The organism is Streptomyces coelicoflavus (assembly GCF_003112555.1).
In the GTDB taxonomy this organism is placed as follows: domain Bacteria; phylum Actinomycetota; class Actinomycetes; order Streptomycetales; family Streptomycetaceae; genus Streptomyces; species Streptomyces coelicoflavus.
The window spans coordinates 692,059-749,729 of the sequence record NZ_BEWB01000004.1; the positions used below are offsets into that span (position 1 = coordinate 692,059).

Annotated in this window: 44 protein-coding genes and 1 pseudogene (2 of these 45 only partly in view); 36 read left to right on the forward strand and 9 right to left on the reverse strand. The window is 72.1% G+C overall.

The window, feature by feature from the left end; translation table 11 throughout:
* The 12 genes from Sco07f_RS11360 to Sco07f_RS11415 form a co-directional block, all read left to right on the forward strand.
* Nucleotides 1–2,608 carry the final stretch of a non-ribosomal peptide synthetase gene (locus Sco07f_RS11360; RefSeq protein ID WP_159106947.1) on the forward strand. 8,300 nt of this gene lie to the left of the window's left edge, so only the last 2,608 of its 10,908 coding nucleotides appear in the window; the start codon falls outside the window, past its left edge; it ends in the stop codon at nucleotides 2,606–2,608.
* Entirely contained in the window at nucleotides 2,601–12,416 is a 9,816-nt protein-coding gene (locus Sco07f_RS11365) for a non-ribosomal peptide synthetase (protein ID WP_108987755.1), read from the forward strand. The genes Sco07f_RS11360 and Sco07f_RS11365 overlap by 8 nt, the downstream gene beginning before the upstream one ends.
* Before the next feature lie 62 nt (nucleotides 12,417–12,478).
* Nucleotides 12,479–13,777 carry an enterochelin esterase gene (gene fes / locus Sco07f_RS11370; protein WP_108987756.1) on the forward strand — a complete coding sequence of 433 codons (1,299 nt, stop codon included), beginning with the start codon at nucleotides 12,479–12,481 and terminating at the stop codon, nucleotides 13,775–13,777.
* A 57-nt stretch (nucleotides 13,778–13,834) separates the two neighbouring features.
* Entirely contained in the window at nucleotides 13,835–14,962 is a 1,128-nt protein-coding gene (gene leuB / locus Sco07f_RS11375) for a 3-isopropylmalate dehydrogenase (RefSeq protein WP_108987757.1), read from the forward strand.
* 83 nt (nucleotides 14,963–15,045) lie between these two features.
* A complete protein-coding gene (locus Sco07f_RS11380) occupies nucleotides 15,046–16,494 on the forward strand; it encodes a pyridoxal phosphate-dependent aminotransferase (RefSeq protein ID WP_054101443.1) in 1,449 nt (482 codons plus the stop codon).
* A gap of 61 nt (nucleotides 16,495–16,555) precedes the next feature.
* The gene (locus tag Sco07f_RS11385) at nucleotides 16,556–17,947 is read left to right on the forward strand and encodes a hydroxymethylglutaryl-CoA lyase-like TIM-barrel protein (RefSeq protein WP_007388122.1); all 1,392 of its coding nucleotides are present in this window, start codon (nucleotides 16,556–16,558) and stop codon (nucleotides 17,945–17,947) included.
* 70 nt (nucleotides 17,948–18,017) lie between these two features.
* Nucleotides 18,018–19,421: a 3-isopropylmalate dehydratase large subunit gene (gene leuC / locus Sco07f_RS11390; RefSeq protein ID WP_007388121.1), complete on the forward strand. Its 1,404-nt coding sequence runs from the start codon at nucleotides 18,018–18,020 to the stop codon at nucleotides 19,419–19,421.
* Between the two features lie 12 nt (nucleotides 19,422–19,433).
* Nucleotides 19,434–20,057 (forward strand): 3-isopropylmalate dehydratase small subunit, encoded by a 624-nt coding sequence (leuD, locus tag Sco07f_RS11395; protein ID WP_007388120.1) that lies wholly within the window; start codon nucleotides 19,434–19,436, stop codon nucleotides 20,055–20,057.
* A gap of 50 nt (nucleotides 20,058–20,107) precedes the next feature.
* Nucleotides 20,108–20,308 carry an MbtH family protein gene (locus tag Sco07f_RS11400; RefSeq protein ID WP_007388119.1) on the forward strand — a complete coding sequence of 67 codons (201 nt, stop codon included), beginning with the start codon at nucleotides 20,108–20,110 and terminating at the stop codon, nucleotides 20,306–20,308.
* A gap of 48 nt (nucleotides 20,309–20,356) precedes the next feature.
* The gene (locus Sco07f_RS11405) at nucleotides 20,357–20,698 is read left to right on the forward strand and encodes a Tlm Orf16 (protein ID WP_007388118.1); all 342 of its coding nucleotides are present in this window, start codon (nucleotides 20,357–20,359) and stop codon (nucleotides 20,696–20,698) included.
* 325 nt (nucleotides 20,699–21,023) lie between these two features.
* Entirely contained in the window at nucleotides 21,024–21,725 is a 702-nt protein-coding gene (locus Sco07f_RS11410) for a helix-turn-helix transcriptional regulator (RefSeq protein WP_007388117.1), read from the forward strand.
* A gap of 57 nt (nucleotides 21,726–21,782) precedes the next feature.
* Complete coding sequence (locus tag Sco07f_RS11415) at nucleotides 21,783–22,697, forward strand: HipA family kinase (protein ID WP_108987758.1); 915 nt, start codon at nucleotides 21,783–21,785, stop codon at nucleotides 22,695–22,697.
* Nucleotides 22,698–22,762: 65 nt separating this feature from the next.
* Here Sco07f_RS11415 and aceB read toward each other — a convergent pair whose 3' ends face one another.
* Both aceB and Sco07f_RS11425 read right to left on the reverse strand, forming a co-directional pair.
* On the reverse strand, nucleotides 22,763–24,385 hold the full coding sequence (gene aceB, locus Sco07f_RS11420) for a malate synthase A (RefSeq protein WP_108987759.1): 1,623 nt from the start codon (nucleotides 24,383–24,385) through the stop codon (nucleotides 22,763–22,765).
* A 184-nt stretch (nucleotides 24,386–24,569) separates the two neighbouring features.
* Nucleotides 24,570–25,193 carry a nucleotidyltransferase family protein gene (locus Sco07f_RS11425; protein WP_108987760.1) on the reverse strand — a complete coding sequence of 208 codons (624 nt, stop codon included), beginning with the start codon at nucleotides 25,191–25,193 and terminating at the stop codon, nucleotides 24,570–24,572.
* A 163-nt stretch (nucleotides 25,194–25,356) separates the two neighbouring features.
* Here Sco07f_RS11425 and Sco07f_RS11430 point away from each other — a divergent pair, with 163 nt between their 5' ends.
* Complete coding sequence (locus Sco07f_RS11430) at nucleotides 25,357–25,671, forward strand: DUF5955 family protein (protein WP_063789634.1); 315 nt, start codon at nucleotides 25,357–25,359, stop codon at nucleotides 25,669–25,671.
* A gap of 22 nt (nucleotides 25,672–25,693) precedes the next feature.
* On the opposite strand, the gene allR is transcribed toward Sco07f_RS11430, so the two are convergent.
* Complete coding sequence (allR, locus tag Sco07f_RS11435; protein WP_007388130.1) at nucleotides 25,694–26,518, reverse strand: allantoin degradation transcriptional regulator AllR; 825 nt, start codon at nucleotides 26,516–26,518, stop codon at nucleotides 25,694–25,696.
* A gap of 267 nt (nucleotides 26,519–26,785) precedes the next feature.
* Here allR and allB point away from each other — a divergent pair, with 267 nt between their 5' ends.
* A complete protein-coding gene (gene allB / locus Sco07f_RS11440; protein ID WP_054101437.1) occupies nucleotides 26,786–28,123 on the forward strand; it encodes an allantoinase AllB in 1,338 nt (445 codons plus the stop codon).
* A 64-nt stretch (nucleotides 28,124–28,187) separates the two neighbouring features.
* On the forward strand, nucleotides 28,188–29,318 hold the full coding sequence (alc, locus tag Sco07f_RS11445; RefSeq protein WP_108987761.1) for an allantoicase: 1,131 nt from the start codon (nucleotides 28,188–28,190) through the stop codon (nucleotides 29,316–29,318).
* Between the two features lie 103 nt (nucleotides 29,319–29,421).
* Here alc and Sco07f_RS11450 read toward each other — a convergent pair whose 3' ends face one another.
* A complete protein-coding gene (locus tag Sco07f_RS11450) occupies nucleotides 29,422–30,201 on the reverse strand; it encodes an SDR family oxidoreductase (protein ID WP_087789025.1) in 780 nt (259 codons plus the stop codon).
* Nucleotides 30,202–30,388: 187 nt separating this feature from the next.
* Between Sco07f_RS11450 and Sco07f_RS11455 the strand changes: the two genes are divergently transcribed.
* A complete protein-coding gene (locus Sco07f_RS11455; protein ID WP_007388112.1) occupies nucleotides 30,389–30,784 on the forward strand; it encodes a guanyl-specific ribonuclease in 396 nt (131 codons plus the stop codon).
* 9 nt (nucleotides 30,785–30,793) lie between these two features.
* Here the strand turns inward: Sco07f_RS11455 and Sco07f_RS11460 are convergent, their stop codons facing one another.
* Nucleotides 30,794–30,994, reverse strand: coding sequence for a hypothetical protein (locus Sco07f_RS11460; RefSeq protein ID WP_007388128.1), 201 nt, complete (start codon nucleotides 30,992–30,994; stop codon nucleotides 30,794–30,796).
* 170 nt (nucleotides 30,995–31,164) lie between these two features.
* Here Sco07f_RS11460 and Sco07f_RS11465 point away from each other — a divergent pair, with 170 nt between their 5' ends.
* Complete coding sequence (locus tag Sco07f_RS11465; RefSeq protein ID WP_167468071.1) at nucleotides 31,165–32,427, forward strand: sensor histidine kinase; 1,263 nt, start codon at nucleotides 31,165–31,167, stop codon at nucleotides 32,425–32,427.
* A gap of 81 nt (nucleotides 32,428–32,508) precedes the next feature.
* The gene (locus Sco07f_RS11470) at nucleotides 32,509–33,198 is read left to right on the forward strand and encodes a response regulator transcription factor (RefSeq protein ID WP_087789022.1); all 690 of its coding nucleotides are present in this window, start codon (nucleotides 32,509–32,511) and stop codon (nucleotides 33,196–33,198) included.
* A gap of 62 nt (nucleotides 33,199–33,260) precedes the next feature.
* Here the strand turns inward: Sco07f_RS11470 and Sco07f_RS11475 are convergent, their stop codons facing one another.
* Complete coding sequence (locus tag Sco07f_RS11475; protein ID WP_108987762.1) at nucleotides 33,261–33,896, reverse strand: NAD(P)H-binding protein; 636 nt, start codon at nucleotides 33,894–33,896, stop codon at nucleotides 33,261–33,263.
* Nucleotides 33,897–34,077: 181 nt separating this feature from the next.
* Entirely contained in the window at nucleotides 34,078–34,986 is a 909-nt protein-coding gene (locus Sco07f_RS11480) for a helix-turn-helix domain-containing protein (RefSeq protein WP_108987763.1), read from the reverse strand.
* A 202-nt stretch (nucleotides 34,987–35,188) separates the two neighbouring features.
* On the opposite strand from Sco07f_RS11480, the gene Sco07f_RS11485 reads away from it, so the two are divergent.
* The 3 genes from Sco07f_RS11485 to Sco07f_RS11495 all read left to right on the forward strand — a co-directional run bounded on the left by Sco07f_RS11485 (nucleotide 35,189) and on the right by Sco07f_RS11495 (nucleotide 37,856).
* The gene (locus tag Sco07f_RS11485) at nucleotides 35,189–36,121 is read left to right on the forward strand and encodes an alpha/beta hydrolase (RefSeq protein ID WP_108987764.1); all 933 of its coding nucleotides are present in this window, start codon (nucleotides 35,189–35,191) and stop codon (nucleotides 36,119–36,121) included.
* 135 nt (nucleotides 36,122–36,256) lie between these two features.
* Nucleotides 36,257–37,150, forward strand: coding sequence for an alpha/beta hydrolase (locus Sco07f_RS11490; protein ID WP_108987809.1), 894 nt, complete (start codon nucleotides 36,257–36,259; stop codon nucleotides 37,148–37,150).
* Nucleotides 37,151–37,220: 70 nt separating this feature from the next.
* Complete coding sequence (locus Sco07f_RS11495; protein ID WP_280524562.1) at nucleotides 37,221–37,856, forward strand: low temperature requirement protein A; 636 nt, start codon at nucleotides 37,221–37,223, stop codon at nucleotides 37,854–37,856.
* A 68-nt stretch (nucleotides 37,857–37,924) separates the two neighbouring features.
* Here Sco07f_RS11495 and Sco07f_RS11500 read toward each other — a convergent pair.
* Nucleotides 37,925–38,578, reverse strand: a pseudogene (locus Sco07f_RS11500) (IS5 family transposase).
* A gap of 186 nt (nucleotides 38,579–38,764) precedes the next feature.
* Here Sco07f_RS11500 and Sco07f_RS11505 point away from each other — a divergent pair.
* From Sco07f_RS11505 to Sco07f_RS11520, 4 genes are all read left to right on the forward strand, one after another.
* On the forward strand, nucleotides 38,765–39,271 hold the full coding sequence (locus Sco07f_RS11505) for a DUF2617 family protein (RefSeq protein WP_007388109.1): 507 nt from the start codon (nucleotides 38,765–38,767) through the stop codon (nucleotides 39,269–39,271).
* On the forward strand, nucleotides 39,268–39,663 hold the full coding sequence (locus tag Sco07f_RS11510; protein WP_108987765.1) for a DUF4247 domain-containing protein: 396 nt from the start codon (nucleotides 39,268–39,270) through the stop codon (nucleotides 39,661–39,663). The genes Sco07f_RS11505 and Sco07f_RS11510 overlap by 4 nt, the downstream gene beginning before the upstream one ends.
* Before the next feature lie 73 nt (nucleotides 39,664–39,736).
* Nucleotides 39,737–40,177: a DUF350 domain-containing protein gene (locus Sco07f_RS11515; protein WP_007388107.1), complete on the forward strand. Its 441-nt coding sequence runs from the start codon at nucleotides 39,737–39,739 to the stop codon at nucleotides 40,175–40,177.
* 54 nt (nucleotides 40,178–40,231) lie between these two features.
* Nucleotides 40,232–41,827, forward strand: a complete 1,596-nt coding sequence (locus Sco07f_RS11520) for a polyamine aminopropyltransferase (RefSeq protein ID WP_007388106.1) — start codon at nucleotides 40,232–40,234, stop codon at nucleotides 41,825–41,827.
* Nucleotides 41,828–41,877: 50 nt separating this feature from the next.
* Here Sco07f_RS11520 and Sco07f_RS11525 read toward each other — a convergent pair whose 3' ends face one another.
* The gene (locus tag Sco07f_RS11525; RefSeq protein WP_108987766.1) at nucleotides 41,878–42,891 is read right to left on the reverse strand and encodes a Gfo/Idh/MocA family protein; all 1,014 of its coding nucleotides are present in this window, start codon (nucleotides 42,889–42,891) and stop codon (nucleotides 41,878–41,880) included.
* A 129-nt stretch (nucleotides 42,892–43,020) separates the two neighbouring features.
* On the opposite strand from Sco07f_RS11525, the gene Sco07f_RS11530 reads away from it, so the two are divergent.
* The 11 genes from Sco07f_RS11530 to Sco07f_RS11580 all read left to right on the forward strand — a co-directional run.
* Complete coding sequence (locus tag Sco07f_RS11530; protein WP_087792801.1) at nucleotides 43,021–43,758, forward strand: myo-inositol degradation transcriptional regulator; 738 nt, start codon at nucleotides 43,021–43,023, stop codon at nucleotides 43,756–43,758.
* A 212-nt stretch (nucleotides 43,759–43,970) separates the two neighbouring features.
* Complete coding sequence (locus tag Sco07f_RS11535) at nucleotides 43,971–44,975, forward strand: sugar ABC transporter substrate-binding protein (protein WP_007388104.1); 1,005 nt, start codon at nucleotides 43,971–43,973, stop codon at nucleotides 44,973–44,975.
* Nucleotides 44,972–46,012: an ABC transporter permease gene (locus Sco07f_RS11540; protein ID WP_087789021.1), complete on the forward strand. Its 1,041-nt coding sequence runs from the start codon at nucleotides 44,972–44,974 to the stop codon at nucleotides 46,010–46,012. Before Sco07f_RS11535 ends, Sco07f_RS11540 begins: the two co-directional genes overlap by 4 nt.
* Nucleotides 46,009–46,800 carry an ATP-binding cassette domain-containing protein gene (locus Sco07f_RS11545; RefSeq protein WP_108987767.1) on the forward strand — a complete coding sequence of 264 codons (792 nt, stop codon included), beginning with the start codon at nucleotides 46,009–46,011 and terminating at the stop codon, nucleotides 46,798–46,800. Before Sco07f_RS11540 ends, Sco07f_RS11545 begins: the two co-directional genes overlap by 4 nt.
* A gap of 140 nt (nucleotides 46,801–46,940) precedes the next feature.
* Complete coding sequence (locus Sco07f_RS11550; RefSeq protein ID WP_007388101.1) at nucleotides 46,941–48,089, forward strand: ROK family glucokinase; 1,149 nt, start codon at nucleotides 46,941–46,943, stop codon at nucleotides 48,087–48,089.
* Nucleotides 48,086–48,667, forward strand: coding sequence for a sugar kinase (locus tag Sco07f_RS11555; RefSeq protein WP_108987768.1), 582 nt, complete (start codon nucleotides 48,086–48,088; stop codon nucleotides 48,665–48,667). Before Sco07f_RS11550 ends, Sco07f_RS11555 begins: the two co-directional genes overlap by 4 nt.
* 101 nt (nucleotides 48,668–48,768) lie before the next feature.
* Entirely contained in the window at nucleotides 48,769–51,798 is a 3,030-nt protein-coding gene (locus tag Sco07f_RS11560) for an SCO1167/SCO6262 family helicase (protein ID WP_108987769.1), read from the forward strand.
* 512 nt (nucleotides 51,799–52,310) lie between these two features.
* The gene (locus Sco07f_RS40565; protein WP_439959687.1) at nucleotides 52,311–54,599 is read left to right on the forward strand and encodes an SWIM zinc finger family protein; all 2,289 of its coding nucleotides are present in this window, start codon (nucleotides 52,311–52,313) and stop codon (nucleotides 54,597–54,599) included.
* Nucleotides 54,600–54,736: 137 nt separating this feature from the next.
* On the forward strand, nucleotides 54,737–55,909 hold the full coding sequence (locus Sco07f_RS11570) for an NAD(P)/FAD-dependent oxidoreductase (protein ID WP_108987770.1): 1,173 nt from the start codon (nucleotides 54,737–54,739) through the stop codon (nucleotides 55,907–55,909).
* On the forward strand, nucleotides 55,902–56,156 hold the full coding sequence (locus tag Sco07f_RS11575) for a (2Fe-2S)-binding protein (RefSeq protein ID WP_087789017.1): 255 nt from the start codon (nucleotides 55,902–55,904) through the stop codon (nucleotides 56,154–56,156). Before Sco07f_RS11570 ends, Sco07f_RS11575 begins: the two co-directional genes overlap by 8 nt.
* Nucleotides 56,149–57,671, forward strand: partial view of an NAD(P)/FAD-dependent oxidoreductase gene (locus Sco07f_RS11580; RefSeq protein WP_087789016.1) — the 5' portion only. It continues 4 nt past the right edge of the window; 1,523 of the gene's 1,527 nt are visible here — the first part of the coding sequence; its start codon is at nucleotides 56,149–56,151; its stop codon lies beyond the right edge, outside the window. The genes Sco07f_RS11575 and Sco07f_RS11580 overlap by 8 nt, the downstream gene beginning before the upstream one ends.

Genomic DNA, 57,671 nt, shown 5'->3' on the forward strand with positions numbered 1-57,671 from the left:
CGGAGGGCGGAAACTCCTCCTCGTCGCGCACCACCTCGTGGTCGACGTCGTCTCGTGGCGGGTGGTCCTGGAGGATCTGGAGACGCTGTGCGGGCAGGTCCGGCGGGGTGAGGAGCTGGTGCTGCCTCAGAAGACGAGTTCGTGGCGGCAGTGGGCGGCCCGGCTGGCCGAGGAGACCGGCAGCGAGACAACGCTGGCCGAACTGCCCTACTGGGAAGCACACTCCACGCCGTCGCGCGAACTGCCGCTGGACGGAACCGCCGACGGAAACACCGTCGGTGGCGGGCGGGTCGTCGAGGTGGTGCTGGGTGAGGCGGAGACGCGGGCGTTGTTGCGGGATGTGCCGGCGGTGTTCGGGACGCGGGTCAACGACGCGTTGCTGACGGGTGTGGCGTCGGCGGTGGGTGCCTGGTCCGGGGGCGGCCGGGTGCGGGTGGACGTGGAGGGGCACGGGCGGGAGGACCTGTTCGAGGACACGGATGTGTCGCGGACGACGGGCTGGTTCACCACGATCTCGCCGCTGGACCTGCCGGTGCCCGCCGCGGACCGTCCGGCGGACGGGCTGAAGGAGATCAAGGAACTCCTGCGTGCCCGGCCCCGGCACGGCATCGGCCACGGCCTCCTCGCGTACGGAGGTGCCGATTCCCCCCTCCACGGGACCGAACCCGCGCAGATCAGCTTCAACTACCTGGGCCAGTTCGACGGATCGTTCGCCGGAAGCTTCGCCGCGTCGTCCGGTACCGCGGGCCCGGACTGGGCGCCGGTGAACCGTCGGCCGTATCTGATCGACGTGGTGAGTCATGTCCGGGACGGCCGGCTGCACATGGAGTGGACCTACAGTCCGTCCGCGCACCGGGAGGAGACGATCCGGGAGGTGGCCGGGCGGACGCTGGGCGTGCTGTCCGCGCTGACCGTCGAGGCCCGGCGTCCGGACGTGCAGGGCTACACGCCCTCGGACCTGGAGCTTTCCGGTCTCGACCAGAAGCAGGTGGACGACCTGGTCGCGGGTCTGCGTGAGCATCCCGCGTGGCGGGGCGCCACCACCGTCCGCCCTCTGGAGGACTGCCTCCCGCAGACCCCCGTCCAGCAAGGGCTCTGGTTCCAGAGCCAGTTCGCGCACGGCGAGGGCGTCTACCACGTCCAGCTGATCCTGAGCATCGAACAGCACTTGGACGTGGGGGTGTTCCGGGAGAGCTGGGCGCAGGTGATGCGGCGGCATCCGATCCTGCGGACGGGCTTCGCGACGGCCGGGGACAACCGGGCGTTCCAGCTGGTCTGGGCGGATCTGCCGGTGCCTCTGGAGGTGGCCGACTGGCGGGACGGGAGCGCCGAGGAGCAGGGGGAGCGGCTGGAGGCGTATCTGGCCGGGGACCGTGCGCGGGGCTTCGGGCCCGAGGACGCCCCGCAGTGGCGGATGCTGCTGGCCCGTACCGGTGAGGAGAGGTACGAGCTGGTGTGGAGTGCCCACCACACGATCCTGGACGGCTGGAGCATCAGCCTCGTTCTCGGTGACGCGGTGCGGTGGTACGGGGCTCTGCTGGAGGGACGTGCTCCGGACAGGCCCGCGCCGCGGCCCTACCGGGACTACGTGGCCTGGCTCGGCGAGCAGGACCTCCGACAGGCCGAGGACTACTGGCGCCACACCCTCCAGGACGTCCAGCCGGCCGAACCGCTCAGCATCGAGCGGCACGCGGGCGGACGGTCCGAGCCGTCCGGGACCGGTGGGCAGGCCGAGTACGACTTCCTCTTCGGCACCGAGGACACCCGGCGTCTGCAACAACTCGCCCAGACCCACCAACTGACCCTCAACACGGTCCTCCAGGGCTGCTGGGCGCTTCTGGTCGGCCGCTACTCGGGCCGCGACGACGTCGTCTTCGGCACCGTCGCCTCGGGACGCCCGGCCGAGATCGAGGGCATCGAGCGGACCGTCGGCCTCTTCATCAACACACTGCCGCTACGGGTGCGGATGCCCGCGCAGAGCACCGTACTCGCCTGGCTGCGGGAGCTGCAGGAGCAGAACCTGCGCATGAGGCAGTACGAGTACAGCCCGCTCAACAAGGTGCAGCAGTGGAGCGGGCTCCCCACCGGCGCCCCCCTCTTCGAGACCCTGTTCGTCTTCGAGAACTACCCGGTGGACAAGGACGACGAGGCCGCCCTGCGCTACGACCTCACCCGGTCCGAGGAACGGATCAACTACCCGCTCGGCGTGGTGGCCACCGTGCCGGCCGGGGAGCAACGGCTAAGCGTCGTCGTCCAGTACGACACCGCACGGTTCGATCCCGAGACGATCGAGCGCATGCTCGGCCATCTGGGCAGCGTCTGCTCCCAGCTCACGCGCGAGCCCGGCATGCGACTGGGCGACGTCAGCGTCCTGACGGACGAAGAACGCCGCCACATCCTCCGACAGGGCAACGCGGTCCCCCTGCAACGGACGGACGAGACCGACCTCGACCTGTCCGCGCTGGCGGCGGGAACCGCCGGAACCGCCGAAGAACGCGAGCTTCTCGAACGACTCGTCGCAGAAGTTCAGGGCATGTCGCCGAGCGATCTCCAGGCCCAGATCCCGCACGCCGCCCCGGCTACCGAGACGAGTGACCACCATGAGTGAACTGCTTCCTCAGCTCGAGAACCTCAGCCCCGAGCAGCAGGCCGTACTGCGTCTGCGCCTGCGCCAGCTCAAGGAGCAGCAGGCGCAGAGGCCGGCCCCCCTGCACGAGCTGTTCTCCGCGCAGGCCCGCAGGAACCCCGACCGGGTCGCCGTCGCCGAGGGCGCCACGCAGATCGGCTACGCGGCCCTGGACCGATGGGCGAACCGTCTCGCCGCGCTGCTGCGCGACCGGGGCGTCGAACGGGGCAGCCTGGTGGGCCTGTGCGTCCCCCGCTCGATCGAGACCGTCGTCGGGCTGCTGGCGATCGTGAAGGCGGGCGCGGCGTACGTGCCGCTGGACCCCTCCTATCCGCGCGAGCGCCTGGCCCACATGGTCGAGGACTCCCGGCTGGGTGTCGTGCTGGCGGGACGGTCGACGCTGGGCGTGCTGCCGGAGACCGGCGCGCGGGTGCTGGTCGTGGAGGACCTGTGGGCCGAGCTGGACCGGTGGCCCGACGGTGAGCCCGCCCCGGACGTGACGGCGGACGACCTGGCCTACGTCATCTACACCTCCGGTTCCACGGGCCGGCCCAAGGGCGTGGCCGTGACCCACCGCGGCATCCGCCACATCGCGCGCTGGCAGAACGAGAACTACGGCCTGGACACCCCCACACGCGTCCTCCAGGGCACCCCCCTGAGCTTCGACATCTCCGTGTGGGAGATCTGCGCCGCGCTCCTCTCCGGCGGCACCCTGGTGCTGCCGCCGCCTGAGCTGCGGATGATCGGCACCGACCTCGCCGACTTCCTGGCCGAGCAGGCCGTCGAGAACATCAACCTCACCCCGGCGGCACTGGCCACGCTGCCCGCCGAGACCCTGCCCTTCCTGACCTGCGTCTCGGTCGGAGGCGAAGCCTGCCCGCGCGAACTGGTCCGCACCTGGGCCGACGGCCGGCTCTTCTTCAACGGCTACGGCCCCTCCGAGACCACCATCGCCGTCAGTGTCGCCCGCTACACCGCCGACCTCGAACGCGTCCACATAGGCCGTCCCATCGACGGGGCGCAGATGTACGTCCTCGACTCCCGCCTTCAGCTCCAGCCGGTGGGTGTGGCGGGGGAGTTGTTTGTGGGTGGGGCGGGTTTGGCGCGTGGTTATCTGGGGCGGCCGGATTTGACGGCTGAGGCGTTTGTGGCGAATCCGTTCGGTGGGGCGGGGAGTCGTCTGTATCGGACGGGGGATCTGGCGCGTTTTCTGCCGGACGGGAATGTCGAGTTCTTGGGGCGGGTGGATGGTCAGGTGAAGATCCGGGGTTTCCGGATCGAGTTGGGTGAGGTGGAGGAGGTGGTGGCGCGGCATTCCGGGGTGCGGGGTGTTGCGGTGGTGGTTCAGGAGGAGGGTGCGGTCAAGCGGTTGACGGCGTTTGTGGTGACGGATGGTGTGGTGGGGGGTGATGAGCTGCGGTTGTTTGCGGGGGAGCGGTTGCCGGCGTACATGGTGCCGGGTGTGTTCGTGGTGGTGGACGAGTTGCCTTTGGGTCCGAGTGGGAAGGTGGACCGGGGGGCGTTGTCGGGGTTGCTGGGTGAGGGTTTGGCGGCGGGTGAGGGTGGTTTTGTGGCGCCGCGGTCGGAGGTGGAGGAGAAGCTGGCTCTGGTGTGGGGTGAGGTGTTGGGGACGGGTGTGCCGGTGGGGGTGCACGACAATTTCTTTGCTCTGGGTGGGGATTCGATTCTGAGTCTTCAGGTGATTTTCCGGGCGAAGCAGTTGGGTTTGTTTTTCACGGTGAAGCAGTTGTTCGAGTTCCAGTCGGTTGCTGCGTTGGCGCCGGTGGTGGAGTCGCGTGGTGGGGCTCGGGTGGTGGCCGAGCAGGGTGTGGTGACGGGCCGGGTGGAGTTGACGCCGGTGCAGCGGTGGTTCTTCGCTCAGGACTTCGCTGTTGCCGGGCATGTCAATCAGTCGGTGCTGGTGGAGGTGGAGGCGGGGCTGTCGCCGGAGCAGTGGCGGACGGTGGTGCGCCGGGTGCTGGAGCAGCACGACGGACTGCGTACCCGCTTCTTCCAGGAGGACGGCACCTGGCAGGCGGAACTGACCCCCGTACCGGACGAGGTCCCGTGGCACACCGAGGACCTGTCCGCGTACCCCGAGGAGGCGCGCGAGGCGCGGTTGCTGGAGGTGGCCGGTGCCGTCCAGGCGGGCCTGGACCTGTCCCGGTCCCCGCTGCTGCGCGCCGTCCTGTTCACCGGCCTGGAGGACGGCCGCGCCCCCCGCCTGCTGCTCGTCGCGCACCACCTCGTGGTCGACGCGGTGTCCTGGCGGGTGATCCTGGAGGATCTGGAAACCCTGTGCGGGCAGGTCCGGCGGGGTGAGGACCCGGCACTCCCGGAGAAGACGAGTTCGTGGCGCCAGTGGGCGGCCCGGCTGGCCGAGGAGGCCGGCAGCGGGACGACCGCGGCCGAACTGCCCTACTGGCAGACGCAGACGGCCCAGCCCGTACACCCCGTGCCCATGGACGGTCCGGGCGAGGACGACACCGTCGGTGGCGGGCGGGTCGTCGAGGTGGTGCTGGGTGAGGCGGAGACGCGGGCGCTGCTGCGGGATGTGCCGGCGGTGTTCGGGACGCGGGTCAACGACGCGTTGCTGACGGGTGTGGCCTCGGCGGTGGGCGCCTGGTCCGGGGGCGGCCGGGTGCGGGTGGACGTGGAGGGGCACGGGCGGGAGGACCTGTTCGAGGACACGGATGTGTCGCGGACGACGGGCTGGTTCACCACGATCTCCCCGCTGGACCTGCCGGTGCCCGCCGCGGACCGTCCGGCGGACGGGCTCAAGGAGATCAAGGAACTCCTGCGTGCCCGGCCCCGGCACGGCATCGGCCACGGCCTCCTCACCCACGGGCCCTCCGGCGCCGCCCCGGGCATCGACCCGGCCACCGCCGCGCAGATCAGCTTCAACTACCTGGGCCGGTTCGACGGCACCTTCGCCGGCGGATTCGCGGACTCCCTGGGCATGGCCGGCTACGACACCTCCCCGGTGAACCGTCGGCCGTATCTGATCGACGTGGTGAGTCATGTCCGGGACGGCCGGCTGCACATGGAGTGGACCTACAGTCCGTCCGCGCACCGGGAGGAGACGATCCGGGAGGTGGCCGGGCGGACGCTGGGCGTGCTCTCGGCGCTGACCGTCGAGGCCCGGCGTCCGGACGTGCAGGGCTACACGCCCTCGGACCTGGAGCTTTCCGGTCTCGACCAGAAGCAGGTGGACGACCTGGTCGCGGGTCTGCGCGAGCATCCCGCGTGGCGGGGCGCCACCACCGTCCGCCCCCTGGAGGACTGCCTGCCGCAGACCCCCGTCCAGCAGGGGATGTGGTTCCAGAGCCAGTACGCCCGGGGCGAGGGCTTCTACCACGTCCAGAACCACTTCCGCATCGAACAGCACTTGGACGTGGGGGTGTTCCGGGAGAGCTGGGCGCAGGTGATGCGGCGGCATCCGATCCTGCGGACGGGCTTCGGGACGGCCGGGGACAACCGGGCGTTCCAGCTGGTCTGGGCGGATCTGCCGGTTCCGCTGGAGGTGGCGGACTGGCGTGAGGAGAGCGTCGAGGAGCAGGGGGAGCGGCTGGAGGCGTATCTGGCCGGGGACCGTGTGCGGGGCTTCGGGCCGGAGGACGCCCCGCAGTGGCGGATGCTGCTGGCCCGTACCGGTGAGGAGACGTACGAGCTGGTGTGGAGTGCCCACCACACGATCCTGGACGGCTGGAGCATCAGTCTCGTCCTCGGTGACGCGGTGCGGTGGTACGGGGCGCTGCTGGAGGGGCGTGGTGCGGACAGGCCCGCGCCGCGGCCCTACCGGGACTACGTGGCCTGGCTCGGCGAGCAGGACCTCCGACAGGCCGAGGACTACTGGCGCCACACCCTCCAGGACGTCGAGGACGCCACCCTGCTCAACCTGGGCACCCCGTCCGACGGCGGCACCGCGGCACCGGACGAGCCGGCTCCCTACCGCTGGGCGGAGGACTTCCTCGACGAGGCGGAGACCGCCGAACTGCAGGACTTCGCCCTGCGCAACCGGCTCACCCTCAACACGGTCCTCCAGGGCTGCTGGGCACTGCTGCTGGGGCGCTACGCCCGGAGCGAGGACGTCGTCTTCGGCACCGTCGCCTCGGGACGCCCGGCGGACATCGAGGGCGTCGATGGCATGGTCGGCCTCTTCATCAACACACTCCCGCTGCGGGTGCGGATGCCGGCGGAGCGGAACGTGCTCGCCTGGCTCCGGGAACTGCAGGAGCAGAGCCTGGAGATGCGGCAGTACGAGTACAGCCCGCTGAGCGAGGTCCAGCGCTGGAGCGGCATGCCCACCGGCACGCCCCTCTTCGAGACCCTGTTCGTCTTCGAGAACTACCCCGAGGAGGACACCGACGCAGGGGCCGCCCTGCGACTGGAGGCGCTCGGCTCGAAGGAGCAGACCCACTACCCGCTCAACGCCGTGATCACGGTGGGCGAGCGCCTCGGCATCAACCTCCTCCACGACCCGCGCCGGTTCGACGGCCGCGCGGTGGAGGCGATGATCGGGCACCTCAAGCAGCTCTGCCGCGAGCTGGTGACCGGGGCCGGCCAGAGCCTCGGCCAGGTGAACCTGCTCACCGACACCGAGCTGGCCCGGGCGGTGAACGAGTGGAGCAGCGAGTCCACCGCGCCCGTCGAGGACGTCCTGCTGCACGACCTGGTCGCCGAACAGGCGGGCCGTACCCCCGACTCGGTGGCCGTGGTCCACGAGGACGGGCACCTCACCTACGCCGAACTCGACGCCCGCGCCAACCAGCTCGCACACTGGCTGCGTGACCGCGGTGTCGGCCCCGACGTACTCGTCGGGCTGTGCCTGGACCGCTCCCTGGAGGGCATCGTCGGTCTGCTCGGCATCCTGAAGGCGGGCGGCGCCTACGTGCCCATCGACCCCCGCTACCCGCTCGACCGCATGCGGTACGTCGTGGAGGACTCGCGGCTGCGCCTGATGCTCACCCAGAGCCACCTGCTGCCGAGGCTGCCCGAGCCGCCCGACGGCGCCCCGGCGCCGCTGTGCCTGGACACCGACTGGGCCGCCGTGGCCGCCGGACCGAGGACCGCGCCGCCGGCGCAGGTGAGCCCGCGGAACCTGGCCTACATCATCTACACCTCGGGATCGACCGGCCGTCCCAAGGGCGTCATGGTCGCGCACCGCAACCTCCAGCACGTGCTGCCGTGGATCCGCCGCCATCCGTGTTTCGACCGGCGGCAGAACGTCCTCCAGGTCGCCTCCACCAGCTTCGACTTCTCCGTCTGGGAGATCGTCCTGCCGCTCGTGACCGGCGGCACGCTGCACATACCGGCACCCGGGACCCGTATGATCGGCGCCGACCTGCAGAAGATCCTCTCCGAGCGGGCCATCGAGAGCCTGAACTTCACACCGGGCGCCCTCGCCACGCTGCCGACCGACGACCCGCTGCCCCGGCTGCGCACCCTGGTCGTCGGCGGGGAGGCGTACTCGGCGGACCTCATCCGGACCTGGGCACCGGGCCGCACCTTCTTCAACGTCTACGGGCCGACCGAGACCACGATCTTCGCCACCGGCACGCGCACCGACGAGAACCTGGACCTCATCCACATCGGCCGGCCGATCACCAACGCCCGGTTCTACGTCCTCGACCCGTACCTGCGTCCCGTACCGCCCGGCGTGCCCGGCGAGCTCTGGATCGGCGGTGCGGGCGTGACCCGCGGCTACCTGAACCGCCCCGACCTGACCGCCGAGTACTTCGTCGCCGACCCGTTCGGCGGCGAGCCGGGCGGACGCCTCTACCGCAGCGGCGACCTGGTCCGCTACCTCCCCGACGGGAACATCGAGTTCATCGAGCGCATCGACGGCCAGGTGAAGATCCGCGGCTTCCGGATCGAACTGGGCGAGATCGAGGCCGTACTCGAACAGCACCCGCTGGTGGCGAACTGCGCGGTGCTCGCCCAGCCGGACGGTACCGGCAAACGGCTCGTCGGCTACGTGGTGCCCGCGCCCGGGAGCGCCGGGGACCCCGCGGACGCCCAGGGCCTCGAAGAGACGCTGCGGGCCCACCTGAAGGAGCAACTGCCCTCGTACATGGTGCCCTCGGCCTTCGTCACCCTCGGCGAACTGCCGCTGACGGGCAACGGCAAGCTCAACCGCCGGGCCCTGCCGCTGCCCGACGAGAGCACGGCGCCCGCCCCTGACGCGGCCTCGCTGCCCCGGACCGCGACGGAGGCGAGGCTGGCGGACATCTGGTCCGACGTGCTGGGCCACGACGCCGTCGGCGTGCACGACGACTTCTTCACCCTGGGCGGGCACTCGCTGCTCGCGGTGAAGGTGACCGCCCGCGTCCAGCAGACGTTCGGCGTCGACCTGCCGGTGCGGGTGCTGTTCGAACAGCCCGCCCTCGCCCAGGTCGCCGCCGAAGTGGACCGCCTGCTCCGCGAACGGCAGCCGTACCCCGCGCTCGACCTGGTCCCCGTGCCCCGCGACGAGCCCGTCCCGGCCACCTTCGACCAGCAGCGCCTGTGGTACATGGACCGGCTGGTCCCGGACAGCCCGCTCTACACGGTGGGCTGGCTGCTGCACCGGGACGGGCCGACGGACCCCGCACGGCTGAAGCGGGCCCTGGCGGCGCTGATCACGCGCCACGAGGTGCTGCGGACCACGTTCCGGGAGAGCGGAGGACGGGTCTGGCAGGAGATCGCCCCGACCGGGACCGTCGTCCTGGACGAGGCCGACCTGTCGGCCGAACCGCCCGAGCGGCGGGCGGAGGCGGTGCGCGCCGTCACCCGCGAGCTGTGGCTGGAGACCTTCGACCTCGCCCGCGGGCCGCTCTTCCGCACCCTGCTGATCCACCTGCCCGGCGACGAGTCCCTGCTGGCCTTCAGCGCCCACCACGCGGTCTTCGACGGCTACTCGGTGGGCCTCCTCAACGACGAGCTGCTGCGGCTCCACGACCTCGTCGGCGACCCCGGCGCCACCCCGCCCGAGCCGCCGGCCCTCCAGTTCGCCGACTACGCGGTGTGGCAGCGGCAGTGGCTGGAGGAGGAACGCCTGCGGCCGCACCTGGAGTACTGGAAGGAGCAACTGGCCGACGCGCCCGCGCTCATCTCGCTGCCGACCGACCACCCCCGCCCGGCGGTGCAGCGCTACCGCGGTGCCAACCTCACCGCCGCCCTCCCCGCGGACCTCGGCGAGCGGCTGAGCACGGTGAGCGTCGAGCACCGGACGACGGACTTCGTCACCCTGCTGAGCGCCTTCGCCGTCCTGCTCTCCCGCTACAGCGGGCAGGACAAGGTGGTCATCGGCATCCCCGTCGCGGGCCGCGGCCGGGTCGAGACCGAGCCCTTGATCGGGTTCCTCGTCAACACCGTCGCGCTCTCGGTGGACCTGGCGGGCGACCCCGACTTCGCGGACGTCCTCGACCAGGTGCGCTGGAAGCTCCTGGAGGCGCAGAGCCGGCAGGAGGTCCCCTTCGACCGCATCGTCGAGGAGCTCAAGCCCGAACGCAGCCTCAGCTACAGCCCGGTCTTCCAGGTGATGTTCACCGGGCTGGACAAGCTCTTCGAGGACCTGCCCGACTCCCGGCAGCCCGCCTGGATACACGACGTGACCGACGACGGCGTGGGCGTCGCCAAGTTCGACCTCGGCATGAGCATCCAGCGGCGCGACGGGCGGCTGAGCTGCACCTTCGAGTACAGCACCGACCTCTTCGAGCGGGACACCGTCGCCGGCATGCAGGAACACCTGCGCACGCTGCTCGCCGCCGCCCTGGCCGCACCGCGCACGCCCGTCGCACGGCTGCCGCTGCTGACGGACGGGACACGCGAGCACATCCTGCGGGAGCGCAACGCCACCGACGACCCGGCCGCGCTGCGGCCCGCCACCCTCCAGGGCCTCTTCGCCGAGCAGGTCCGCCGCACGCCCGACCGCGTGGCCCTGTCCCACGAGGACGGGCACCTGACCTACGCCGCGCTCGACCGGCGGGCCGACCGGCTGGCCCGGACCCTGCGCGACCTGGGGGTGGGGCCGGAGACCCGCGTAGGGGTCTGCATGCGGCGCTCCTTCGACCTGGTGACCTCACTGCTCGCCGTCCTCAAGGCCGGCGGGGCCTACGTCCCGCTGGACCCGGACCACCCCGGGGAACGGCTCGCCTACATGGCCGAGGACGCCGGCGTGCGGCTCGTCCTGACCCAGCCGGACACCCGGGACGCGGCCGGTTTCCTGAGCGCCGGACACGCCGGACACGCCGGACACGACGAACGCGACGGACACGCCGGACGCAATGGACACGACGGGGCCGACGGGGCCGACGGCGGCACGGCCGGTTTCCGCCTGCTCGAACTCGGCAAGGACGAGACCTCGTGGCCCGACGCCGGCACGGAGCCGCTGGACGTCACCGCGCACCCCGACGGTCTGGCCTACGTCATCTACACCTCCGGATCCACCGGCCGACCCAAGGGCGCGATGCTGTCCCACCGGGGCATCTGCAACCGCCTGCTGTGGATGCAGGACGCCTACGGCCTCGAGGCGGACGACCGGGTCCTGCAGAAGACCCCGTACGGCTTCGACGTGTCGGTCTGGGAGTTCTTCTGGCCGCTGATCACCGGGGCGCGGCTGCACCTCGCCCGCCCCGAGGGCCACCGGGACCCGGCCTACCTGGCCGACCTGATCGAACGGGAGGGCATCGGCGTCCTGCACTTCGTGCCCTCGATGCTGCAGGCCTTCCTCCAGCAGCCGACCGTCCCCGACCGGTGCCGGGGCGTCCGGCACGTGATGTGCAGCGGCGAGGCGCTGCCGCCCGAGGTGCGCGACGAGTTCCGGCGGACCCTGCCGGACACCCGGCTGCACAACCTCTACGGGCCCACCGAGGCGTCGGTCGACGTCAGCTTCTGGGAGTGCGACGACACGCCGGACCCGGCCACCGTCCCCATCGGCCACCCCGTCGCCAACACCCGCCTGTACATCCTCGACTCCGCGATGGAACCGGTGCCCGACGGCGTCGTCGGCGAACTGTTCATCGGAGGCGTCCAGTTGGCCCGCGGCTACCTGGGCCGCCCGGACCTCACCGCGGAACGCTTCGTCGCCGACCCGTTCGGCGAAGGGCGCCTCTACGCCACCGGTGACCTGGCCCGCTACCGGCCCGACGGCGCCATCGAGTACGTGGGCCGCAAGGACCACCAGATCAAGATCCGCGGCTACCGCATCGAGATCGGGGAGATCGAGGCGGTCCTGGCCGAACACCCGGCCGTCCGCTCCTGCCTGGTGGTCGTCCACGAGGTCACCGCCGCGGACAAGCGGCTGACGGCCTTCGTCACCTGGCGGCCCGACCTCGGAGCCGCGGACCGGCCCGGCCCCGAGGAACTGCGGGCGGCCCTGCTCGAACGGCTCCCCGAGTACATGGTGCCCGGCTACTTCGTGGCCCTGGACGAGTTCCCCCTCACCGCCAACGGCAAGGTGGACCGCAAGGCCCTGCCCGCGCTCTCCGACGTCGTCCGGCAGACCCGGGCCGACGACACCTACGTCGCGCCGACGACCGGGACGGAGCGGGTCCTGGCGGAACTGTGGGGCAGGCTCCTCGACCTCGAACGGGTCGGCGTCCGGGACGACTTCTTCGCCCTCGGCGGCCACTCCCTCCTCGTCGCCTCCATGGCCACCGAGGTGCAGGACCGGTGGGGCATCACGCTCATGCTCACCTCGGTCTTCCAGAACCGGACGGTGGAGGCGCTCGCCCGGGTCATCGACCAGAGCGTCGACGAGGGCGACGACGCGGAGGCGGACGCCGCGGAACTGTTCGACCTGCTCTGAGAATCGCCGGCGCGCACCGTGCACGGCGGCGCGCGCCCGCCAGGCCCAAGGAGACGAAGACCATGTCCGCAGCCCAGCCGGCGGTCCCGGACCGGGAGACGCCCGGGGACGAGGCGCCGTTCGCGGCCGAGACGTCCATGACCAGCCCCCGGATCGCCGCCCTCGCGTCGGCCGTCGAGGCGGGGAACCAGGAGGCCGTCGAGGAGTTCTGGAAGGAGGCCGCCGAGACCGGCTCCCCCCTGATGGAGCCGACCGACGACGCGTCCCTGACCCTGGTCACCTTCCTGTGGCGGGACCCGGGCGACACCGAGAACGTCATCGTGCTCTTCTGCAGCGCGCCCAGCGGCGACCTCAGGGAGTTCCGCATGCAGCGGATGCCGGGCACCGACCTCTGGTACCGGTCCTACCTCATGCCCTCCCGGCTGCGGACCACGTACCTGCTCTCGGTCAACGACCCGATGGAGCCCTTCGAGTCGTACGCGGAGGTGCTGCGCCGCCTGCCCGAGTACGAGCCCGACCCCCTCAACCCCCGCGAATACACGCTCACGGGCGACCGCGACCGGTTCCGGGTGTCGGTGCTGGAACTGCCCGCAGCGCCCAAGCAGCCGTGGAACATCCCGCGACGCGGCGTGCCGAAGGGGCACAGCAGGATGCAGACCATGGACAGCGCCGTCCTCGGCACCCGCCACCACGTCAGCGTCCACACCCCGCCCGGCTACACCGACGACGGCGACGAGTACCACGTCTTCCTGCTCTTCGACGGATGGTCCTACTACAACTTCGCGGCCATCACGACCGTCATGGACAACCTCCTCTACGCCGGCCGCATCCCCCCGTACGTCCTGGTGATGCACACCAACGAGGACCAGGAGATCCGCGCCCGCGAACTGACCTGCCACGACCCGTTCAACGCGTACCTGAACCAGGAGCTGATGCCCTGGGTGCACGCCAACTACCACATCACCTCGGACCCCGCGAAGACCGTGGTCGGCGGCTCCTGCTTCGGCGCGCTGGCCGCGATGTACGCCGCCCACCGCGCTCCCGAGCGCTTCGGCTGCGTCATCTCCCAGTCGGGGTCGTACTGGTGGCCCGGAAAGGACGTACCGGAGAAGGAGGAGGAATGGCTGACCCGGCGGTTCGAGGAGTCGCCGAAACTCCCGATCCGATTCTCCATGGACATCGGAAGCCTTGAGCGCTCGATCGTCGACCACGACCCGATGACGAGCCACCGGAACATGGTGGCCGCCCTCGAAAAGAAGGGGTACGAGGTCGACTTCAGCGAATTCCTGGGAGGCCACGACATGGTCTGCTGGCGCGGCACCGTCGTCGACCGGCTGCGCTCCTTCCACCCCGGCCGGTAAGGCGCATTCCGCACACCGGCCGGAAAGCACCGAGAACGCACGCGAAAGGTGAACCAGATGACTGCAGCCACGATCACCGTGCTGCCGGGCGACGGTGTCGGCCCCGAGGTGACGGACCAGGCACTGGCGGTGCTGCGCGCCGTCGAGGAGACCTACGGGCACCGCTTCACGGTCCACAGGCGACGCGTCGGCCTGGACGCCATCGCCGCCGAGGGCACCGCGATCTCCGACAGCACCTTCGAGGTCTGCGGCCAGAGCGACGCGATCCTCTTCGGCGCCATCGGCAGCCTGCCGCCCGGCACGGACCGCGGTGCCGGGCCCCGGCCCGAGGAGGCCCTGTTCCGCCTGCGCAAGGAGTTCGGCTTCTTCGCCAACCTGCGCCCCGTACGGCCCTTGGAGGCCCTGTACGGCGCGTCCTCGCTCAAGCCCGAGCACCTCAAGGGCGCCGACCTGCTCTTCGTGCGGGAACTGTCGGCCGGGCTCTACTACGGACGCCTGGAGTCCGTGCCCGGCAAGCCGAGCGAGATCCGCCGGGCACCGCACGGCACCGAAGCCGTGGACACCCTCCTGTACACCGAGGAGGAGATAGAACGCGTCGTGCGCGCCGCGTTCGAGATCGCGCTGCGGCGGGAGCGGAAGGTCACCTCGGTCGACAAGGCCAACGTGCTCAGCTCCTCCGTCCTGTGGCGCGAGGTGGTGGAGCGGGTGGCGGCCGAGCACCCCACCGTCGCGTACGAGCACATGCTGGTCGACGCCTGCGCCATGCGCCTGATCAGAACACCGTCGGAGTTCGACGTCGTCGTCACCGAGAACCTGTTCGGCGACATCCTCACCGACGAGGCGTCGATGCTGACGGGGTCCATCGGCATGCTGCCGTCCGCGAGCCTCGGGACCCGGCGCACGGCCGCAGGCACCTTCGGGCTGTACGAGCCGATCCACGGCTCCGCCCCCGACATCGCCGGCCGGGACCGCGCCAACCCGGTGGGCGCCATCCTCTCCGGCGCGATGCTGCTCCGGCACTCCCTGGGCCTCGCCCGGGAGGCCGCCGCCGTCGAGGAGGCCGTCGAGGCGGTGATCGGCGAGGGCCTGCGGACCCCCGACCTCGTGGAGCCCGGCAGCACGGTCGTCGGTACCCGGGAGATGGGGCGCCGCATCACGGACCGGGTGCGCTCGGCCTCCGCCTGACCCCCACCGCCCCCGGCGGACATCTCGCGGCCCCGCCGTACGCGTGCGGCACACGACGAACAGACGACTGGAGTCCCCCACGCATGACCACGTCACAGAGCGCCCCCCGGGCCGTCCCGACCGGCCTCGGCGCACAACGCCCGGCCGTCCGGGAAGCCCGTCGCGACCTGGTCCGGCGCCACCGGTCCGTCCCGGCCGACGGGGCCGAACCCCCCATCCGCGTCATGGCCCGGCTGATCACGGACCTCGAACGGGAGTGCGTGGACCGGGGATTCGACCCGGCCGCCGTCCGGCTGGAGATCGTCAACCGGACCATCGGCGACGTCAACGTGCGGCTGATCGACGAATGCGACGGGGAGGAGGGCGGCCCCCGGGACTACCGCCTGCTCGCCGACGAACTCGGGATCGCCCTGCCCGGCGAGGACCTGCACGGCCGGCCCGCCTCCGGGAAGGGCTACCAGTGGCTCCGGGACCGGATGGCGGACGAGGAGCGCGACCTCCTCGACGCCGGGTACGACCCGCGGATCTACGACATCCAAGGGGTCGGCAACCCGCTGCTGCGCGGCCGGCTCGCCGCCGACATGGCGCGGTGGGGCGTGAGCGCCACCGCCGAGCAGGTGGCGCTCGGCCTGGGGGCGGGAGACTGCATCGACAAGATCTTCCGCGGGCTGGCCGCCTCGGCCCGGCGCCGGAACGAGTCACCCGGGGCACTCCTCTTCGCGGCACCCGGCTTCAACATGCCGGAACTGCAGGCCGAGACCTACGGATACCGGCTGCACCGCGTGCACACCACGGCCGAGGAGAGGTTCAAACTCACCGACGAGCGACTCACCCGGCACCTGCGGGAGAACCCGGACGTCACGGTCTTCTACCTGACCGTGACGAACAACCCGACCTCCCTCGCGTACACGCCCGGCGAACTGACCGCCCTCATGGAGGCCGTACGGCGTTCCGCCGACCGGGGCCACCCCGTCCACGTCCTGGCCGACCTCGCCTACATCGGCACCGGACGCCCCGCCGAGGACGAGGCACGTATGCGGGCGCTGTCCTCGGTGCCCGGAGCCGCCGACCGCCTGATCTACGTGAACAGCTTCTCCAAGACGTTCAGTCTGACCGGAGACCGGTTCGGCTGGGCCGTGTTCGCAGACGCGGACCTGTCCGCCGCCATGCGACCGAGCTGGATGAACAGCGTGAGCTGCCTGCCCGGGGAATGGCAGCTGCGCTTCATGGCGTACCACACCCTGTTCGCCCGGCGCCCCGAGCTGGTGGAGAAGATCCGCGGTCTCTACCGGCTGCGCCGTGCCCGTCTGCGCGCGCAACTGCGCCTGCTGGACGAGGAACACCACCTTTTCGAGAACATTCACACGGACGACGACGCGACCATTTACCTCTGGTGCCGCCTCAAGGCCGGTGAGGACTGCTTCTCGGTTCTGGAGAAGACCGGGATCGCCGGTATTCCGGGATCCACCTTCGGCTATTCCGACGACTACATCCGCTTCTCGGTCGGCATTCACCCGGTCGTCATGGACTGACCCCGCGCACCGCCTTTCGGCGCGTCGTCGACGGCAAGAGATCTTCCGAAACGGAGAGACCATGCAGAAGGACGCACACGGACACACCGACAGCACCGCGGACGACATCGACTCCCTCGACGTCCCCGTCAACTTCAACTGGAACCGGGACCCGAGCCCGCTGACGCCGCTGCCGGCGAGCATGCCCGGCGAGCCGCTCGCCTCCCAGGTCGCCGGAGCCCACGTCCTGTCGGAGTGCCTGCGTGACGGCCTCCAGGGCATATCGGGATACCCGCGGGTCGACGACATGATGCGTTACCTGCACCTGCTCCACGCCTTCGGCATCCGGCACGCGACGGTCGGGATCTACCCCGGCAACGCGGACCGGATCAACGAGCGGATGAAGCAGCTGCTGGCCCGGATGCGGGACGAACTGCCCGGCATCGTGCCCTCCGTGCTCTCCATGTGCACCGAGGAATCCCTCCGGTGGACCGTCGAGTGCAAGGAGATCCACCCCGCGCTGGAGTCCGTCGTCTTCATGGGCAGCGCGCCGTCGAGACGCCTCGTCCAGGGCTGGGGGCTGGACTTCGTCCTGACCAGGATGGAGACGTTCATCAAGAAGACCGTGGAGATGGGGATCCCCGTCATCGCGGGCACCGAGCACACCACCCAGACCACCCCCGAGGACCTGCGGGCGATCACCCGCACCCAGGTCGAGAGCGGCGCCTACATCGTCGCCCTCGCCGACACCATCGGGGTCATCCGGCCGCTGGGCACCTACCGCATCATCCGCTTCGTCCGCGACGAACTCGACGCGCTGGGCGTGCCGGACATGCAGGTGGACTGGCACGGCCACCGTGACACCGGCAACGCGCTAGGCAACGCCATGGCGGCGGTGGCGGCCGGCGCGAACCGGGTCCACGTGGTCGCGCGGGGCGTCGGCGAGCGCTCGGGCAACGCCTCCCTGGAGGAGATCGTCCTCAACTTCGCGGCGATCCAGGCGGAGGCCGGCCTGACCGTCCCGTGGGACATGTCGCGGCTGCTCGAACTGATCACCTGCTACCAGGAGATGGTGGGCGTGGAGCCCCCGGAGCACGGTGTGCTCGGCAAGCGCTACAGCCACACCTCGTCCGGCATCCACACGGACGCCATCCTCAAGGCCCACCATCTCGCCGACCGGGCCCGGGAGGCGCACGCGCCCGAACTCGAGGCGCGGCTGCGGGAGATGTCGCGCACCGTGTACTCCGCGGTGGACCCGGCCGCCATCGGCGGCAGCCCCTCCGTGGCCGTCAGCCCCTGGAGCGGCCAGAGCTCCGTGCGGCTGGCCTGCATGCTGAGCGGCCGCGACCCCGGAGAGCTGTCCCCGGAGGCCGTCCAGCAGCTCCTGACCCGTGCCAACGAACTGGGCCGCGAACTGACCCCCCAGGAGCTGGAGGAGGGGCTCACGAAGGCGCCGGCCGCCCACCCTGCCTGAGCCGGGCCCCGAGAGGCGGCACCCCGCCCCGCCCCGCCCACGAGACATCCCTCGAAGGAGACACCACCCGATGCCCCGCACGATGTTCGACAAGATCTGGGACGCGCACGTGGTGCGCGACGAACCCGGCGAGATACCGATGCTCTACATCGACCGGCACCTCACGCACGAGGCGACCTCACCGCAGGCCTTCGCCGGGCTGACGGAACGCGGCCTGCCGGTGCACCGCCCCGAGACCGTGGTCGCGGTGATCGACCACAACGTGCCGACGACGCCGGGACGCCGCCTGATCGACGTCATCGACCAGCAGAGCGTCGTCTGCATCGAGACGATGGAGGACAACGCCCGCGACTTCGGTGTCCGGCTCCTCGGCATGAACGACGACGACCAGGGCATCGTGCACGTCATCGGCCCGGAGCTGGGCCTGTCGCTGCCGGGCATGACGGTCGTCTGCGGCGACTCCCACACCTCGACCCACGGCGCCCTCGGCATCTTCGCCATGGGCATCGGCACCAGCGAGGTGGAGCACGTGCTCGCCACGCAGTGCCTGCTCCAGCAGAAGCCCCGCACGATGAACATCCGCATCGACGGCGCCCTGGCCCCGGGGGTGAGCGCCAAGGACATCGCGCTGGCGATGATCCGCAGGCTCGGCACCGACGCCGGTACCCACCACGTCATCGAGTTCACCGGCTCCGCCGTGCACGCGCTGTCCATCGAGGGCCGCATGACGCTGTGCAACATGGCCATCGAGGCGGGGGCGCGGGCGGGCATGGTCGCCCCCGACGAGGTCACGGTCGAGTACGTGCGCGGCCGGCGTTACGCGCCCTCCGGGGAACTCTTCGAGCAGGCCGCCGAGCAGTGGCGGCAGCTGGCCGCCGACCCCGGTGCCCGCTACGACGCCGAGCACCACCTCGACGTGGACGACCTGGTGCCGCAGGTCACCTGGGGCACCAACCCGGGGATGGTCGCCGACATCACGGGCACCGTGCCGGACCCGGCGGCCGAGAGCGATCCCGTCCTGCGCGCCGAGCGGGAGAAGGCCCTGGAGTACATGGGCCTGGAGCCCGGCCGGCGGATCGACGAGATTCCGGTCGACACCGTGTTCATCGGGTCGTGCACCAACTCCCGGCTGGAGGACCTGCGGCTGGCCGCCGAGTTCGTCGCCGGCCGCAAGGTGGCGCCGGGCGTGCGGGCCATCGTCGTACCCGGCTCGATGGCCGTCCGCCGCGCCGCCGAGGCCGAGGGGATGGCGGACGTGTTCCGCGCCGCGGGCTTCGAGTGGCGTGAGCCCGGCTGCAGCATGTGCATCGCGATGAACGGGGACCGCCTGTCCGCCGGCGAGCGCTGCGCTTCGACGAGCAACCGCAACTTCGAAGGACGTCAGGGCAAGGGCGGCCGAACCCACCTGGTCAGTCCGGCGACCGCGGCCGCCACGGCCGTGGCGGGCCGGTTCGCCGACGTCCGCGACCTGTAGAGGAAGGACCCCATGGAGAAGTTCATCACGCACGACGGCACCGCGGTGCCGCTGATGCGGTCCAACGTGAACACCGACGACATCGTCCCCGCCCGGTTCCTCAAGTCGATCAGCCGCACCGGCTTCGGTCGGCACCTGTTCGGCAACTGGCGCTACCTGGAGGACGGGACCACTCCCGACCCGGACTTCCCGCTGAACGCGCCCCGGTACCAGGGAGCCTCGGTCCTCGTCGCCGGCGAGAACTTCGGTTGCGGATCCTCCCGCGAGCACGCGCCCTGGTCCCTGCGGGAGTTCGGCTTCCGGTGCGTGGTCGCGCCCGGTTTCGCGGACATCTTCCACAACAACTGCTTCAACAGCAGCATCCTCCCGGTCAGCCTCGAGGCGGCCGAGGTGGAGGCGATCGCGGAGGGCCTGGCGGAGGGCGCGTCGCCGACCCTGCACATCGATCTGCCGGCCCAGACGGTGGCCACCGCCGACGGGCGCACCTACCGGTTCAAGATCGACCCCTTCAAGAAGAACTCGCTGATGGAGGGGCTCGACAACATCGGCTGGACGCTCTCCCACCAGGACCAGGTCCACGCCTACGAGGAGCGCCGCAGGCAGGAGGCGCCCTGGCTCTTCCCCCGGTCCGCCTGAGACGGCGGCGTACCCCCCCATCCCGACAGCGCAGACCCTGGAGCCCGGACATGGAAGCAGAGCAGATGAAGGTCCTCGTCAACGACGAGGAGCAGTACTCCCTGTGGCCGACCTACCTCGCCGTCCCCGACGGCTGGCGGGAGACGGGAACGGCCGGCTCGAAGGAGGAGTGCCTCGAGTACGTCAGGGAGGTCTGGGTCGACATGCGACCCAAGAGCCTGCGCCTGCAGATGGAGCAGTCGGCCGGCTGACGGCGCGGCCCGGGACAAACGTTCGCGACACCGAACAAGGAGCCACTCATGGACGAACTCGTCCGACGCCTCTCGGCCGAGGGACAGAAGACAGCGGTCGGCGGACCCTCCCCCTCCGTGGAGGACTTCCAGCGGCGCGTCGCCGAGAAGGGGTACGTCTTCATCAAGTTCACCGACACGGCCGGCGGCACGGACCTCGGCGTACGCGTCGACGCTGCGGCCAGCGACCTCAGCGGGGCGGACTTCGCGCGGGGGGTCGGCAGCGTGCACATCGAGGGCACGCTGACCCTGAACCTGGTGAAGGTGCGCTGTGTCACCGACATCGAACTGACCTCGCTCACCGGCACCGGGCACCTGGTGCCGTCGGAGGAGGCCGGCGCCACGCGGTAGCCCGCGTGGCGCGCGACCGCCCCACCCCAAAGTCCGCTGAGAAGAGAGCGGCGGTACGGGTCCCCCCCCGTACCGCCGCTCTCCGCGTTGCGGGCGGCCCGGACGCACCGACCGGCCCGGCGCCGCACCTTTCTGGCCGAGAACGTGCGGGCAGCCCTCCGTGCCTGGGGCGTGACGGCTGTGTGTCGCTCGGTGGTGACACGATCGTCGATCTACTGCAACCCTCGAAGTGGCGCGAATTCGCACCCCGCCGGGCCATAATCGCTGACGTTGTGCGACGGCGGCTCGGTAGGGGGAGCCGGTCGACGGATGGACGGGGGCGCGGATGAACCAGGGTTCGGTCAGGGTCGCGGTCGTAGCGCGGGGCGAGGTCGCGCGCAGTGGTCTCGCGGCCATGCTGGAGGAGGCGGCCCGGGTGAAGCAGAGCACCGTCTTCCGGCCCGAGGAGTTCACGACGGCGTCCCCCGAGGACGCCGTTCAACTGCTCATCCTCTCCTGCGACGTGGTGGTCATGTGGTGTGTCAACGGATCCGGCACCGGTGAGGAGGCGTGGGCCGCCCGGCTGGCCGAGGTCGTCCGCCGCAACGGGGTGCGAGTCCTGCTGGTGCTGCCCGGAGCGGAGGTGCGACGGGCCGCGTCGGGCGCGGTCGTGCCCTGTGACGGGATCCTCGACCAGGACGCTCTGACGGTCCACGGGCTCGAGGAGGCACTGCGGAAGTCCATCGAGGGAACGCAGCCGGCGCCGGCCGCGCGGCCACCCCGGCGTGAACGGCGCACCGTGGGGGAACGGGCCGGGTTCCCCGGAAGACAGCTCACCGAGCGCGAGAGACGGGTGCTCGAACTGGTGGTCGAGGGGCTCAGCAATCGGCAGATCGGGCAGGCCCTCGACGTGTCCGAACACGTGGCCAAGCGCACTGTGGCGATCGTCCTGTCCAAGCTCGACTGCCCCAACCGCACCCAGGCGGCGGCCGTCGCCCTGCGAGAGGGACTCGTGCGGCTCGGACCGGACGAGGCGCTGGGCGCGTAGGGGCGCGGTCGGCGGACAGGACGGGTCGGTCTTCCAGCCGGTCAATATGCTCGCCCCATGCTCACCGAAGTCATCGCCACCCGCTACGTCGAACCCCTGCGTTCCGGCGGCTCCGTGCCCGCCGTCGTCGAGGCCGACGATCTCGGCACCTACGTCCTGAAGTTCACCGGCTCCGCGCAGGGCCGCAAGGCGCTGGTCGCCGAGGTGATCGTGGGGGAGCTGGCCCGGAAGCTGGGGCTGCGGGTGCCGGAGCTGGTGCTGGCGCACTTCGACCCGGCGATCGCGGAGGCCGAACCGCACCAGGAGGTGCGGGACCTGCTGCACGCCAGCGCGGGGCTCAACCTCGGCATGGACTACCTGTCGGGCGGCGCCGACTTCACACCCGAGCTGGCCGAGGTGTTCCCGGTGGACGCGCGGGAGGCCGGGCGGGTCGTCTGGCTGGACGCGCTCACCGTGAACGTCGACCGGACCGTGCACAGCTCCAACCTCATGGTCTGGCCCACTCTCGGTACCGTGCCCCCGCGCCTGTGGCTCATCGACCACGGCGCGGCCCTCGTCTTCCACCACCGCTGGGGCGCCTCCCCGCCCGAGAAGGCGTACGACTTCCGCCACCACGCCCTCGGTCACTACGCACCCGACGTCCCGGCCGCCGACGCCGAGCTGGCGCCCAAGGTGACGGAGGAACTGCTGCGCGAGGTGGTGGGCCGGGTGCCGGCGGCCTGGCTGACCTGCGAGGGCGACCTCGACACGCCGGACGCGGTGCGCGCCGCCTACGTGGACTACCTGCACGCGCGCGTACGGGCCTCCCGCCAGTGGCTGCCCACCGGCTTCCCGAGCCGCGAGGAACTCGCCGCCGAGAACGCCGCCCGCGCGGCGCGCACCCAAAAGGGCCGTCCCGACTGGCTCAAGCGGGTCCCCGACCTGCACGGCAAGCCGCCCGCCGAGCAGGACTGGTCGGTCCACCTCGGCTGACACGCGTCCGTGCCCCCGGTGCCGAGACACGGCACCGGGGGCACGGACGTACGGAGCCTACGGCGTCAGCCCTTCAGCTGCTCGTACGCCGGCAGCGTCAGGAAGTCGGCGTAGTCCTGGTCGAGCGACACCGTCAGCAGCAGATCGTGCGCCTGCTGCCAGTTGCCGGCCGCGAAGGCCTCGTCGCCGATCTCGGCGCGGATGTTCGCCAGTTCCTCGGCGGCGACCTTGCGGGCCAGGTCGGCGGTGACCTGCTCGCCGTTGTCGAGGACGACCTCCGCGTTGATCCACTGCCAGATCTGCGAGCGGGAGATCTCGGCGGTGGCCGCGTCCTCCATCAGGTTGAAGATGGCGACCGCGCCGAGGCCGCGCAGCCACGCCTCGATGTAACGGATGCCGACCTGCACGGCGTTGACCAGACCCGCGTACGTCGGCTTGGCGTCGAGCGAGTCGACGGCGATCAGGTCGGCCGCCTTGACGTCGACGTCCTCGCGCAGGCGGTCCTTCTGGTTGGGCCGGTCGCCCAGGACCTTGTCGAAGGACTCCATGGCGATCGGAACCAGGTCGGGGTGGGCCACCCAGGAGCCGTCGAAGCCGTCACCGGCCTCGCGGTCCTTGTCGGCGCGGACCTTCTCGAAGGCGACCTTGTTGACCTCGGCGTCGCGGCGGGAGGGGATGAAGGCCGCCATGCCGCCGATCGCGTGCGCGCCCCTCTTGTGGCAGGTGCGGACGAGGAGTTCGGTGTACGCCCGCATGAACGGGGCCGTCATCGTCACCGCGTTGCGGTCCGGGAGGACGAACCTGGCGCCGCCGTCACGGAAGTTCTTGACGATGGAGAACAGGTAGTCCCAGCGGCCGGCGTTCAGCCCGGAGGCGTGGTCGCGCAGCTCGTAGAGGATCTCCTCCATCTCGTACGCGGCCGTGATCGTCTCGATCAGGACGGTGGCGCGGACCGTGCCCTGCGGGATGCCGACGTAGTCCTGCGCGAAGACGAACACCTCGTTCCACAGGCGGGCCTCCAGGTGCGACTCCGTCTTCGGCAGGTAGAAGTACGGGCCCTTGCCGAGGTCCAGCAGACGCTGGGCGTTGTGGAAGAAGTACAGGCCGAAGTCGACCAGGGCGCCGGGGACCGGGCGGCCGTCGACCTGGAGGTGGCGCTCGTCGAGGTGCCAGCCGCGCGGGCGCATGACGACCGTCGCCAGCTCGGCGTCCGGGCGCAGGGCGTAGGACTTGCCGGTGCGCTCGTCCGTGAAGTCGATGCTGCGGGTGTAGGCGGAGGCCAGGTTGAGCTGGCCGAGGACCACGTTCTCCCAGGTCGGCGCGGAGGCGTCCTCGAAGTCCGCGAGCCACACCTTCGCCCCCGAGTTCAGGGCGTTGATGGTCATCTTGCGGTCGGTGGGGCCGGTGATCTCGACGCGGCGGTCGTTCAGCGCGGCCGGAGCGGGGGCCACCGTCCAGGAGTCGTCCGCGCGGATCGCGGCGGTCTCCGGGAGGAAGTCGAGCGTGGAGGTGCGGGCGATCTCGGCGCGGCGCTCGGCACGGCGGGCGAGGAGCTCGTCACGCCGGGGCGTGAACCGCCGGTGCAGCTCGGCCACGAAGGCGAGCGCCGCATCGGTGAGGACCTCCTCCTGCCGGGGCAGGGGCTCGGCGTCGACGATGGCCAGCGTGGACGGCGCTGGTGCGGACATGAGCTGTCACTTCCTTCAGCGGTGGCACCGGGTGCCAGAGGGTGCGTATGGGGCATTACGCACTCGCCGTGCAGCGGAGTGCTTCTGGTCAGTGGATAGTAGTTTCCTCATCGTGGAACTTCAATGGTTTGTTGATGTCGAGATTCTCCGGGTCGAGGAAAGGTGGCGCTCGGTGCCACCTCCCTCACTCAAGGTGGACCAGGTCCGCCTCGGTGTCGATGTCGTAGGGCCGGGCCACGTCCCCGCATTCGACGAGGACGATCTCCGCCTCGTGTTCCCTCAGATGGGCGCGCGCACCCCGGTCCCCGGTGGCGGTCGCCGCGATCCCCGCCCAGTGCGCGGCGCCGAGCAGCACGGGATGGCCGCGCACGCCCGCGTACGCCGCCGAGACCAGCGACGTCTCGTCGCGGTGTCCGGCGCGCACCCGGGCCATCGCCTCCGCGCCGATGCCGGGCTGGTCCACCAGGCAGACCAGCGCCGCCCGCGCCCCGGTCCCGGCCAGTGAGCGGAGCCCGGCCCGCAGGGACGAGCCCATGCCCTGTTCCCAGTCGGGGTTGTCCACGAGAACGCAGCCGTCGAGCGCCGCCCGCGCGCGTACCTCCTCGGCGCGCGCTCCCAGGACGACGTGCACGCGGGCGCAGCCGGCCGCACGCATCATGTCGGCCACGCGTTCGACGAGTAGGTGTCCGCGGTGTTCCAGCAGAGCCTTGGGGCGGCCGCCGAGCCGCCGGCCGCCCCCGGCGGCCAGCAGCAGCCCCGCCACCGGGCCGCCCACCTGCTCTTCTGCCTGCGCCTCGTTGTCGGTCATGCGTCCTGCATACCTGACGGGTCGCCAAACACACTGGCGCGCAGGACATTTCCGGAAACTTTCCGGAGACTGAAATTCGGTCCGCGTGGTGGCGCGTCCGGCGTGGGGTGGCGTTTACTGGCCCGCGCACCACGGGGGCGCGAGGGGGAGGGCGGGGAGGGCTGTGTTGCGAAGCTTGGGGCAGAGGCGTGTGACGGTCGGCGACGAGGACGTGAGGGTGGTGGCGCTACGGACCGCGGTGTCCCGGTTGCGCCGTCAACTCGCCCTGCTGCCCGCCGATTTCCCCGACCGCCAGATCGCCGAGGACGAACTGGCCGACCTCGCCGCGATGGCGGGCCACGGCGTCCCCGAGGTGCCGCGGCTGCGCCGCTCCCTGCTGCTGATAGCCGGTGCGATCGGCTCCGTCAGCGCCCTCAAGCCGGGGCTGACGGAGGTCCGTCACGCCGTGGAACTGTTCGGGGATCCGCCGCGCCGCTGAGTGCCGCGCAGGCGGGAGGGCCTCAGGCGACCGGGCCGCCGTTCGAGCCGTTCGCCGAGCCGTTCGAGGTCAGCAGGGCCTCCGACAGCTCCGCCGCCACCTGCTGGAGCAGGGGCACGATCCGGTCGGTCGCGGCCTCGGTGACACGGCCCGCGGGGCCGGAGATCGAGATGGCCGCGGCGGTGGGGGAGTCCGGCACCGAGACGGCCAGGCAGCGCACGCCGATCTCCTGCTCGTTGTCGTCGATCGCGTACCCCTGGCGCCGCACCTCCTCCAGCGCCGAGATGAAGCCGTCCGGCGTGGTGATCGTCTTGTCGGTCGCGGCCGGCATCCCGGTACGGCCCAGCAGGGCCCGCACCTCGTCCGCCGGGAAGTCCGCGAGCAGGGCCTTGCCGACGCCCGTGGAGTGCGGCAGCACCCGCCGGCCCACCTCGGTGAACATGCGCATCGAGTGCTTCGAGGGCACCTGGGCGACGTACACGATCTCGTCCCCGTCGAGCAGGGCCATGTTCGCCGTCTCGCCGGTCTCCTCGACCAGGCGCGCCAGGTGCGGGCGCGCCCAGGTGCCGAGCAGGCGCCCCGCGGACTCGCCGAGGCGGATCAGGCGGGGGCCGAGGGCGTAGCGGCGGTTGGGCTGCTGGCGTACGTATCCGCAGGCCACGAGGGTGCGCATCAGGCGGTGGATGGTCGGCAGCGGCAGCCCGCTGCTGGCCGAGAGCTCGCTCAGGCCGACCTCGCCCCCCGCGTCCGCCATCCGTTCGAGCAGGTCGAAGGCGCGCTCCAGGGACTGGACGCCACCGGTCGCGGACCTGGCGGAGTCGGTGGTGCTGGCGCTGGACGTCGGCACGGCACGTTCCTTTCGGGGCTGGCGGGAGGAAAGAAGCGTACCCGGCACCCGGTTGACTACCGGCTTGTACGTAGCTACGTTCTGCTTGCTGGAATTCTAATTCCGCTTTGTGGAAACGTCCAGAGCGGGGTCATTGGGCATGCCGGCACAAAGGGTGCCTCTTGACGGCCTCGGAGCGGGAGTGAAGACTCCTTCAACAGAACGTTGAAATTCGACGGCAGAGACGTCGGCAGAGGCAGACAAGCAGAGGCAGAGAAGGGGTTCCGGGTGTCCGAAGCTGAACTGGTGCTGCGCTCGACGCGCGTCATCACTCCCGAGGGGACCCGCGCCGCGTCGATCGCGGTCACCGGGGAGAAGATCACGGCCGTGCTGCCGTACGACGCCCCCGTCCCGGCGGGCGCCCGGCTGGAGGACGTCGGCGACCACGTCGTCCTGCCCGGCCTGGTCGACACCCACGTGCACGTGAACGACCCGGGCCGCACCGAGTGGGAGGGCTTCTGGACCGCCACCCGCGCCGCGGCGGCCGGCGGCATCACCACCCTCGTCGACATGCCGCTCAACTCCATCCCGCCGACCACCACGGTCGAGAACCTGCGCACCAAGCGCGAGGTCGCCGCCGACAAGGCGCACATCGACGTCGGCTTCTGGGGCGGCGCGCTGCCGGACAACGTCAAGGACCTGCGCCCGCTGCACGAGGCCGGGGTCTTCGGCTTCAAGGCGTTCCTGTCGCCGTCCGGCGTGGACGAGTTCCCGCACCTCGACCAGGAGCAGCTCGCCCGGTCCCTGGCGGAGATCGCCGCCTTCGACGGCCTGCTGATCGTGCACGCCGAGGACCCGCACCACCTGGCCGCCGCCCCGCAGCAGGGCGGCCCCAAGTACACCCATTTCCTCGCCAGCCGCCCGCGCGACGCCGAGGACACCGCGATCGCCACCCTCCTCGCGCAGGCCAAGCGGTTCAACGCGCGCGTGCACGTGCTCCACCTGTCCTCCAGCGACGCCCTGCCGCTGATCGCCGAGGCCCGCGCCGACGGTGTGAAGGTCACGGTCGAGACCTGCCCGCACTACCTCACGCTCACCGCCGAGGAGGTGCCGGACGGGGCCAGCGAGTTCAAGTGCTGCCCGCCGATCCGCGAGGCCGCCAACCAGGACCTGCTCTGGCGGGCGCTGGCGGAGGGCACGATCGACTGCGTCGTCACCGACCACTCGCCCTCCACGGCCGACCTCAAGACCGACGACTTCGCCACCGCCTGGGGCGGCATCGCCGGCCTCCAGCTCAGCCTGCCGGCCATGTGGACCTCGGCCCGCGAGCGCGGTTACGGCCTGGAGGACGTGGTGCGCTGGATGTCGACGCGCACGGCCGCCCTGGTCGGGCTCGACACCCGCAAGGGCGCCGTCGCGGCGGGCCACGACGCGGACTTCGCCGTCCTCGCCCCCGACGAGACCTTCACCGTCGACCCGGCCGCCCTCCAGCACCGCAACCGCGTCACCGCGTATGCGGGCAAGACCCTGTACGGCGTCGTGAAGTCCACCTGGCTGCGCGGCGAGCGCATCGTGGCGGACGGCGCGTTCACCGACCCGAAGGGACAGCTCCTCGACCGGGCCTGACGTGCCCGGACACTCCCTGAACCCAGTACCCCCCGAACAGCCTCGAAAGGAACACCTGATCACCGTGACGGCCCAGCAGAACACCTCGTTGGCCAGCTTCACCGGCGACGCGAACCCCTACGGGGGCGGCGACCCGTACGCCGACTACCGCACCGCCGACCTGCCCTTCACCCAGTTCGCCAACCTTGCCGACCGGCAGCTCGGCGCGGGTGTCGTCGCCGCCAACGACGAGTTCTTCGCCCAGCGCGAGAACCTGCTGGTGCCCGAGCCCGCCGAGTTCGACCCCGAGCACTTCGGGCACAAGGGCAAGGTCATGGACGGCTGGGAGACCCGCCGCCGCCGCGGTGCCTCCGCCGAGCAGCCCTGGCCCACCGAGGAGGACCACGACTGGGCGCTGATCCGCCTCGGCGCCCCGGGCGTGATCCGCGGCATCGTCGTCGACACCGCCCACTTCCGCGGCAACTACCCGCAGGCCGTCTCCGTCGAGGGCGCCTCGGTCGCGGGCTCGCCGTCCCCGGAGGAACTGCTCGCCGACGACGTGAAGTGGACGACCCTCGTTCCGCGCACCCCGGTCGGCGGCCACGCCGCCAACGGCTTCGCCGTCGCCACCGAGCAGCGCTTCACGCACCTGCGCCTCAAGCAGCACCCCGACGGAGGCATCGCCCGCTTGCGCGTCTACGGCGAGGTCGTGCCCGACCCGGCGTGGCTCACCGCCCTCGGCACCTTCGACGTGGTCGCCCTGGAGAACGGCGGCCAGGTCGAGGACGCCTCCAACCTCTTCTACTCGCCGGCCACCAACACCATCCAGCCGGGCCGCTCCCGCAAGATGGACGACGGCTGGGAGACCCGCCGCCGCCGCGACCGGGGCAACGACTGGATCCAGTACCGCCTGGTGGACCGCTCGCAGATCCGCGCGATCGAGATCGACACGGCGTACCTGAAGGGCAACAGCGCCGGCTGGGCGTCCGTCTCCGTCAAGGACGGCGAGGACGGCGAGTGGCGCGAGGTGCTCCCGCGCACCCGGATGCAGCCCGACACCAACCACCGCTTCGTCCTGCCGGAAGCGGCCGTCGGCACGCACGCGCGCGTGGACATCTTCCCCGACGGCGGCATCTCCCGCCTGCGCCTGTTCGGCACCCTGACGGAGGACGGCGCGGCCCACCTCGCCGCCCGCCACCAGGAGCTGGGCGGCTGACCCGCCGCCGCACCGACCCGCGGGGCGCACCGGTAGGACAGCACCGGTGCGCCCCGCGCGTACGCCGGCGGGTTGCGCGGCGGCGGTTGCGCGGCGGTGGCGGTTACGCGGCGTGGCCGCCGTCCACCGCGTACTCCGCGCCCGTGACGTACGAGGCGGTTGCCAGGTACGCCACCGTCGAGGCCACCTCGTCCGCCGTGCCGAAGCGGCCCAGCGCCGTCAGGGCCGCCTGCCCCTCGGCGTAGGGACCGTCCGCCGGGTTCATGTCGGTGTCGATCGGCCCCGGGTGCACGATGTTCGCCGTGATCCCGCGCGGTCCCAGCTCCCTCGCCAGGGCCTTGGTCAGCCCGATCAGCGCCGATTTGCTCATCGCGTAGAGCGTGCCGCCGGGGCCCGGCACCCGCTGGGTCATGCAGGTGCCGACGGTGATGATCCGCCCGCCCTCCGTCATGCGGGCCGCGGCCGCCTGGGAGGCCAGGAAGACACCGCGGACGTTCACGGCCAGCAGCCGGTCGACGTCGGCGAGGGACATGCCCTCCACCGGCCCGAGCAGGCCGAGGCCCACGTTGTTGACCAGGATGTCGAGGCCGCCGAGCGCCGTGGCGGCCCGCTCGACCGACCCCGCCGCTTCCTCGGCGTCCGAGGAGTCGGCCCGCAGGGCCACCGCGCGGCGCCCCAGCGCCTCGACGGCCCGTACGACGTCCTCCGCCGCGTCCTTGCCGTTCACGTAGGTGAGGGCCACGTCCGCGCCCTCCCGGGCCAGCCGCAGGGCGGTCGCCGCGCCGATGCCCCGGCTGCCGCCGGTCACCAGCGCGGTACGGCCGGCCAGCGGAGCCGGGGCGGGGGCCAGGGGGTTCGTGTGCGTGTTCGTGTTCGTGTTCATGGGTCCATCCCAGCCGGGCCGCCGCGCCCGTGCTGGCGGTGAACGGACGTCGACCTGACCGGCGGGACGCACGCACCGCGCGTGCGACGTCGACGTCGTGAACACGCGGAAAACACATATGACGTCCCGGGAAACTCCACGGCCTTGTCATTGACATGCCACTGTCTACGCGCGTCATCATGAACTCATGCGATTCCCCCCACGCGCCGCTCGGCTCGGCGCAGCAGCCGCAGTCCTGTCCGCCCTCCTCGTGGGCGGCACCGTCTCCGCGACCACGGCCGGCGCCGCCCCCGCGGCGGTCGGCGACATCTGCTACGGCGACCTGCCGTCCCAGGCCCACGACACGCTCGACCTGATCGAGCAGGGCGGCCCCTTCCCCTTCGAGCAGGACGGGACCGTCTTCCAGAACCGGGAGGGCATCCTCCCCGGCCAGTCCTCCGGCTACTACCACGAGTACACGGTGATCACCCCGGGCTCCGACACCCGCGGCGCCCGCCGGATCGTCACCGGTGAGCAGAACCAGGAGGACTACTACACGGCCGACCACTACGCGTCGTTCGACCTCGTCGACTACGGCTGCTGAGGCGGCCGTTCACGCGGACCCGCGGCTCTCGGCGGCGGCGAACAGCGCGCCGCCGAGAGCGAGCAGGGCCACGCTCGCGTAGACCTCGTAGCCGTCGAGGAAACCGATCCGCCGCACCAGACCCACGTTCCAGCCGGCGAACTCGTGCACCAGGCCCATCACGCCTTGGAGCGCGGCGACGAATCCCAGGAACTCCAGCAGTTTCTTCATGATCCCGACTCTCGCCCCGCGGTCCCCCCACACACATCGGCCGCGGGGCGAGCCCTGCCCGACGGAAGGCCGCGTCGCACGGGCCCCGGCGCGCCGAAAGTCGCCGATCGCGCGACTTCGGTCGACGGCCCCTGCCGACCGGCCGTCCCGGCCACCGGTCCCGCATAGATTTGTCGACTGTGAACAGTGACAAGCAGGCCACGGTGCCCCCGGCCTTCGCGAAGCGGCGCTGGGTCCTGCCGGCGGCGCTGGTCGAGGACCTGTACCCGCAGCCCCGGCGGCCCGGCGGCCGGCCCCGGCGCACCGCACGCGACTGGGCCGTCGACTTCGCCTGCTTCCTGCTCGCGGTCGGCATCGGCCTGCTGGCCGCCGACGTGCTGGACCAGGAGCCGGACCTCTCACCGGCCATGGCCGTCGCGGACCAGGTGATCGGAGCCCTGGCCTGCGCCGCCGTCTGGCTCCGGCGCCGGTGGCCGGTCGGGCTGGCCGTCGCGATGCTGCCCGTCTCCCTCGTCTCCGCCACCGCGGGCGGCGCGGTCCTCGTCTCCCTGTTCACGCTCGCCGTGCACCGGCCCTTCCGGTACGTGGCCTGGATCGGCGGCGCGAGCCTCGCCGTGGCGCCCCTGTACTACTGGATGCGCCCGGAACCCGGGCTGCCGTTCCTTGCCTCCCTCGTCATCGCCCTGCTGCTCGGCGTCACGGTGCTCGGCTGGGGCCTGCTGGTCCGCTCCAAGCGCCAGCTCCTGCTCAGCCTGCGCGACCGCGCCCGGCACGCCGAGGCCGAGGCGCGGCTGCGGGCCGAGCAGGCGCAGCGGCTGGCCAGGGAGGCCATCGCCCGCGAGATGCACGACGTCCTCGCCCACCGGCTCACGCTGCTCAGCGTGCACGCGGGCGCCCTGGAGTTCCGGCCCGACGCGCCCCGGGAGGAGGTCGCGCGGGCGGCCGGCGTCATCCGGGAGAGCGCGCACGAGGCCCTCCAGGACCTGCGGGAGATCATCGGCGTCCTGCGGGCGGCGGAACCCGACGACGCGGGCCGCCCCCAGCCGACGCTCGCGGCGCTCGACGCGCTGGTCGCCGAGTCCCGCGAGGCCGGCATGAAGGTCACCCTCGCCGAGCGCGTCCCCGACCCCGGCGCGGTCCCCGCCTCCGTCGGCCGCACCGCGTACCGCATCGCCCAGGAGGCGCTGACCAACGCGCGCAAGCACGCCCCCGGCACCGAGGTCACCGTCTCGGCCGCCGGAGCACCGGGCGACGGCCTCACCCTGTCGGTGCGCAACGCGCCGCCCCGCGGCGAGGTGCCCCGCGTACCCGGCTCCGGGCAGGGCCTGATCGGGCTGACCGAGCGCGCCACGCTGGCGGGCGGCACCCTGGAGCACGGGCCCACGCCCGAGGGCGGCTTCGAAGTACGGGCGAGGCTGCCGTGGGGGGAGTGAGACGGCGGCCGGCGCCACCGTGGCCCGGGGACGCCGCCGGGGCGGCGAAGCCCGCCCTGGCGGACGTGATTTGGTAGGCCCATGACACCGATCAGACTGGTCCTCGTCGACGACGACCCGCTCGTGCGGGCCGGGCTGGCCCTCATGCTGGGCGGCGCCGAGGACGTCGAGATCGTCGGGGAGGCGGCCGACGGGGACGAGGTGGGTGCCCTCGTCGAACGCACCCGCCCGGACGTCGTCCTCATGGACATCCGGATGCCGGGTGTGGACGGCCTCACGGCGACCGAACGGCTGCGCGCCCGCGCGGACGCGCCCCAAGTCGTCGTGCTCACCACCTTCCACGCGGACGAACAGGTGCTGCGCGCCCTGCGCGCCGGCGCCGCCGGGTTCGTCCTCAAGGACACCCCGCCCGCGGAGATCCTCGACGCGGTGCGCAGGGTCGCGGCCGGCGACCCGGTCCTGTCGCCCGCCGTCACCAGGCGGCTGATGGAGCAGGCGGCCGGTACCGCCCCCGGTACCCGGCAGGCACGGCACGCACGCGCGCGGGCACGCGTGGACGCCCTCAACGACCGCGAACGCGAGGTCGCCGTCGCCGTCGGCCGCGGCATGGCCAACGCCGACATCGCGGCCCACCTCTACATGAGCGTCGCCACGGTCAAGTCCCACGTCTCCCGCATCCTGGCCAGGCTCGACCTCGACAACCGGGTCCAGATCGCCCTGCTGACCTACGACGCGGGGCTCCTGGACGAGTACCGGGACGACGCGTCCTAGGGCGTGTCCGGCGGATCACGCGACCTGCTGACCAGCCCGGCCATGGGTCGGGGGGGGCAGCTTCAGCCGAACACAGGGCGATCGCCGCCTGTGCCGGGTTTGTCCACTCCCAGGTCCTCGCCCTCCCATCTGGTGGGGTCCTTGATGATCTCGACGGCAAGAGCGGCCACGGACTTGCGGGAGACGACCGTGCCCTTGAAGGGTTCGTTCCGGTTCGTGGTCTCGAAGTCGATCTCGTCCTCGTCGGAGAGCCAAGCGGGGCGCAGGATCGTGTGGTCGAGGCCGGCAGCCGTGACGGTTTCGGCGGCACGACGGTAGGTGTCCAGGACCGGGGCGCCGATCGTCTCCGTGTTCCAGCGGCCGAACTCACCAGGTACCTCGTCGTAGATCCCCAGGGCGGTGACGAAGATCAGGCGTCGTACGCCGGCGGTCCGCATGGCGGTGACGATGTGTTCCGCCTGGACGTCGAGATCGCCGGCCAGGTTCGCGTAAACCACGTCCTGCCCGCGCACCGCCTTGCCGAGTACCTCGGCGTCCAGGACATTGCCTTCGACGACGTGCGCTCCGGTCGGCACGTACGCGAGACGATCACGGCTGCGCGCCAGCAATGTCAGTTCGACGTCCTCCTTTTCCAGCATTTCCACCGCCCAGCGGGCGATCTGCCCTCCGGCTCCGAGGATCAAGACCTTGGTTGCCATTCCAGTACACTCCCTACGGGTTTCGGTGCTTTCTTTTGCTACCTGTACGAGCCCGCCGTGACATGGGGCCGGAGCTTTGGGGAGGGTAGGAATTTCTACCCTCCTGGACAGGGCCAGCGCGTAAGCGCCGCGTGTCGATTTCTCCGGCGGTCCGGCGGTGTTCATCGCGGAGGGGGGAATTTCAGCGGTCGCTGTGGTGGCGGCGCGTGCTTTTCGGTCTGTCGGGGTGTTCCTCCTGGTCGGCGGCCGGCGTGTGGGTGGCGGCCCAGGAGGCGAGGAAGGCCAGCGCTTCGTGGCTGGGCGTGCCCGGTTCGGCACTCCAGACGACGAGTTGCTGGTCGGGGTCGCTGACGCAGGCGAGTGTTTCCCAGTCGAGGGTGAGCTCGCCGACGAGCGGGTGGTCGATCTTCTTCACGCCGGCGGTCTGGGCGGCGACGTTGTGGGCGGCCCACCATCGGCGGAAGTGCGGGTCCTTTATCGACAGGTCTCCGACGAGTTCGCTCAGGCGGGGGTCGTCGGGGTGGCGTGCGGCTTCCATGCGCAGGAAGGCCACACAGTCCGGCGCCATGGCGTGCCAGTTCTTGTAGCGCGCCCTGACCTCGGAGTCGGAGAAGACCAGGCGGGCGTAGTTGCGCTCCTTCGCGGAGAGCTGGGAGAAGTCGGTGAGGAGGGCTGCCGCGAGGGGGTTCCAGGCGAGGATGTCCATACGGCGGCCCAGGACGATCGCGGGGAAGCCGAGGGCGTCGAGGAGGCGCCGGGTCGGGGGGCGAACCTTCTGGGTTGCGGGTCGCTGGGGGCGGGGGGCGTCCTTGCCGGCCAGTTCCAGGAGATAGGTCCGCTGGTCGTGGTCGAGACGGAGCACGTCGGCCAGCTTGGCGAGGACCGGTGCGGACGCCTTGAGGCGGCCCTGCTCCACGCGGGTGTAGTACTGGACGCTGATCGAGGCGAGCTGGGCCACTTCTTCGCGGCGCAGTCCCGGGACCCGGCGCGGTCGTCCGTCGTCGGTGAACCCCATGTTCTCGGGGATCAACTCGGCTCGTCGCGCCTTGAGGAACTGCCCGAGCTCGTTGTGGTTCGCGTCCCTGCCCATGCCCCCACAGTAGTGCCGTGATCACCCGAGAAGCGGTTCTTCCGGGGGGTAAGGATTCTTACCCTGCACGGCGGTCGGTGGATGTGTGACGGTGGAATCACCGCAGATCCGATTGCCGTGGAGAAGAGGGTCGGCTGGAGCGCACCATTTCGGCGTCCTGGTAATTCTCGCGGAGCGACATCGCTTTTCAGGAGGCTCAGCCGTGGAAACCGTTACTTTCAAGAACAAGCACGTGGACGTCGCGGCGAACATCCACTTCCCGCCTGGCTTCGACCCCGCCCAGAAGTACCCGGCCATCGTCAGTGCCCACCCGGTCGGCAGCTGCAAGGAGCAGACGTCGGGGTCGGTGTACGGCAAGGCGTTCGCCGAGGCGGGCTTCGTCGTTCTGGCCTTCGACGCCGCTTTCCAGGCCGGCAGCGGCGGCGAGCCCCGCCAGCTGGAGGACGCGACGTGGCGGGTGGAGGACTTCCGCTGCGCCGCGGACTACCTCGTGACCCTCGACTACGTCGACGAGGACCGGATCGGCGTCTTCGGGATGTGCGCCGGCGGTGGCTACACCTGGGCCGCCGCGATGACCGAGCGCCGCTTCAAGGCGGTCGCGACAGTCACCGGAGTCAACCTGGGCCGCCTGCTGCGCCAGGGCGACATGTCTCCGGACGCGGCCGTCAAGACACTGGAGGCCATCGCGGCCCAGCGCACCGCCGAGGCCCGTGGAGGTGAGCAGAGGCTCGACAGTTCCCTGCCGCCGTCGGTGGAGAAGGCCAAGGAGCTCGGCATGGTTCCGCCGCTCCACATCGACGTGGCCGAGGCGACCGAGTACTACAAGACCCCTCGGGGCGCCCACCCCAACGGAACCAACCTGTGGTCCTTCTCCTCCCTCGCGCCCACCGTCTGGTTCGACGCCTCCCACCTCGCGGACAAGCTGCTGACCCAGCCCCTGCTGCTCGTCGTCGGCAACAAGCCGGGTGAGTTCGGCGCCTACCGGGACGCCTTCGAGGTCTTCGACAAGGCCGCCTCCCAGGACAAGGAACTCCTGGTGATCCCGGACGTCTCCCACTACGACCTCTACGACAAGCCCGAAGCCGTCGGACCCGCACTCGAAGCACTCATCCCGTTCTTCAACAAGCACCTCTGAGCCGCCCGTCCCCGCCTTCTTCGACGGGGACGGGCGCGCCCGCAGACGCACTCTCCGGCCGGCCCGACCGAGCGGCTTCGCGCCGCTCGGTCGGGCCGGCCCTCGCCGCACGACCATCGGGAGTCACCCGTGAGCATGCCTACACCCGAGACGATCGCCACGAGCCTGGCCCAAGGGTTCGCCTACACCCGCCGTGTCCCCGTCCTGCGCCGCCCCGACGCGTACGGCCTCGCCTACGAGGACGTCACGTTCCCCTCGCAGGACGGCACCCCGCTGGAGGGATGGTTCATCCCCGCCGACTCCGACAAGCTCGTCATCGCCAACCACCCGATGCCGGCCAACCGCTACGGCTACCCCGGGCACCTGCCCCAGTACGCGACCCCTTTCGCCGACTTCGAGATCAACTTCCTGCCCGACTACAAGAACCTGCACGACGCCGGCTACAACGTCCTCGCCTACGACCTGCGCAACCACGGCCGCAGCGGCGAAGCCAACGGCGGCCTGGTCGGCATCGGCCAGTTCGAATACCGCGACGTCATCGGCTCGGTGCGCTACGGGCGTGCGCGCATGGGCGTCGACAACACCCGTATCGGCTTCCTCTCCCGTTGCCTGGGGGCGAACTCCACCATCGTCGCGATGTCCAGGCACCCCGAGGAGTTCGAAGGCGTCCGGGCCCTCGTCGCCGTCCAGCCCGTGTCCCTGCGCGCGCTCGCGGAGACCGCCCTGGCCCAGGTGCCCGGCGGGATCGGTCTGCTGGAGACGGAACTCAAGAACCTGACCGGCTTCGACCTGGACGAGCTCTCCCCGCTGGAATACGCGAAGGACGTCCGCGTACCCACCCTCATCGCCCAGGTCCACCAGGACTCCAGCACCCGGCCCGAGGACGTCCAGACCATCTACGACAACCTCGCCGCCGGGGACAAGGAGCTGCACTGGATCGAGGGGACCACCCGCCGCTTCGACGGCTACAACCACTTCCCCGAGAACCCCGGCCGGATGATCGACTGGTTCGCCACCCACCTCACCTGATCCTCCCCGGGCCCGACGCAGGTCCAGGTGGGCCACCGCCGCGTTACGGCCGGGCCCCGGACGGGCACCCATGTGCACCGGCCGCACCCTCCACAGCCGCGAACTCGCCTTCGACGCCGAGCACATGCTCGAACGCCTCCGCCTGTTCTTCATCATCCTGCTCGGCGAAACCGTCCTCACCACGGGCCGCGCCATGACCGATGCACCCGTCGACCTGCCCAGCGTGCTCGCGACCGCCGGCGTCTATACCGCCCTGGTGTGCCTGTGGGCGGCCTACTTCGGCGGCGGCGAGGACGTCATCACCGACTCCGTCACCCACAGCCCCGACCCCGTCCGGTCGGTCCGCCACGGCGTCAACAGCGCCTACCTGGTCCTGGCCGCCCTGGTCGCCCTCGCCGTCGGCAGCGAACTCGCCATCGCCCACCCCACCGAGCACGGCTCGCTCACCGTCGCACTGCTCCTCTTCGGCGGCCCCGTGCTCTACCTCGCCACCACCGCCTGGTTCTTCGGCACCACCACCGGCGGAGCCTGGAAGGAACGCCTCCTCGCCTGCCTCGCCCTCACTGCCGCCGGCGTGGCCGCCGTGTGGCTACCCCCGCTCGCCTCCCTCGCCCTCCTCGATCTCATCCTCATCACCACCGCCCTCACCCTCATCCGCACCCACCAACACCTGACCGACTCCCTCAAAGCAGCAACCACGGAATGAACCGCGACCAGAGAGCCGCACTCTGCACCGCGCGGTTCGCATGACGCCCCTGGAGTCTGTACGGCGGATCACGGGCGGATCCAGAGCCTGACCGCCGCGGCGGTCACGGTGCCTTGAAGGACATACGCCCGCTTGTCGTAACGGGTCGCGACGGCGTGGGAGTTCTGAGCCGGTTGATGGTCCGCTCGACCTCGTTGCGGCGCCGGTAGTGGTCGCGGTCGAAGCGGTCGGCCTGCCGCCTTCTCTGCTTTCCGACGGCGGTTGGCCCGCTGGTCCTTCGGTTCCGGGATCGTGTGCCGGATGCGGGGTCTTCGCAGGTTGCGGCGGTTTCTGCAGGGGCGTCGTCCTTTTTTCGGGATCCGCGGACGGGCTGTGCGGGCGCCGGCCGCGTGCTGATGGGCCCGGCAGGACGGCGAGTCGACGCCGACCATCGACCAGTCGATCCGCCCGGCCAGGTCGGCGGCGGCCCGGACCGCGTGCAGGATCCGGTCCCAGGTACCGTCTGCCGACCAGCGGCGATGCCGTTCATGGACGGTCTTCCACGAGCCATAGCGTTCTGGCAGGTCACGCCACGGGACACCGGTCCGGACCCGAAAGAGGATCCCGTTGCCCACGGTGCGGTGGTCGTTCCACCGGCCGCCCCGACCGCCCGGAAGTGGCAGATGCGGCTCCAGCAACGACCACTCGCGGTTCGTCAGATCCCCCGACCCATGCCCGACCAGCGAACGACTGGTCAGAAGGTCACCTGATCCGCCGGACGGGCCCTAGGGCGCTCCTTCCGGCCCAGGACAGCGGGCCGTTGGCCGAACGCCCACGAGACCGCCCAGAGGCCGCTTTCGGCCACGGCTGACTCATGTGCCATACTCAGCGCCGCTCGTAGCACTATCGGACCGGGGGGCCGCAGCCGCATGCACGCCGTATCTCTGCAAGCCCCTTACCTGGATACGGCCGCGGATCAGCTCTGCTTCTCTCTGGACCTGACCGAACGGCCGGCGCTTGCCGAACGTGAGGTGTTCGTGGGAGGGCTCGCCGTACGACTCAGGCTGCTCGGCGCGTCCCACCAGGTCTTCGCGGGCCCGGTACGGGAGACCGTGGCGTGCCTGCCGGAAGCGGTCAGGGGGCTGCCGACGACGCACACCCGGCGGCTGGCGGGGTGGAGTTACGACTTCAGCGCCGTCACGGAACGCCTCGGTCCCGAGGAGTTCAGCGCCCGGGTCGCGGACGCCCTGAGCCGCGCGGACGCGGCGGAGCACAGCCTGTGCGGGGTCTTCCCCGGGTCTCCGGAAGCGGTGACGGCGGTCGTCGTCGAGGCCCGCGAGGAGCGGTCCGGCGCGGGACTGGCCTGGCGCACCTGGCACAGCTACCCGCAGGACGGGCACATCGTATCGACGCACAGCCGGCTGGAGGCTCGATGAACAGCGCTCGACTCCTACGCGGGACGGTGGCGGCCGTGCTGGTCACGGTCCTGCTCTCCGCCTGCTCCAGCGACGGGGAGGACGGCGTCCCGCGCAGCTGGATCGGCAAGACGTACACCACCGGCGGGAGCGGGTGGCTCGACAAGAACAGCTCCCCGGCCAAGGTCGCCGACGCGATCGACGGCCACCGCGACGCCCTGGACCGGGCGTCCGGCGGCGGCAAGGAGTTCCTGCGCTACGGCGACGACATGGTGACCGTCTCGCCGTACCGGAGCGGCAGCACGATCGAGATCGAGGACTACCGCAACGGCTACCGCCGGCACCACCAGCACCTCACCTACTGGCCCAACCCCAGCAGCTTCCGCGGCGGCGGCCCCGGCTCCGGCAAGTGACGCCCGGCGCACTCCGGACCCGACGACGCCTTCCCCAGACGCCTCCACAGTCGCCCTCCAGAAAGGCAACGCAGTGACCGAGATCTTCGAGTCGGCCGGGCAGGCCCTGCTCTACGGGGTCGTGGGCCTCGCCGTGATGGCCGTCGGCTTCGTCGCCCTCGACCTCGTCACACCCGGCAAGCTCTTCCACGTGGTGTGGCGGGACCGCAACCGCGGCGCCGCCGTGCTCCTCGGCAGCCAGTCCGTCGCGGTCGGGCTGGTCATCATGTCGGCCATCCGGGCCAGCGAGTCCGAAGAAGGCCTCGGCTACGGCCTGTTCAGCACGCTCCTCTACGGTCTGGCCGGGGTGCTGGTGATGACGCTGGTCGGCATCGTCATCGGCATGCTGACGCCGGGTCAGATGGGCGCGGTGGCCCTCGACGACGGCGACGACCGTCGCCCGCATCCCGCCGCCTGGGTCCAGGCCGGCATGTACCTGGGCACCGCCGCCATGGTCGGCGCGGCCCTCTCCTAGGAGCACCCCCTCCTAGGAGCACCCCTCCCAGGACCACCCCGAGGACCACCCCCCATGAGCTCCGCCCTGGACGACCGCTCCACCGTGACACCCCCGCGCCCCCCGGCCGACCGCCACACCCGGGGGGCGCGGTTCCTGCTGCTGCTCGCCGTCTTCCTCTGCGCCGCCTGCGGCCTCGTCTACGAACTGGCCCTGACCGCGCTGGGCAGTTACCTCATCGGCAACTCGGTGCTCCAGACGTCCGTGGTCATCTCCGTGATGGTCTTCGCGATGGGTGTCGGCTCGCTGGCCGCCAAACCGCTGCGCCGCCGCCCCGTCGTCGCCTTCGCGGTGGTGGAGGGCGTGCTCGCGCTGGTCGGCGGACTGTCGGTCCTGATGCTGTACGCGGCCTTCGCCTGGCTCCAGCTCTACATGCCCGCGATGATCGTCGTGTCCCTGGTGGTGGGCCTGCTCATCGGCGCCGAGATCCCGCTGCTGATGACGCTGCTCCAGCGCATCCGCAAACAGGAGGCGAGCAGTGCCGTCGCCGACATGTTCGCCGTCGACTACATCGGCGCCCTCGTCGGCGGCCTGTGCTTCCCGCTGTTCCTGCTGCCGACCTTCGGTCAGCTGAAGGGCGCCCTGGTGGTCGGCGTGGTCAACGCGGTCGCCGGGGTCATCGTCGTGGTGTTCATCTTCCGCCGCCAGACCGGCCGGCTGGCCAAGGCCGGGCTGCTGGCCGGCGTCACCGTGGTGCTCGCCGCGCTCGGCACGACGTACGTGCTGGCGGAGGACCTGGAGATGACCGCGCGGCAGCACATGTACGCGGACCCGATCATCCACTCCGAGACCACGCAGTACCAGGACATCGTGGTCACCCGCTCCACCGCCTTCACCGGGGAGCCCGACGTACGGCTCTTCCTCAACGGCGACCTCCAGTTCAGCTCGGTCGACGAGTACCGCTACCACGAGTCCCTGGTCCACCCCGCGCTGTCCGGCCGCCACTCCAACGTGCTGGTCATGGGCGGCGGGGACGGGCTCGCGCTGCGCGAGGTGCTGCGCCACGAGGGCGTGCGGCACGTCACCCTGGTCGAACTGGACCCGGCGATGACCCGGCTGGCGCGCACCTTCGAGCCGCTGCGCAAGCTCAACCACGGTGCGCTGGACGATCCGCGGGCCAAGGTGGTCAACGCGGACGCCTTCACCTGGCTGCGCGAGGCCCGGCAGCAGTACGACGCGGTGATCATCGACTTCCCGGACCCGGACTCGGCGTCGCTGGCGAAGCTGTACTCGGTGGAGTTCTACGATCTGCTCCGCCGGGTGCTGGCGCCGCACGGCCAGGTCATGGTGCAGAGCGGATCGCCGTTCTTCGCCCCCAAGACCTACTGGTCGATCGCGAAGACCATCGAGACGGCCGGGTACGCGACGACGGAGTTCCAGATCGACGTACCGAGCTTCGGCAACTGGGGGTTCGTGCTCGCCCGCCCCGGAACCGAGGCCCCGCCGCTCCGGCTCGCCCCGGACACGCCGAAGCTGCGCTACCTGGACGAGGCGGTGCTGAAGGCGGCCACCGTGTTCCCCGTCGACCGCCGCCGCACCGACGTACGGCCGAGCACCCTGATGGACCCCGCGGTGCTCGAGTACGTCCTGGACGAGTGGCGCGACTACTGAGGCGCGCCGGTCAGGCCATCAGTGCCCCGGTCAGGCCGTGAGTGCCCCGGTCAGGCGGTGGGCGCCTCGGGGATCTCCGCGAGCCGTACGGGCCGGCGCTCGCGGCGGGAGATGTCGCAGGCCTCCGCGATCCGCAGGGCCCGCAGCGCCTCCCGCCCGTCGCAGGGGTTGGCCCGCTCACCCCGCACCACCTGCACGAACGTGGTCAGCTCGGCCTCGTAGGCGGGACCGAACCGCTCCACGAAGCCCGTCCACGGCTTGTCCGCGGCCGGCGGCCCGGTCGGCTCGGTGGACGCGATCGGCGTACGGTCGTCCAGGCCCACGACGATCTGGTCCAGCTCCCCGGCCAGCTCCATGCGGACGTCGTACCCCGCGCCGTTCAGCCGCGTCGCCGTCACCGTGGCCAGCGTGCCGTCGTCCAGGGTGAGCAGGGCCGCGCCGGTGTCCACGTCGTCCGCCGCGCGGAACATCGGCGGACCGGCGTCGGACCCGGCGGCGTACACGTCGACGACCTCCCGTCCGGTCACCCAGCGCAGCATGTCGAAGTCGTGGATGAGGGTGTCCCGGTAGAGCCCGCCGGACTGCGGCAGGTACTCGGCAGGCGGCGGCGCCTGGTCGCTCGTCACCGCCCGTACGGTGTGCAGCCGGCCGAGCCGCCCCGACCGCACCGCCTCCCGGGCCCCCGTGTAGCCGGTGTCGAAGCGGCGCTGGAAGCCCATCTGGAGGATCGTCCCGGCGGCCTCCACCTCGCCGATCGCCTGTAACGTGCCGGGCAGGTCGAGGGCGATCGGCTTCTCGCAGAACACCGGCAGCCCCGAGCGGGCCGCCCGGCCGATCAGTTCCGCGTGGGCCGGCGTCGCCGTGGTGATCACCACCGCGTCCACGCCCCACTGGAAGATCTCGTCCACCCCCGGCGCCGCCGTCTCGCCCAGCCGGTGGGCCAGATCCTGGGCCCGCGCCAGGTCGGCGTCCGTGAGGATCAGGGACCCGACGTCGCGGTGGCGGCTGAGCGTGTTGGCGTGAACGGTGCCGATGCGGCCCGTACCGATGACCCCGATGCGCATGGAAACAAAGTGGGCTCACAGCCCGCACCCTGTCAATCCGTATGTCCGGACAATCGGACCGCACAACTTCCCGTCACCTGCGCACAGAGCTACGCTCGGCGCGTGCCGAAACCAGAAGTGGACCCGACCGTGGCGCTGGACCTCAGCGTGGATCGCAGCAGCCCCGTGCCGCTGTACTTCCAGCTCGCCCAGCAGCTGGAGGCGTCGATCGAGCACGGCGCGCTGACCCCCGGCAGCCTGCTCGGCAACGAGATCGAGCTGGCCGCGCGGCTCGGTCTGTCCCGGCCCACCGTCCGCCAGGCCATCCAGTCGCTCGTCGACAAGGGTCTGCTGGTGCGCCGCCGGGGAGTCGGCACCCAGGTCGTGCACAGCAAGGTCCGGCGCCCGCTGGAGCTCAGCAGCCTCTTCGACGACCTGGAGGCGGCCGGACAGCGCCCGGCCACGAAGGTCCTGGTCAACACCGTCGTCCCCGCGGCCGCGGAGGTCGCCGCCGCGCTCGGCGTGGCCGAGGAGAGCGACGTGCACCGCGTCGAACGGCTGCGGCTGACGCACGGGGAGCCGATGGCGTACATGTGCAACTACCTGCCGCCCGGCCTCCTCGACCTGGACACCGGGCAGCTGGAGGCCACCGGCCTCTACCGGCTGATGCGCGCCGCCGGGATCACCCTGCACAGCGCCCGGCAGACCATCGGCGCCCGCGCCGCCACCGACGGCGAGGCGGAGCGGCTCGGCGAGGACGCGGGCGCGCCGCTGCTGACCATGGAACGGACCACGTTCGACGACACGGGGCGCGCGGTCGAGTTCGGCACCCACACCTACCGGCCGTCCCGCTACTCCTTCGAGTTCCAGCTGCTCGTGCGGTCCTGATCGGCCTTTCCGGCGGCGGCTTTCGTCGTGCGGGTTCGTCGCAATGTCCGGACAATGTGACCGTCGGCCGATCCCCGGAGGCACGTGCTCCGCTTGTGTGTCGGACAATGGAGCGTTTGGGGTTTCCAGAACCCGGCAGCCGGGCTCCCGTGTCCGGCGCGCACGCAACGCACAGCACGACCAGCACAGCACGGCAAGAAGGGCACGGCCTCGTGGCACGGTTTCGGACATGGGTGGGCATCGCGCTGGCAGGGGCACTGTCGGTGTCCCTGGCCGGCTGCAGCAGTACCGGCGGCAAGCGCGCCGAGGACGCCCGCAAGGCCGCGTCGGCCGAGGGCAGGGCGGCGGTGAACACCCCCCGCTGGACCTTCGCGATGATCACCCACTCGGGCGACGGCGACACCTTCTGGGACATCGTCCAGAGCGGCGCCGAGCAGGCCGCGGTCAAGGACAACATCAACTTCCTCTACTCCCACGACGACGAGGCCCAGCAGCAGGCCCAGCTCGTGAACGCCGCCATCGACAAGAAGGTCGACGGCATCATCGTCACGCTCGCCAAGCCCGACGCGATGAAGTCCGCCCTCGCCCGCGCGCACAAGGCGGGCATCCCGGTGATCACGGTGAACTCAGGCTCCGAGGAGTCCAAGGAGTTCGGCGCCCTCACCCACGTCGGCCAGGACGAGACGATCGCGGGCGAGGCCGTGGGCGAGGAGCTGAACGAGCGGGGCCGCGAGCAGGCGATCTGCGTGCTCCACGAACAGGGCAACGTCGGTCACGAGCAGCGCTGCGACGGCGTGGAGAAGACCTTCGACGGCAAGGTTCAGCGGCTCTACGTCAACGGCACCAGCATGCCCGACGTGCAGTCCGCCATCGAGGCCAAGCTCCAGACCGACAAGTCCGTCGACGCCGTCGTCACCCTCGGCGCCCCCTACGCCGACACCGCCGTCAAGGCCAAGCAGGGCGCCGGCAGCAAGGCCGAGATCGACACCTTCGACCTCAACGCCAAGGTGGCCGCCGGACTCGAGGACGGCACCCTCGGCTTCGCCGTCGACCAGCAGCCCTACCTCCAGGGCTACGAGGCCGTCGACCTGCTGTGGCTGTACAAGTACAACGCCGACGTCCTCGGCGGCGGCCGGCCGGTGCTCACCGGACCGCAGATCATCACCAAGGACGACGCCGCCGCGCTGGCCGACTACACGAAGCGGGGCACCCGGTGAACGCCACGCAGGTGAAGGCGGCTGACGAAAGGATTCTGCACACCTCTGTGCTGCGGAAACTCCTCGGCCGCCCCGAGCTGGGCTCCGTCGTCGGCGCGATCGCCGTCTTCGTCTTCTTCGCGTTCCTCGCCGACAGCTTCCTGCGCGCCACCAGCCTCAGCACCGTGCTCTACGCCGCCTCCACGATCGGCATCATGGCCGTCCCGGTGGCGCTGCTGATGATCGGCGGCGAGTTCGACCTGTCCGCGGGCGTCATGGTCACCTCCTCGGCCCTCGTGTCGTCGATGTTCAGCTACCAGATGACCGCCAACGTCTGGGTCGGCGTCGGCGTGTCGCTCCTGGTCACCCTGGCGATCGGCGCCTTCAACGGCTTCATGCTCACCCGCACCAAACTCCCCAGCTTCATCATCACGCTCGGCACGTTCCTCATGCTGACCGGCCTGAACCTGGGCTTCACCAAGCTCGTCGACGGCACCGTCTCCACCAAGTCCATCGCCGACATGGAGGGCTTCCCCTCCGCCCACGACGTCTTCGCCTCCACGATCACCGTCGGCGGCGTCGGCTTCAAGGTGACCATCCTGTGGTGGTTCGCCCTGGTCGCCGTCGCCAGCTGGATCCTGCTGCGCACCCGCGCCGGCAACTGGATCTTCGCGGTCGGCGGCAACAAGGACGCCGCGCGCGCGGTGGGCGTCCCGGTCACCAAGACCAAGATCGGCCTCTACATGGGCGTCGGCCTCGGCGCCTGGATCTCCGGCCAGCACCTGCTCTTCTCCTACGACGTCGTCCAGTCCGGCGAGGGCGTCGGCAACGAGCTGATCTACATCATCGCGGCCGTCATCGGCGGCTGCCTGATCACCGGCGGCTACGGCAGCGCCGTCGGCTCGGCGGTCGGCGCGTTCATCTTCGGCATGACCAGCAAGGGCATCGTCTTCGCCGAGTGGAACCCCGACTGGTTCAAGTTCTTCCTCGGAGCGATGCTGCTCCTCGCGACCCTGCTCAACGCCTGGGTCCGCAAGCGCGCGGAGGCCACCAAATGACGCGGAACGAAGGCCGTACGGCGCTCGTCGAGCTGTCCGGCGTCAGCAAGAACTACGGCAACGTACGCGCCCTCGAAGGCGTGTCCCTGGAGGTGCGCGCCGGCGAGATCACCTGCGTGCTCGGCGACAACGGCGCCGGCAAGTCCACCCTCATCAAGATCATCTCCGGGCTGCACCAGCACGACGGCGGTACGCTGAGCCTGGACGGCGAGGAGACCCGCCTCTCCTCCCCGCGCGAGGCGCTGGACCGCGGTATCGCCACCGTCTACCAGGACCTCGCCGTCGTCCCCCTCATGCCGGTCTGGCGCAACTTCTTCCTCGGCTCCGAGCCGCGCAAGGGCGTCGCCCCGTTCAAGCGCATGGACGTCGACCACATGCGGCGCACCACCCACGCCGAGCTCCTGCGCATGGGCATCGACCTCCGCGACGTCGACCAGCCCATCGGCACCCTCTCCGGCGGCGAGCGCCAGTGCGTGGCGATCGCCCGCGCGGTGTACTTCGGCGCGAAGGTGCTGGTGCTGGACGAGCCGACGGCGGCACTGGGGGTGAAGCAGTCGGGCGTCGTCCTGAAGTACGTGGCGGCGGCCCGCGACCAGGGCCTCGGTGTCGTCCTCATCACCCACAACCCGCACCACGCGTACCTGGTGGGGGACAGGTTCGTGCTGCTGAAACGCGGCACGATGGTGGGCAACCACGAGCGCGAGGACATCACCCTGGACGAGCTGACTAGGCAGATGGCGGGCGGAACGGAGCTGGACGATCTACGCCACGAACTGGAACGCCGCTAGGGGCGCGGGGCCGTGCTGATTTGCGGCTCCGCCGCGCGGGCGCGACCAGCCGCAACGCACCCGCACCCGGCAACGAACCGATCACGCCGCCCCCTGTCCCATTCGGCACCCGGCGGAGCCGTGCGGCACAATCGCACCCGATGAGCACCTACCGCGACTTCACCGCCCCCATCGGCTCCCGCCGCGCCCCGGTCCTGCGCACCGTGGGCACGAGGGAACGCCGCTCGCACCTCACGGCACCCCGGGTGCCCACGGTCGGCATCGACATCGGCGGCACGAAAGTCATGGCGGGCGTCGTCGACGCCGACGGCAACATCCTGGAGAAGCTCCGCACGGAGACCCCGGACAAGTCCAAGAGCCCCAAGGTCGTCGAGGACACGATCGTCGAGCTGGTCCTGGACCTCTCCGACCGGCACGACGTGCACGCCGTGGGCATCGGCGCGGCCGGCTGGGTCGACGCCGACCGCAACCGCGTCCTGTTCGCCCCCCACCTGTCCTGGCGCAACGAACCGCTGCGCGACCGCATCGCCGGCCGGCTCGCCGTCCCCGTCCTGGTGGACAACGACGCCAACACCGCCGCCTGGGCCGAGTGGCGGTTCGGCGCCGGACGCGGCGAGGACCACCTCGTCATGATCACGCTCGGCACCGGCATCGGCGGCGCGATCCTCGAGGACGGCCAGGTCAAGCGCGGCAAGTACGGCGTCGCCGGCGAGTTCGGGCACATGCAGGTCGTCCCCGGCGGCCACCGCTGCCCGTGCGGCAACCGCGGCTGCTGGGAGCAGTACAGCTCCGGAAACGCGCTGGTCAGAGAGGCCCGAGAGCTGGCCGCCGCCGACTCGCCGGTGGCCTACGGGATCATCGAGCACGTCAAGGGCAGCATCGGCGACATCACCGGCCCGATGATCACCGAGCTGGCCCGCGAGGGCGACGCCATGTGCGTCGAGCTGCTCCAGGACATCGGGCAGTGGCTGGGCGTCGGCATCGCCAACCTCGCCGCGGCCCTCGACCCGTCCTGCTTCGTGATCGGCGGCGGGGTCAGCGCCGCCGACGACCTGCTGATCGGCCCCGCGCGCGACGCCTTCAAGCGCCAGCTCACCGGCCGCGGCTACCGCCCCGAGGCCCACATCGTCCGCGCCCAGCTCGGCCCCGAGGCCGGCATGGTCGGCGCCGCCGACCTGTCCCGGCTGGTCGCCCGGCGGTTCCGCCGCGCCAAGCGGCGCCGGGTGGAGCGGTACGAACGCTACGAGCGGTACGCCGAGGCCCGCCGTGAGTCCCGGGAGTCGCTGTGACGGAGACCCTGCCCCACCAGGCGGCGCCCCCGGAGGAGCCCGGGCCCCCGGGCGAGAACCGCCGGCACATGATCCGCCGCCGTGCGCTCACGCTGCTCATCATCGTGCTGCTCATCGGCGTCCCCGCCGGCTACCTCGCGATCTCCGCCGGCCAGAGCCGCGACAGCGGCAGGGACAAGGAGGCGAAGTACGCGGCGACCGGCATGACCGACGGCTGGCCGTCGAAGTTGCAGCGCCGCATCTACGAGGTGCCCGTCCCGGTCCCGTCCGACGAGGTCGCCTACTACGAGACGAACAACTGGAAGACCAGCCGGCTCTACGTCCAGTTCGAGACCACGAACGCGGGCCTCGACGCCTTCCTCGCGGGGCTGGGCGTCGACCGGGACGCGCTGAGGAAGGACAAGATCGCGATCAGCGACCGCGCCCAGCGGGTCACCGGCTGGGAGTTCGGCGGGTCCGGATCCTGGTGGGGCGTCGTCAACGAGCAGGAGAACCCCGCGCCGACCCAGGACGTCGTCGTGAACATGGGCAACCCGGACTACCCGATGGTCTACGTCGTCTCGCACACCGTTCCGTAGGTCCCGGGGCCCGGCGGCAGGCCGTCGGAGCCGATTGTCAGACCCCGCCCGTAGAGTCGAAGACATCTGATCGGGCTGACGGGCGGGAGGTGACAGAACGTATGAGCGACATGGCGGTGGCAGAGGCGACGCGGGCCGGGGGGCCGACGGCGGCCGTCCCCGTCGCGCTCGCGGCCGTCTTCCTGCCCGCGCCGCTTCCGCGCGAGGGACGGATCGCCTTCTGGGACCCCGACGGCGGGCCGGTGGCCGGCACCCCTGCCGGCGACGGATCCACCGGCGGCCTCACCGGAGCCGTGGGCGGGACCGAGATGGTCGGGGAAGCCGAGGGAGCCGAGGAAGCCGGGGCAGCCGTGGCCGGGCAGGAGGCCGGGGGAGCGGCCGCCGGGAGCGGGGGCGACGGCCGACCCGGCGGGCCGACGGAGCTGACCGTCGTGCGGCCCCACGGCGCCGGAGTGCGCCGCAGGACCACGCCCGCGGTGACGCTGCCGCTCGCCGAGGCGCTGCCCCTCCTGGTACGGGCCCGGCACGACCCGGCCGCCCACCCGGCCACCGCCTGCTGGGGCGCGGCGGCCCTGCACGCCCTTCGGCTCACCGCGCGCGGCCGGCTGCTGCCCGGCCTGACCGCGACCGGGCAAGACGCCTGGCGGGCGGGCCCGCTCGACCCCGACGACATCGCGCACCTGCGGGCCGTGGCCGCCGCCCTGCCACCCGAGGGCCACGCGGTCCCGCTCGACGGCCCGGGACCGATCCGGCTGCCGGAGCCGGAGGCGCTGATCCGCGCCTTCCTGGACGCGGTCGCCGACACCCTGCCCCGTACCCCGGCCGCGCCCCACGCCTCGGGACGCCCGTTCGCCGCCCGCGGGGCCCAGCGTCTGCCCGACGCCCACGACTGGGCCGCGGAGGTCGCCGCGGGCATGGACGCGGGCGTACGGATCTCGCTCCGCCTCGACCTGTCCGCGTACGACCTGTTCGACCGGGACGAGGGCGCCGGCGCGGCCGGGGCGGGTGCCGGGAGCGGTGGCGTGCGCAACGCGGGCGCGGCCGTCGTCCAGGTGCACAGCCTCGCCGACCCCACCCTCGTGGCCGACGCCGCGGACCTGTGGTCGGGGACGGCCGACGCGTCGTTCGGCCCCCGCGCGCGCGTGGACGCCGCGCTCGCGGTGCGGCGGGCGGCGCGCGTCTGGCCGCCGCTGGACCGGCTCACCGAGCAGGACGTCCCCGACGTGCTCGCCCTGTCCGAGGAGGAGGTCACCGACCTGCTGGGTGTGGCGGCCGGCCGGCTCGCCGCCGCGGGTGTCGCCGTGCACTGGCCCCGCGACCTCGCCCAGGACATCACCGCGACCGCCGTGATCAGGACCGCGCCCGGCTCGGCGACCGACGGCACGGGCTTCTTCGAGAGCGAGGACCTGCTCCAGTTCCGCTGGCAGCTCGCGATCGGCGGGGACCCGCTCACCGAGGCCGAGATGGACACCCTGGCGGAGGCCCACCGTCCGGTCGTCCGGCTCCGCGACCGGTGGGTGCTGGTCGACCCGTCGCTCGTCCGCCGGGCCCGCAAGCGCGACCTGGGCCTGCTCGACCCGGTCGACGCCCTCTCCGTCGCCCTCACCGGCAGCGCGGAGGCCGACGGCGAGACGGTCGACGTGGTGCCCGTCGGCGCGCTGGCCGCCCTGCGCGACCGGCTCACTGCGGGCGTGCGCCCCGCCGAAGCACCGCCCGGCCTGCACGCCACCCTCCGCGACTACCAGCTGCGCGGCCTGGCCTGGCTCGACCTCATGACCTCGCTCGGTCTCGGCGGCTGCCTCGCCGACGACATGGGCCTCGGAAAGACCGTCACCGTCATCGCCCTGCACCTCAAGCGGGCCCGCACCGAGCCGACCCTCGTCGTCTGCCCGGCCTCCCTCCTGGGCAACTGGCAGCGGGAGATCGAGCGGTTCGCGCCCGGCGTCCCCGTCCGCCGCTTCCACGGCCCGGACCGCACCCTCGACGACCTGACCGGCGGCTTCGTCCTCACCACCTACGGCACGATGCGGTCCGCCGCCACGACCCTCGCCGAGCAGCCCTGGGGCATGGTCGTCGCGGACGAGGCCCAGCACGTGAAGAACCCCTACTCGGCGACGGCGAAGGCCCTGCGCACCATCCCGTCCCCGGCGCGGGTGGCCCTGACCGGCACCCCCGTGGAGAACAACCTCTCCGAGCTGTGGGCGCTGCTCGACTGGACCACCCCCGGACTGCTCGGCCCCCTGAAGTCGTTCCGCTCCCGGCACGCGCGCGCGGTGGAGAACGGTGAGGACGACCAGGCGGTGGAGCGCCTCGCCCGCCTCATCCGCCCCTTCCTGCTGCGCCGCAGGAAATCCGACCCGGGCATCGTCCCCGAGCTCCCGCCGAAGACCGAGACGGACCACCCCGTCCCGCTCACCCGGGAACAGGCCGCGCTGTACGAGGCGGTGGTGCGCGAGTCGATGCTCGCCATCGAGGAGGCCGAGGGCATGGGCCGCCGCGGCCTCGTCCTCAAGCTGCTGACCTCGCTGAAGCAGATCTGCGACCACCCCGCGCTGTTCCTGAAGGAGGCGCACCCGCCGGGCGGGACCGACCGGATGACCGCCCGCTCGGGCAAACTCGCCCTGCTGGACGAGCTGCTGGACACGGTGCTCGCCGAGGACGGCTCGGCACTGGTCTTCACGCAGTACGTCGGCATGGCCCGCCTCATCACCTCCCACCTGGCCACCCGCGCGGTCCCGGTCGACCTGCTGCACGGCGGCACGCCGGTGCCGGAGCGCGAGCGGATGGTGGACCGCTTCCAGAGCGGGGCGACCCCCGTCCTCGTCCTGTCCCTGAAGGCCGCCGGCACCGGCCTGAACCTCACCCGCGCCGGCCACGTCGTCCACTTCGACCGCTGGTGGAACCCGGCGGTGGAGGAACAGGCCACCGACCGCGCCTACCGCATCGGCCAGACCCAGCCGGTCCAGGTCCACCGGCTCATCACCGAGGGCACGGTCGAGGACCGCATCGCCGAGATGCTCCAGTCCAAGCGGGCCCTGGCCGACGCGATCCTCGGCTCCGGCGAGGCGGCCCTCACCGAACTGACGGCCCGTGAACTGTCCGACCTCGTCTCCCTGAGGAGGCCGTCATGACCCCCCGGCCCGCCGACGAGGCCCGCCGCGCCCTGCGGGAGGCACGCGAGCGCGGCGAGTGTACGGGCGCGGACGGGGAGCGCGGGGCGCCGGCACCGTCGGCGCCGGCCCAGGACCGGGAGGACTGCCCGGACCGGACACCGGCGGAGCGTCCCGCGTCGCGCCCCGGGGACATCGCGCGCGCCGCGCTGCGCGGCGCACGGACCGCACGGCACACGGGGGCGGACGCTGTCGAGGACGGTACCGACGCCCTCGACGCCCCGGGCACTCCGTCACGTCCGGAGGGCCCTGAGGGACGGGCGGGTTCGACAGGGCCGGGAGAACCGAACCCGGGAGTCCAGGATGCGGGGGATCCGGCAGGCGGCGGCGCGCCCCAGGGTTCGGGGAAACCGACGGCCGCGGGCGGGAAAGCGGACCGGTACGGCGACATGACCGAGCCGGCCGGCCGGACCGTACCCGACGGGGCGCCCCTTCCCGGCTCCGCCGACCGGGACGACAGCCGGCCGGCGGACGTGGCGCGTGAGGCGCTGCGGGCGGCCCGCCGGCAGGCGAAGGCGGAAGCGGCGAGCGGGCGCGGGCCGGCCGGAAGCGCGGCGAGCGCCCGGCGGACGCCCCCTCCGGCCGCTCGTGGGCGTCGGCCGGGCGGCGCGGACACCGCCGACGCCCGTGCCCGCGCCGTACGGGACTTCGCCGCGGACGCGTTCCGGCTGCCCCCGGAGGCGGACCCGGCCGGGGACGCGACGCACTCCGGGGACGCCCCGGCTGCCGGGAGCCCGGCCGGTGGCCCCTCCGGCGCGGACCGGGCGGCCTCGTACCCGGAGCGGGGCACGTCGCCCGACGCAGGTCCCGTTACGGGGCCCACTGCCGCTCCGCACGCCAGGGACACGGCGAGCGCCGAGGGCGGGGCAACCGCTTCCGAACAGCCGGGACATGCCGGGCGCGCGGCGCACACCGAGGGTGGGGAACCCGGGCCCGGGGGGCCGGGACACGCCGCCCATATGGCGAGCCCCGAGAGCCTGCCCGCCGGTCCCGTGCGGTCGGGGCATGCCCTGCACGCGGTGAGCCCCGAAGGTTCGCGGTCCGGTCCTGAGGGGCCGGGACATGCTCGGCGCGCGGCGCACACCGAGGGTGGGGAACCCGGGCCCGGGGGTCCGGGCCACGCCGCTCATATGGCGAGCCCCGAGAGCCTGCCCGCCGACCCTGAGCAGTCGGGGCATGCCTCGCGCGCGGGGAGCCTCGAAGGGGCGTCGCCCGCTTCCGAGCCGCTGGGACGTTTCTCGCGCGCGGGGAGCCTTGAAGGGGTGTGGCCCGCTCCCGAGTGGCCGGAGCATGCACCGCGCTCGGCGAGCCTCGAAGGGGCGTCGCCCGCCTCCGAGCCGCTGGGACGTTTCTCGCGCGCGGAGAGCTCCGAAGGGGCGTCGTCCGCCACCGAGCGGTCGGGGCGCCCGCGGGACCCGGCGCACCCGGCGGCGGCGGGCGGCCGGGAGCCTCACTCCGCACCGGCCGCGCAAGCCCGCGCCCCCCGCTCGATGGCGGCCCCGGACCGTGACGGCGATCTCCGGCGCACCTTTCCCGCGCTTCCGCCCCGCAGGGCCGTGGACGAGGGATTCGCCGGGACCTGGTGGGGCAACGCCTGGGTGCGGGCGCTGGAGGAGGGCGCCCTGGACGTCGCGAGGCTGGAGCGCGGGCGCGGGTACGCCGAGGGGGGACACGTGGACGCCATCACCGTGACGCCCGGGCTGGTCCTCGCCTACGTGCAGGGCAGCCGCGCCCGGCCGTACCGCGTCCAGGTGCGGCTGCGCACGCTCGGCGACGCGGACTGGGACCGGTTCCTGGACGCCGCCGTGGAGCGGCCCGGACACATCGCCGCCCTGCTCGACAAGGAGCTTCCCCACTCCCTGGCCGACCTCGCCGACCGCGGCGTCCCGCTGCTTCCCGGCCCCGGCGACCTCACCCCGCAGTGCAGCTGCCCCGACTCCGGCCACCCCTGCAAGCACGCCGCCGCCCTCTGCTACCAGACGGCGCGTCTGCTCGACGCCGACCCCTTCGTGCTCCTCCTGCTGCGCGGCCGGGGCGAACGCGCGCTGCTCGACGCCCTGTCCCGGCGGAACGCGGCCCGCGCGGCACGCGCCGCCCAGGACCGGGGACCGGCGCCGCTGCCCGGACTCCGGGCCGGTGAGGTCCTGGCCCGGCGCGCCCTGCCGCCCCTCCCGGCGCCGCTGCCCGCGCCCCCGCATCCCGAACAGCCCCCGGCCTACCCGGCCGCCCCCGGCGGTCCCGATCCGTTCGCCCTGGACCAGCTCGCCACCGACGCGGCCGCCCGTGCCCACGCCCTGCTCACCACCGGACGCGACCCGGTCGGCACGCTGACGCTGTGGCAGGACGCCGTCCGCCTCGCCGCGGCACGCCCCGGCTCAGGGCTCACCGCGGGCACCCGCGCGCTCTACGCGTCCCTCGCCTCGGCCGCCGGGCGCGACACGGCCGAGCTGGCGCGGGCCGTCGCCGCCTGGCGGCAGGGCGGACCCCAGGGACTCGACGTCCTGGAGGAGCCGTGGGACCCGCCGGCCGGCCGTTTCGACCGCGCCCGCCCCCTGCTGCTCGCCGCCGACCTCCCCGCCTTCCGCCCCTGGCGCAACCACCTCACCCACCCCCGGGGCCACGTCCAGCTCAGACTCGGCCGGTCGGGGCTGTGGTACGCGTACGAGTCGGAGCCCGGCCGCGAGGACTGGTGGCCGCGCGGCACCCCCGACCTCGACCCGGTCGGCGCCCTGACCGGCCTGGGCACCCGAGTCGACCTCTGAGCCGAGCTCCCGGCGGACCTCGCAGTCGACCGCTGACTCCCGGGCACGAAGGGGGCGTTGTCTTCCGCCGACCGGATGTATAGCCTCATGGCATGTGACATTGCACAGACGCGGTGTGGCACACGGAGGAGGAGCCGTTGACCCTCAAGGTCGTCGTCGTGGGCGCGGGAGTCGTCGGAGCCGCCTGCGCCTACCACGCCGCCTCGGCGGGCCTGGACGTCACGGTCGTCGACCGCGGACCCGTGGGCGCCGGGACGACGAGCCGCGGAGAGGGCAACGTCCTCCTCTCCGACAAGGAACCCGGCCCCGAACTCGCCCTGGCCCACCTGAGCCGCACCCTGTGGGACGAGGCCGGCCGGGAGCTCGGCCCCGACTCACTCGAACTCGAGCCCAAGGGCGGCCTGGTCGTCGCGAGCACCGCCGAAAGCCTCACCGCGCTCGGCGAGTTCGCCGCCCGGCAGGAGGCGGCCGGTGTCCGCGTCGAGCCGGTCGAGAGCGTGCGGGACCTCGAACCCCACCTCGCGCCCGGGATCCCCGGCGGCATCCACTACCCGCAGGACGCCCAGGTCCAGCCGGTGCTGGCGGCGGCCGCACTGCTGCGAGCCGCCGTACGGCACGGCGCGCGCTTCCGCACCGGCGAGGTCTCCGGCGCCGTGACCGCCCGGGACGGCGGCCGGATCACCGGCGTCCGCACGGCCGCCGGTGACGTCCTGCCCGCCGACGCCGTCGTCAACGCCGCCGGGACCTGGGGCGGCGAGGTCGGCCGGCGGCTCGGCGCACCCGTCGAGGTGCTGCCCCGCCGCGGCTTCGTCCTGGTGACCGAACCGCTGCCGCCGATGGTCCGGCACAAGGTCTACTCCGCCGACTACGTCGCCAACGTCGCCTCCTCCGACGCCGGTCTGGAGACCTCCTGCGTCGTGGAGGGCACGCGCGGCGGCACGATCCTCATCGGCGCCAGCCGCGAACGCGTCGGCTTCGACACCACGATGAACACCGCCGTGGTCGCCAGGCTCGCCGCACAGGCGTGCCGGCTCTTCCCCTTTCTGCGCGGAGTCCACCTGATGCGCGCCTACCGCGGATTCCGGCCGTACTGTCCCGACCATCTGCCGGTCGTCGGCCCCGACCCGCGCGTGCCGGGCGTCGTGCACGCCTGCGGTCACGAGGGCGCGGGCATCGGCCTCGCCCCCGCGACCGGTGCGCTGGTGACGGCCCACCTGCTCGGCCGCCCCTGGCGCGGCGCCGACCCGGCCGCGCACACCGGTCTTCTCCCCGACCGTTTCCTCGCCCCGGAGGTGCGCCCCAGTGAGTGAGATCACCGTCGACGGTGAGCCGTTGCCGTTCGTCGAGGGACAGACCGTCGCCGCGGCCCTCGTCGCCGCGGGCCGGGTCGCCTGGCGCAGTACCCGCGTGGGACACCGCCCGCGTGGCGTCTTCTGCGGCATCGGCGTCTGCTTCGACTGCCTCCTGACGATCGACGGCACCGGCGGGCAGCGCGCCTGCCTGGTGCCGGCCCGGCCCGGCATGACCGTCACGACGCGGGAGGACGACGATGAATGAGCCGGCGGATCTCGTCGTCGTGGGCGCGGGCCCGGCCGGACTGGCGGCCACGGCCACGGCGCTGTCCGGCGGACTGCGCGTCGTGCTGGTGGACTCCGGCACCACCGTCGGCGGCCAGTACTGGCGGCACCCGCCGGAGCACGCCCGAGCGGCCATCGCGACCGGGGACCTGCACCACGGACTGCGTACCTACCGTGCCCTGTGCCGGGCGTTGGCGGCGCACCGGGCGGCGGGCCGGCTCGACCTCCTCCTCGGGCACCACGCGTGGTCCGCCGTCCGCGAGGGCGACGGCTTCGCGGTCCATGCGGTCGACCGCCGAGACGCGCCTCGGGAGACCACGGTCGTCCTGCGGGCGCCGCGGCTCCTCGTGGCCACCGGCGCCTACGACCGGCAACTGCCCTTCCCCGGCTGGGACCTGCCCGGGGTCCTGACCGCCGGCGGACTCCAGGCGCTCCTCAAGGGCGGCGGGGTGGCGGCCGGGAGCCGCGTGGCGCTGGGCGGCACCGGCCCGTTCCTGCTGCCGGTGGCCGCCGGTCTCGCCGCGCGCGGCGTCGAGGTCGTCGCGGTGTGCGAGGCGGCCCACCCGCGGGCCTGGCTGCGGCACCCCGTCCCCCTGCTGCGCAACCCGGGCAAGTGGGCCGAGGGAGCCGGATACGCCGCCACGCTCGCCCGCCACCGCGTCCCCGTCCGCCCGCGCACGGCGATCGTCGCGGCGGAAGGCGGCGCACGCGTGTCGGCGGTGCGGATCGCCTCGCTGGCGCCCGACGGCAGCCCGCGCCCGGGTACGGAACGCCGCGTCGAGGTCGACGCCGTGGGCGTCGGCTGGGGCTTCACACCCCAACTCGACCTGCTGGTCCCCCTCGGCTGCGCCCTCACGGAGTCGGCGGACGGCAACGCGGTGGCCGCCGTCGACGCGGACCAGCGCACCACCGTCCCCGGCCTCTACACCGCGGGGGAGACCTGCGGTGTGGGCGGCGCGGCGCTCGCCGTGAACGAGGGCCGGTTGGCCGCGCGGTCGGTCCTCGCCGACTCCGGCACCGACCCCGCACCGGCGAACCGGCCCCCGACCGCGCTGCGTTCGGCGGTGGCACGGCAACGCGCCTTCGCCCGGGCGATGGCGCTGGCCCACCCGGTCCCTCCCGCCTGGCCCGAGTGGCTCACCGACGGGACCGTCGTGTGCCGCTGCGAGGAGGTGACCGCGGGAGCGGTCCGGGCCGCCCGTGCCGACGGCGCCCACGACCACCGGCAGGTCAAGCAGCTGACCCGGGCCGGCATGGGCTGGTGCCAGGGGCGGATGTGCGGACCCGCCGTGCACTGCCTCACGGCGCGGGGGCGGGCCTACGAGCCCGCGGAACGGCTCGTCGCGACACCCGTCACCCTCGGGGCGCTCGCCGACCTCGACGAAGGACCGCAGACACCGCAGACACCGCAGTCACCGCGGGCAGCACAGTCACCGCGGGCAGCACAGGCACAGCAGGCACCGACGGACAACGGTCACACCGACAAGGAGTGTTC

What these genes read in the sequence shown, in the direction of transcription:
- Sco07f_RS11365 (WP_108987755.1), top strand. Translation starts at nt 2,601, where the DNA reads ATGAGTGAACTGCTTCCTCAGCTCGAGAACCTCAGCCCCGAGCAGCAG.
- fes (WP_108987756.1), top strand. Translation starts at nt 12,479, where the DNA reads ATGTCCGCAGCCCAGCCGGCGGTCCCGGACCGGGAGACGCCCGGGGAC.
- leuB (WP_108987757.1), top strand. Translation starts at nt 13,835, where the DNA reads ATGACTGCAGCCACGATCACCGTGCTGCCGGGCGACGGTGTCGGCCCC.
- Sco07f_RS11380 (WP_054101443.1), top strand. Translation starts at nt 15,046, where the DNA reads ATGACCACGTCACAGAGCGCCCCCCGGGCCGTCCCGACCGGCCTCGGC.
- Sco07f_RS11385 (WP_007388122.1), top strand. Translation starts at nt 16,556, where the DNA reads ATGCAGAAGGACGCACACGGACACACCGACAGCACCGCGGACGACATC.
- leuC (WP_007388121.1), top strand. Translation starts at nt 18,018, where the DNA reads ATGCCCCGCACGATGTTCGACAAGATCTGGGACGCGCACGTGGTGCGC.
- leuD (WP_007388120.1), top strand. Translation starts at nt 19,434, where the DNA reads ATGGAGAAGTTCATCACGCACGACGGCACCGCGGTGCCGCTGATGCGG.
- Sco07f_RS11400 (WP_007388119.1), top strand. Translation starts at nt 20,108, where the DNA reads ATGGAAGCAGAGCAGATGAAGGTCCTCGTCAACGACGAGGAGCAGTAC.
- Sco07f_RS11405 (WP_007388118.1), top strand. Translation starts at nt 20,357, where the DNA reads ATGGACGAACTCGTCCGACGCCTCTCGGCCGAGGGACAGAAGACAGCG.
- Sco07f_RS11410 (WP_007388117.1), top strand. Translation starts at nt 21,024, where the DNA reads ATGAACCAGGGTTCGGTCAGGGTCGCGGTCGTAGCGCGGGGCGAGGTC.
- Sco07f_RS11415 (WP_108987758.1), top strand. Translation starts at nt 21,783, where the DNA reads ATGCTCACCGAAGTCATCGCCACCCGCTACGTCGAACCCCTGCGTTCC.
- aceB (WP_108987759.1), bottom strand. Translation starts at nt 24,385, where the DNA reads ATGTCCGCACCAGCGCCGTCCACGCTGGCCATCGTCGACGCCGAGCCC.
- Sco07f_RS11425 (WP_108987760.1), bottom strand. Translation starts at nt 25,193, where the DNA reads ATGACCGACAACGAGGCGCAGGCAGAAGAGCAGGTGGGCGGCCCGGTG.
- Sco07f_RS11450 (WP_087789025.1), bottom strand. Translation starts at nt 30,201, where the DNA reads ATGAACACGAACACGAACACGCACACGAACCCCCTGGCCCCCGCCCCG.
- Sco07f_RS11455 (WP_007388112.1), top strand. Translation starts at nt 30,389, where the DNA reads ATGCGATTCCCCCCACGCGCCGCTCGGCTCGGCGCAGCAGCCGCAGTC.
- Sco07f_RS11460 (WP_007388128.1), bottom strand. Translation starts at nt 30,994, where the DNA reads ATGAAGAAACTGCTGGAGTTCCTGGGATTCGTCGCCGCGCTCCAAGGC.
- Sco07f_RS11470 (WP_087789022.1), top strand. Translation starts at nt 32,509, where the DNA reads ATGACACCGATCAGACTGGTCCTCGTCGACGACGACCCGCTCGTGCGG.
- Sco07f_RS11475 (WP_108987762.1), bottom strand. Translation starts at nt 33,896, where the DNA reads ATGGCAACCAAGGTCTTGATCCTCGGAGCCGGAGGGCAGATCGCCCGC.
- Sco07f_RS11480 (WP_108987763.1), bottom strand. Translation starts at nt 34,986, where the DNA reads ATGGGCAGGGACGCGAACCACAACGAGCTCGGGCAGTTCCTCAAGGCG.
- Sco07f_RS11490 (WP_108987809.1), top strand. Translation starts at nt 36,257, where the DNA reads ATGCCTACACCCGAGACGATCGCCACGAGCCTGGCCCAAGGGTTCGCC.
- Sco07f_RS11495 (WP_280524562.1), top strand. Translation starts at nt 37,221, where the DNA reads ATGTGCACCGGCCGCACCCTCCACAGCCGCGAACTCGCCTTCGACGCC.
- Sco07f_RS11505 (WP_007388109.1), top strand. Translation starts at nt 38,765, where the DNA reads ATGCACGCCGTATCTCTGCAAGCCCCTTACCTGGATACGGCCGCGGAT.
- Sco07f_RS11510 (WP_108987765.1), top strand. Translation starts at nt 39,268, where the DNA reads ATGAACAGCGCTCGACTCCTACGCGGGACGGTGGCGGCCGTGCTGGTC.
- Sco07f_RS11520 (WP_007388106.1), top strand. Translation starts at nt 40,232, where the DNA reads ATGAGCTCCGCCCTGGACGACCGCTCCACCGTGACACCCCCGCGCCCC.
- Sco07f_RS11525 (WP_108987766.1), bottom strand. Translation starts at nt 42,891, where the DNA reads ATGCGCATCGGGGTCATCGGTACGGGCCGCATCGGCACCGTTCACGCC.
- Sco07f_RS11545 (WP_108987767.1), top strand. Translation starts at nt 46,009, where the DNA reads ATGACGCGGAACGAAGGCCGTACGGCGCTCGTCGAGCTGTCCGGCGTC.
- Sco07f_RS11550 (WP_007388101.1), top strand. Translation starts at nt 46,941, where the DNA reads ATGAGCACCTACCGCGACTTCACCGCCCCCATCGGCTCCCGCCGCGCC.
- Sco07f_RS11560 (WP_108987769.1), top strand. Translation starts at nt 48,769, where the DNA reads ATGAGCGACATGGCGGTGGCAGAGGCGACGCGGGCCGGGGGGCCGACG.